This window comes from Parabacteroides caecihominis (assembly GCF_023656785.1).
GTDB lineage: Bacteria > Bacteroidota > Bacteroidia > Bacteroidales > Tannerellaceae > Parabacteroides > Parabacteroides segnis.
Genome location: NZ_JAMOKS010000047.1, coordinates 1 through 43460, shown reverse-complemented (window position 1 = coordinate 43460; position 43460 = coordinate 1). Strand labels below are relative to the sequence as shown.

Annotated in this window: 27 protein-coding genes and 2 pseudogenes; 13 read left to right on the top strand and 16 right to left on the bottom strand. The window is 49.9% G+C overall.

Annotated elements, in window-relative coordinates; all coding sequences use genetic code 11:
• The 5 genes and pseudogenes from NBH14_RS25670 to NBH14_RS25650 form a co-directional block, all read right to left on the bottom strand.
• Nucleotides 1-327, bottom strand: a pseudogene (locus NBH14_RS25670) (IS3 family transposase); the annotation flags it as partial.
• 92 nt (nt 328-419) lie between these two features.
• Nucleotides 420-779, bottom strand: coding sequence for a hypothetical protein (locus NBH14_RS25665; protein ID WP_250817855.1), 360 nt, complete (start codon nt 777-779; stop codon nt 420-422).
• A gap of 89 nt (nt 780-868) precedes the next feature.
• Nucleotides 869-2605, bottom strand: coding sequence for an ABC transporter ATP-binding protein (locus tag NBH14_RS25660; protein ID WP_186961635.1), 1737 nt, complete (start codon nt 2603-2605; stop codon nt 869-871).
• Nucleotides 2606-2618: 13 nt separating this feature from the next.
• Nucleotides 2619-4415 carry an ABC transporter ATP-binding protein gene (locus NBH14_RS25655; RefSeq protein WP_186961634.1) on the bottom strand — a complete coding sequence of 599 codons (1797 nt, stop codon included), beginning with the start codon at nt 4413-4415 and terminating at the stop codon, nt 2619-2621.
• Between the two features lie 12 nt (nt 4416-4427).
• Nucleotides 4428-5252, bottom strand: a complete 825-nt coding sequence (locus NBH14_RS25650; protein WP_186961633.1) for a class I SAM-dependent methyltransferase — start codon at nt 5250-5252, stop codon at nt 4428-4430.
• Between the two features lie 111 nt (nt 5253-5363).
• On the opposite strand from NBH14_RS25650, the gene NBH14_RS25645 reads away from it, so the two are divergent.
• Nucleotides 5364-6359, top strand: coding sequence for a helix-turn-helix transcriptional regulator (locus NBH14_RS25645; protein WP_250817853.1), 996 nt, complete (start codon nt 5364-5366; stop codon nt 6357-6359).
• A 299-nt stretch (nt 6360-6658) separates the two neighbouring features.
• Here NBH14_RS25645 and NBH14_RS25640 read toward each other — a convergent pair whose 3' ends face one another.
• The 4 genes from NBH14_RS25640 to NBH14_RS25625 are packed head-to-tail and all read right to left on the bottom strand — an operon-like array spanning nt 6659 to nt 12571.
• Nucleotides 6659-7915, bottom strand: coding sequence for a PepSY-associated TM helix domain-containing protein (locus NBH14_RS25640; RefSeq protein ID WP_186961631.1), 1257 nt, complete (start codon nt 7913-7915; stop codon nt 6659-6661).
• On the bottom strand, nt 7912-8742 hold the full coding sequence (locus tag NBH14_RS25635; RefSeq protein ID WP_186961630.1) for an alpha/beta hydrolase: 831 nt from the start codon (nt 8740-8742) through the stop codon (nt 7912-7914). Before NBH14_RS25635 ends, NBH14_RS25640 begins: the two co-directional genes overlap by 4 nt.
• A gap of 16 nt (nt 8743-8758) precedes the next feature.
• Nucleotides 8759-10171, bottom strand: coding sequence for a DUF4374 domain-containing protein (locus tag NBH14_RS25630; RefSeq protein ID WP_186961629.1), 1413 nt, complete (start codon nt 10169-10171; stop codon nt 8759-8761).
• A gap of 45 nt (nt 10172-10216) precedes the next feature.
• Nucleotides 10217-12571, bottom strand: coding sequence for a TonB-dependent receptor (locus tag NBH14_RS25625; RefSeq protein WP_186961628.1), 2355 nt, complete (start codon nt 12569-12571; stop codon nt 10217-10219).
• A 412-nt stretch (nt 12572-12983) separates the two neighbouring features.
• On the opposite strand from NBH14_RS25625, the gene NBH14_RS25620 reads away from it, so the two are divergent.
• Genes NBH14_RS25620 through NBH14_RS25590 form a run of 7 tightly spaced genes read left to right on the top strand, consistent with a single transcriptional unit; the run spans nt 12984 to nt 23009 of the window.
• Nucleotides 12984-13955, top strand: a complete 972-nt coding sequence (locus NBH14_RS25620; protein WP_186961627.1) for an HmuY family protein — start codon at nt 12984-12986, stop codon at nt 13953-13955.
• An 18-nt stretch (nt 13956-13973) separates the two neighbouring features.
• Nucleotides 13974-16106 (top strand): TonB-dependent receptor, encoded by a 2133-nt coding sequence (locus NBH14_RS25615; RefSeq protein WP_250817851.1) that lies wholly within the window; start codon nt 13974-13976, stop codon nt 16104-16106.
• Between the two features lie 26 nt (nt 16107-16132).
• Entirely contained in the window at nt 16133-20440 is a 4308-nt protein-coding gene (locus NBH14_RS25610; protein ID WP_186961636.1) for a cobaltochelatase subunit CobN, read from the top strand.
• A gap of 2 nt (nt 20441-20442) precedes the next feature.
• Entirely contained in the window at nt 20443-21147 is a 705-nt protein-coding gene (hmuT, locus tag NBH14_RS25605) for an HmuT family protein (RefSeq protein WP_186961625.1), read from the top strand.
• A gap of 7 nt (nt 21148-21154) precedes the next feature.
• Nucleotides 21155-21790 carry a MotA/TolQ/ExbB proton channel family protein gene (locus NBH14_RS25600; protein WP_186961624.1) on the top strand — a complete coding sequence of 212 codons (636 nt, stop codon included), beginning with the start codon at nt 21155-21157 and terminating at the stop codon, nt 21788-21790.
• Nucleotides 21787-22113, top strand: coding sequence for a DUF2149 domain-containing protein (locus NBH14_RS25595; protein ID WP_075559044.1), 327 nt, complete (start codon nt 21787-21789; stop codon nt 22111-22113). Before NBH14_RS25600 ends, NBH14_RS25595 begins: the two co-directional genes overlap by 4 nt.
• A gap of 50 nt (nt 22114-22163) precedes the next feature.
• Complete coding sequence (locus tag NBH14_RS25590) at nt 22164-23009, top strand: hypothetical protein (RefSeq protein ID WP_186961623.1); 846 nt, start codon at nt 22164-22166, stop codon at nt 23007-23009.
• A gap of 7 nt (nt 23010-23016) precedes the next feature.
• Here the strand turns inward: NBH14_RS25590 and tamL are convergent, their stop codons facing one another.
• The 3 genes from tamL to NBH14_RS25575 all read right to left on the bottom strand — a co-directional run bounded on the left by tamL (nt 23017) and on the right by NBH14_RS25575 (nt 31814).
• The gene (tamL, locus tag NBH14_RS25585; RefSeq protein ID WP_436277994.1) at nt 23017-25461 is read right to left on the bottom strand and encodes a translocation and assembly module lipoprotein TamL; all 2445 of its coding nucleotides are present in this window, start codon (nt 25459-25461) and stop codon (nt 23017-23019) included.
• Nucleotides 25461-30065 carry a translocation/assembly module TamB domain-containing protein gene (locus tag NBH14_RS25580; RefSeq protein ID WP_186961622.1) on the bottom strand — a complete coding sequence of 1535 codons (4605 nt, stop codon included), beginning with the start codon at nt 30063-30065 and terminating at the stop codon, nt 25461-25463. Before NBH14_RS25580 ends, tamL begins: the two co-directional genes overlap by 1 nt.
• A gap of 153 nt (nt 30066-30218) precedes the next feature.
• Nucleotides 30219-31814: a MutS-related protein gene (locus NBH14_RS25575; protein WP_186961621.1), complete on the bottom strand. Its 1596-nt coding sequence runs from the start codon at nt 31812-31814 to the stop codon at nt 30219-30221.
• A gap of 122 nt (nt 31815-31936) precedes the next feature.
• Here NBH14_RS25575 and NBH14_RS25570 point away from each other — a divergent pair, with 122 nt between their 5' ends.
• Together NBH14_RS25570 and NBH14_RS25565 are read left to right on the top strand one after the other, a co-directional pair.
• Nucleotides 31937-32722 carry an inositol monophosphatase family protein gene (locus NBH14_RS25570; RefSeq protein ID WP_186961620.1) on the top strand — a complete coding sequence of 262 codons (786 nt, stop codon included), beginning with the start codon at nt 31937-31939 and terminating at the stop codon, nt 32720-32722.
• 124 nt (nt 32723-32846) lie between these two features.
• Nucleotides 32847-33317, top strand: a complete 471-nt coding sequence (locus tag NBH14_RS25565; protein ID WP_186961619.1) for a DUF4890 domain-containing protein — start codon at nt 32847-32849, stop codon at nt 33315-33317.
• 134 nt (nt 33318-33451) lie between these two features.
• On the opposite strand, the gene NBH14_RS25560 is transcribed toward NBH14_RS25565, so the two are convergent.
• The 4 genes from NBH14_RS25560 to NBH14_RS25545 all read right to left on the bottom strand — a co-directional run bounded on the left by NBH14_RS25560 (nt 33452) and on the right by NBH14_RS25545 (nt 36239).
• On the bottom strand, nt 33452-34402 hold the full coding sequence (locus tag NBH14_RS25560; protein ID WP_186961618.1) for a calcium/sodium antiporter: 951 nt from the start codon (nt 34400-34402) through the stop codon (nt 33452-33454).
• On the bottom strand, nt 34402-34797 hold the full coding sequence (locus tag NBH14_RS25555) for a DUF3127 domain-containing protein (protein ID WP_009859820.1): 396 nt from the start codon (nt 34795-34797) through the stop codon (nt 34402-34404). Before NBH14_RS25555 ends, NBH14_RS25560 begins: the two co-directional genes overlap by 1 nt.
• Nucleotides 34798-34863: 66 nt before the next feature.
• Entirely contained in the window at nt 34864-35241 is a 378-nt protein-coding gene (locus tag NBH14_RS25550) for a MerR family transcriptional regulator (protein WP_128135096.1), read from the bottom strand.
• A 14-nt stretch (nt 35242-35255) separates the two neighbouring features.
• The gene (locus tag NBH14_RS25545) at nt 35256-36239 is read right to left on the bottom strand and encodes a M23 family metallopeptidase (protein ID WP_128135095.1); all 984 of its coding nucleotides are present in this window, start codon (nt 36237-36239) and stop codon (nt 35256-35258) included.
• 96 nt (nt 36240-36335) lie between these two features.
• Here NBH14_RS25545 and alaS point away from each other — a divergent pair, with 96 nt between their 5' ends.
• The 3 genes and pseudogenes from alaS to NBH14_RS25530 all read left to right on the top strand — a co-directional run.
• The gene (gene alaS / locus NBH14_RS25540) at nt 36336-38963 is read left to right on the top strand and encodes an alanine--tRNA ligase (protein WP_186961617.1); all 2628 of its coding nucleotides are present in this window, start codon (nt 36336-36338) and stop codon (nt 38961-38963) included.
• Between the two features lie 218 nt (nt 38964-39181).
• Nucleotides 39182-42808 carry a glycosyl hydrolase 2 galactose-binding domain-containing protein gene (locus tag NBH14_RS25535; protein ID WP_186961616.1) on the top strand — a complete coding sequence of 1209 codons (3627 nt, stop codon included), beginning with the start codon at nt 39182-39184 and terminating at the stop codon, nt 42806-42808.
• A 307-nt stretch (nt 42809-43115) separates the two neighbouring features.
• Nucleotides 43116-43340 (top strand): annotated as a pseudogene (locus NBH14_RS25530) (PD-(D/E)XK nuclease family transposase); the annotation flags it as partial.
• Nucleotides 43341-43460 lie beyond the last annotated feature (120 nt).

Below are 43460 nucleotides of genomic sequence, written 5' to 3'. Positions count from 1 at the left end.
TACCCAAAGAGGTATATAGGTTATGTCGCTAACTATCAACTGGCAAGGGCGATTGGGTATCAACTCTTTAACCAGATTCGGATAAAGCGGAAGGTCGTGGTTGGAGTCCGTGGTTGCAATACGCCGCCTGCGCTTACGTACTTTCAAGCCATATCGTTCTATGATGTCATAGAAACGATTGTAGCCAACGCTGTGTTCTTCTCCGAACCTGCGACGGTACATCAACCAAAGCTTATTGCCACCGATGCCGGGAGCTTTCTGACGTACTTCTTTAATAAATTCAATCACAAAGGATTCCCTGGCTAATTTGAACATTAATTTATCCACATGTTTATAGTAGGCTTGTTTACTTACACCAAGCAGACGACACATAGGGACAATGCCGTAAAGCCTCTTGTCCCTGGTGTGAAGCCTGGATGCTACTTGGTGCCAGCTTTTTTTAGGTCGATACCATAAACTTCTTTGCCAAAGGCCACCATTTCTTCGTAAAAGTCAGCCCGAAGGCGTTCCTGAGTTAAATCCTTCTTGAGAGAGGCGATCTCACCCAGTAACTTTTTGTAATCTTCCTCTGTTACCTCTTTACCTTGTTTCTTCATCATTGCTGCTTTTTGGGGGTTATCAACCTCAAAGATAGTTAATGCACGGTAAACTCGAGAACGACTTATACACAGTTTTTCTACTATCGCGGCGACTTCCAGGCCTTCTACTACACGAAGGCGATAAATCTCATGACACATCAGATGATGCTCTCTCTCTTGATAATAATTCTTCTTTTTCATTGTTGATTCTTTAAAGAGTCAACCTTATTTACAAAAAGACATTCCAAAGAGGGTAACTACGAGGAAACTGTAATTGACTGACCGTTAGCTTAGTATTGTAATTTCCATCCAATCGTCTTTTCTTGTATCGTCCATAGCTTGTGGTAAAGTCCTTGGTTACGGAGTAATTCATCATGCCTCCCTTGTTCGGCGATGCAGCCGTCTTCGAGGACGATGATTTTGTCGGCATTGCGGATGGTTTTCAGGCGATGGGCGATGACGATGACGGTGCGGCCCTCAATCAGGGTGTTGATGGCTTTCTGCACTTCCACTTCGTTTTCCGGGTCGAGGGAGGCGGTCGCTTCGTCCAGCAGGACGATGGGAGCCTCTTTCAGGATGGCGCGGGCGATGGAGAGACGCTGTTTCTCTCCGCCGGAGAGGGTACAACCCCCTTCACCGACCATCGTGTCGTAACCACCCGGCAGGCGCATGATGAAATCGTGGCAGCAGGCTTTGCGGGCAGCGGCTTCTATTTCTTCGTCGGTCGCATCCGATTTGCCGAAGCGGATATTGTTCTTTATCGTATCCTGGAACAGGTAAACGTCCTGGAAGACCATCGAGATATGCCTCATCAGGGATTCGGGTTCCAGCTCCTTCATGTCCTGCCCGTTCAGCATCACTTTCCCTTTCTGCGGGTCATAGAAACGGGCGCATAACTTCATCAACGTGCTTTTCCCGCTTCCCGACGGGCCGACGAGAGCCGTGAGCGAACCCCTTTTCAGCGTCAGCGACACATCATGCAATATCTCCTTCTCCCCATAGCCGAACGATACCTGCTCGAAAGTGATATCCCCGTGTTCGGGACTTTCCTTTTTTCCTGTCATTTCCGGTTCACGCATCAGGTTCAGGATGCGACCGCCGGCAATGGAGAAATAGCGGAACTCGGCGAAGTTGGTCAGTGCCGATGTCAGCGGGTCGAAGACGCGGGAGCCGACAATCAGGAACATCACGAACGTGAGCAGGCTCAGCTGTCCGCCTACCAGCAGATACGCCCCGCAAAGAATCATCAGCGTCAGACCGGCGCGGACCAGCGTGATAGACAGTAAGATAAACGGCCCCATCAGGGCTTCCAGGCGCATGCTTGCCCGGCGTAGGTCGGCAAAGGCTTTTTGCAGACGTTCGAACTTCCCGCCCAGCAGGTTGTAAGCCTTGATGACGCGGATGCCTTGCAGGTACTCTTCCAGGCGGCTGCCCGCATTCACTTTGGCCTCTATCTGCCGGCGGCTCAGGCTGTATTGTATCCGGGTGCTTCCCGTCAGTACCAGGATGGCGAGCGGAAGCGCGATAAACATGGCCACCGACATGCGCCAGTCAACCCATAGCAACCCGAAGAAAGCGAGCACAGGCATCACCAAAGCTCCCATCAGTTGGGGCAGATGGTGGGAGATACCCGTTTCGGCCAGCGTGAAATCGCTGATTATCATGCTGGCAAGTGAGCCGGGGTCGTGGCGGAACAAAGACCCCAACGGCAGGCGGCGCAGATGTTCGGCCAACTGTATCCGGCCGTCGGCACTCATCTTGTAAGCGCCGCGGAAGTTATGCCGGTACGACTGGCGTTCGGCGACGGCCATCACCAGCATATACCCTACCAGGATGCCGAAGATAACCCACAGGCGGGTCGTGTCGAGTCCGCTGCCGCTGCCGTCAAAGGCTTTGAAGATTATGTTCACCGCTTCTATCGAAAGCATGAAAGGAACGATGTTGACCAGGTTGGACAGGAGGGTGTAGCCGACCGGTTTCCTGAGCCGTTCCGTATGTCCGATTGTTATATTTTGAAGTGCATTCATTCTTGTTGTCTCCTTATTTCTTTAATGTCCATTGAAAAGCGTCCGTGTAGGCATCCCACATCTGTTTGTATAATCCTTCGGCGACGGATAATTCGGAGTGGATGCCCTGTTGCGCGATTTCCCCCTCTCTGAGCACGATAATCCGGTTGGCGGAAATGATGGAGGAGAGGCGGTGGGCAATGATGATAACCGTCTTTTCCCTAATCAGTTCCTGGATGGCGAGCTGCATCTTATATTCATTCTCCGGGTCGGCAAAGGCAGTCGCCTCGTCGAGCACCAGGATAGGGGAGTTCTTCAGGATGGCACGTGCCACGGCTACCCGCTGCGCTTCCCCGCCGGACAGATAGACGCCGCCTTCGCCAATCAATGTCTGGTATCCTTGCGGCAACCTGCGGATGAAATCGTCGCACTGGGCGGCACGGGCGGCGGCGATGACCTGTTCTTCGGTGGCACCGTCTTTCCCGACACGGATATTTTCATATAAGGTATCGAAGAAGAGGAAGGTGTCCTGGAAGACGAAAGAGACCTGGTCCATCAACGCTTCGGAAGGGATATTCCGGATATCCGCCCCGCCAATCCGGATACTGCCTTCGCTGACGTCCCAGAAGCGGGGAATCAGGTTGGCGATGGTCGATTTGCCACTGCCGGAAGGACCGACCAGCGCGGTTATCTCGCCCGCCCGGGCCGTAAAGCTGATATGCTTCAGCGCCTCCGTCCGTGTCTTCTCCTGCTTGTTTTCGTAAGAGAAACTGACATTATCGAAAGTGACGTCGTGCCCCTTTGGCCGCTGAGGAGTGGCAGGTTCGGGCACCGGCTTTTCGGCAAAGATGGCGTCGATGCGGTTCACCCCTTCGTCTATCTCCCGGGTATTCGATGCCAGGAAGGTCAGCCGGTAGAAGGGGGAGGAGACGCCCGGCCCCAATATAATAAAGAAGAGATAGACGGCTGCCAGCGCGATATTGCCCGGCTGCCCGTCGAGCAGCAGCAGGCCGACCGGAATGATGAAGGTGACGAGCGAGTTGAGCAGCACGACGAACGTCACCATCCCCGGCTGGTAAGCGTCGCAGACATTCAGCGCATATTCCTTGAACCGGTAGATGGATTTGCTGAACTGGCGGAACGACTCCACCGTCTGCCCGAATATCTTCACCACCGGCATCCCCCTGACATATTGCACGGCCGACGCGCTCATCTGCTCCGACGTATCGAAATACATCTTGAAGAACTCCTGCGCCTTCTTTCCGAACATCATGCTGAACTGCACGGATATCCCCGCCACGATAGCCAGCAGGCAGACCGCCGCCATCCACCCGTTCAGGCTGAAAAAGATGACGAACATGACGATGACCGTCGTTGCCGCATTCACCAGGTCGGGGATGGTATGCGCCACGAAGTTCTCAATCTTTTCCACATTCTGTTCGAGCGCTTTCTTGATAGCTCCGGTCGATGTCCCGTTGAGGTAGCCCAGCGGCAACCGTCCGATATGTTCCGAAAGCCTGACGCGCAGTCCGTAAAGGATACGGAACGCTGCCATGTGCGAAGCCATCAGCGAGCCGTAAAGCAGCAACAGGGCGGCCGCCAACCCGGCAAAGGCAATCCATGCCCAGCGAATCATGCTGGCATCGTCCGAAGCCGTCACGTTCCCGGCATTCCTCAATAATTCATTCAGCACCTGATACACCGACAGATAGGGGACCAGCATACAGCAGGCACTTATCGCCGACAGGAAGCCGGCCAGTATCAGCAGCCCTTTCTTTTCGCCCGCAATCTCAAACAGGCGCAGCAGGCCTTTCTTCTTTTGTTTCTTCATATATTCTTTCGTTTATTCAGCAACCTTATATCCCACTATCCCGAATGATTTATGCAAAGCCGGAACCAGCCACATAATCAGGCCGGGCAGTCCCCAGCGTTTTTTTTCTTCGGAGACGAAGTAGAAGCGTTCGATTAGTTTCAGTCCCGGCACCCATCCTTCGACCGTGTGCGGGTCGTTCAGTCCGAAATGGAAACGGGCTTTCGTGCGTTTCACCGACTCATGTTTGTCGGAATTGCGGGCGGCCCATTTGCTGACGAAGTCGAAATAAATCTCGCTCCCGGGGAAACGCGCGGCAATATTCCTGACGACCGATTTCACCTGCTCCTCTTCGAAATACATCATCACCCCTTCCGCCAGGAAGAGGAAACGGCTGTGCGGATGCTTCTCTTTCAACATCTCCATCCAGTCTGTATCGAGCATGGACCCTTTGATGTTGATGTCGTTCTTTGAGATAGGGAATAGCTTTTCGCGCAGCTCGATCACTTCGGGCAGGTCGAGTTCGTAGAAGGTTGCCCGCTCGCGGTTGGGAACACGCTGGTAGCGCGTATCCAGTCCGCAGCCTATCAGCACGATGACCGGCTCTTCGTCTGCCGTCCGGTCGATGAACCAGCGGACCAGCCGGTCGTAACGGCGCAGACGGATGGCAGTACCCGCCGTACTCATCGAGATTTTGCCGAACTTAGCGAAGTCGTAATCTATTTTCTCAACCAGTTCGCAAGCCATCAGATCTTTTACTATCGCATCTTTTCGGCGGCTTTCGTAGGCACGTGAAAGTAAGGGGATGAACAAGGTTTCTGCTATGTTGTCCTTAATCCCGGGTTTTATTTTATTCATAATATACCTATTTTTAGGGATTGATTATCTGCTGCAAAGGTCTGATATTTGCTATCGAATTATTTACGCGAAAGGGAATCCCTTTTTAATCTGACGGAATAAATGATGCAGATGGAACTTTCGTCTCGCAGGAGAGACACGATTGCTTTGGAAGTACCCGATATAAGCTACTTTTCCACTAACGGCACCGGTAGCCTTGAAGAACAAAGCTGGAATATGGGGAATGAATTGCTGACGTATAGCATCTCGGAGTTCAAATGCAGGGACTTCAACGTCGCCAACTACCTGGTACATTGCAAGGAAGACTGCTATATGTATTCCCGCAATGTGAATTGTCCCTTCCTCGGTCTCTCTTTCGTGCGGCAGGGAACGGTCGAATGCTTCCTCTCGGAGACGCGCGACAGGCGCATCTGGGCAAAAGGTCATACGAATATGATGGTCAGTTCCGGTCACCGCGAAGAGCGCAACCACTTTTACCGGGGAGATACTTTCGGCATGACCAACGTCCTGATATCGCCCGCTTTCTTTCGCCACCTGTCCGAACGCTACCCCGAATATTTCGAGAACGCTTACCTTCGCCTCGATAACGGCGAGACATTCTTTATGGCCCCTGAGAATATACCGGTCCCGGTCACGCTCGATACGGCATTGAACGATATCGAACTGTCGCGTATGATGGGGAATGCCTCACCGATGTATCTCGAAGCCAAAGTGATTGAATGCCTCTCGCTTTTCATTCGCGAGACAAAAGGCAAGGGATTGGAAAAAGAGAATAGCCTGACATCGTCCGAACGCGATAAGATTTATCAGGCACGCGATATCATCTGCTCCGAATATCTCAATCCGCCTTCCCTGCGCGACCTGGCTCTCCGTGTCGGGACAAACGAATGTACGCTGAAAGCCGGTTTCAAGCAGGCGTTTCATAGCACGGTGTTCAACTACCTCTTCGATTACCGGATGAATATGGCGGTGCATTACCTGCTGGATACCAACAAGACGATTGCCGAAGTGGCAAGCCTGGTCGGCTACGATTATCAGACGCATTTCTGTACGGCATTTAAACGGAAGTACAATATATCCCCTTCGGAATACAGGATGAAAGCGTAGGGTGGGTATAAATAGACGTGGATTTAGAAAAAATTGAGTCATTTAGCGACATTGTGGACCCGAAGGGTTCAATTGTGAATAGCCCCCGGTGAAGCCGGGGGAATATAATGGGACCCAATCGGTGAGCCCCTACCCGAAGGGGTTCAACCATAGCATGTTGTTCGCCCCCTTCGGGGACGTACCATCCGGCTGATATTGAATCCCCCGGCTTCACCGGGGGCTATTCACAGTTAGTCCTTTCAGGACAAGCAGCGACACTAAAACATTCAAATCTGCCAAATGATGAATCGAGTGACCCTTTATTTCTTCCTTTTCCGCATCTTCTTTTTAATCCAGAAATAATAACCGGTTATGGCGAAGACTGCACCGAGGAAAGACACCAGGCAGCTCAGGATTTTTGTTGTCATGCCACCCCAGGTGCCGGCATGCACGGAATATATCCAGCCTCTTATCTTTCCTGATTTGGGCAGGTCTTTGTATAACTGGATATCGGTGATTTGGCCCGTTGTCGCATCGAATGTGTAACGGTCGCTACCCCGGGTATTACCGTATCGGGCAGCGGAGACGGAAGCTGAACCGTCCTGGATGGTGATGGAGTTGTATGCCGGATAGCGGTGCTGCAAATCCGATAGAACGTTCGCCCAGACTGTATAATCCGTTCTTTTCTGTTGTCTTTCTTTTCTTTCAGAAGAACCGGAACGTTCCGGATGGCCGCCTCTCTCCCTGTTTCCTTCCCGTTTTTCGCCGGCAGGTCTGTCGTTTGCACCTCTATCGTCTGAACCTCTTTCTCCGCGGCCTCTTTCCCCCGGCTTTTTATCTTCGGGCTGTTCCTGTTGGGCGGAAGGGGCCGGAGCATGTGCCTGCGGCTGGGTTGTCTCTACGCCGAAAGCCGTATAGAACGCATCTCGGTACCAACCGAACGACCAGGTCAGCCCGGTGAGTGTCAGGACGAGCAGAAGCAGGGTGGAGTAAAAGCCTCCCGCCACATGCAGGTCGTAGAAGAAACGGTACCAGCCGGCGTTCGCCTTTATTTTCAGGCGATTCTTCAATGCCTTCCTGTTACGGGGATACCAGATGACAATACCGCTTATCAGAATGATGGCCAGTATGAGTGTGGAGTATCCCACAAGCGCTTTCCCCAGTGAAAAGCTGCCGTCGCGTTTATAGGAGTCGAGCAACCAGCGGTGGAGGCGCATCATCTGCATGAAGAAACCCTGTCCGTCGTTGATGCCGGTGACTTCTGCGGTGTAAGGGTCGATGAAGGCGGCGGCCTTTTTGCCCGGCAGCACCAGTTGGTAGGTACGTTTCGGGTCGGGAGTGACGCGGATGCCGTTTATCTTAATGGAGTCGGGGAGCTGCCGACGTGCTGATTCTATCAATGCGGCCGGCGGGAGCGGTTCGCCCTTCACCTCTTTTACGAAGTAGTGGGAAGGGTGGCAAAGTTCCTGTATCTCCGTTTCAAATACCAGTATTGCCCCTGTCAGGCAGATAATGGCGATGATGATACCGAAGGGTATGGATAACCATAGATGTATTTTAGCAAAGAGTTTTCTCATTTTCCGAATAATTGTTTTATCCCGTCGTATATTCCCGGAATTGCAACTGTTCCGTGGTTCTCTTCGGGGAATGATTTATGAAAGAAACGCAGGTTTTTCGCCTGCGGCAATACCTCCGTGAGGAGGTGGTTTACTTTGTTGAGGTGGATGTCCACCCGGTCGGTCCGTTTCTTCGAAGCGACGCCGATGTACAGGCTTTTACCCGTGAAGTCTTTCCCTTCAACCCATGCGGCAGCTTCCTGCGATAAGCTGCCCTGGTCCCACCACAGGCTCGGGTCGACAGCCAGATAGGTGTCGAACAGCTCCGTATGGCGGAGGAAGGTGTTCAGGGTGAACAGTCCCGCGTAGGAATGGCCTATCAGCATATTCTTTCCGTTCGTCCGGCAGGTGCTGTCGATAACGCTGCGGAGCTCTTCGGTCAGGAAGCGGCTGAATGTTTCGCTTCCGCCGCCCTGGGGAGTGGCATCCGGGGCAATCCGGCCGTCCCGTCCCGCTGCCGAGGCTGTCGGCGTCAGGTCGCGTGTCCGGTCGACGTTGAGCACGCCGATGATGATGCTTTCCGGGAGGTATTTGCCTCTGACCGTTGTAAATGTCCGGCTGATTCCTACCAGCGAATGAAAGAAAGCGTCTCCGTCGAGCAGATAGATGACCGGATATCTTTTCGTTGTATCCTGCTCATAGCCGGCGGGAAGGTGTATCCAGTAGTTCCGTTCCTCATTTAATACGGCAGAGTGGAGAGACTGTTTCTTGCCTATACAAATATCCTCCTGGCTCCGCATGGTTAGCGGGAGCAGGAGGAGTATAAGAAAGATATAAATACGAATCATCTTTCGTTGTTATTGTTTACTTCGCAGCCGCCAGTTTACCGACACCGCTCACCTGTGTAGCTTCGATTGTCAGACCTTTTGTTGCCTGGGCTGTTGCCGGGTCGATTTTGTAGATAGCCGGGTTGCCGCCGCCTTCGTTGAAGGTAACGGTTACGTAAGCGTTGCCTTTTTCAACATACGGTTGGTTGCCGAAGCCGGAAATCTGGTCGGTTGAAGGAAGACCTGTTACGTATGTCAGCTTCTTGTCTCCGGCCTTGAAGATAGCCAACTGGTTGGCTACATAGCCTGTTTCAGTGAGAGGTCTGTCGTACATCAGCAACATGAAATAATCGTCTGCGATATGCCAGCTTCGGAGGAAAGAGTTACCGTTGGTCAGGGCTTCCAGGTTGCAGTAGTAATCGTCGAACTCAGTGCTTCCGCTGGGGATACGAACGACACCGGCGGGCAGCGTTGTCTTCTGGCGGGCATCGGTCATCGTCTTTGCGAAGCTCGGCGAGAATACATATACGTCACCGTTGTCGGCTGCCCAGATCATTTGGTAATACTGGGATTTGTTACGGCCTGCGGCATAACTGATTTTGTCTGTTTTGATAAGTTTCTTGCTGGTCATGGTTGCATCGTCGAAGATGGCTACCCAGCATTCGTTCGGATACTGTGTCCACTGCAATTCGTCTTTCTTGTAGGCGCTGCTGTTGGAACCGCCCGATTCTTTCTTCACCAGGTCTTCGTTGCCCGGCAATACCCATTTGCCGTTCTGGTCTTTTGTACCGTACTGGCTCAGACCCATCGGAACGGCAGCTGTGTAAATCTTGTTGTTGTGTTCCAGCATACCGGACAGGGTTACGTATTCACCGTTACCCAGGAAGTTTTCAGACAAATAGGCTTTGTTCTGCGTATCGTTGGTGGTGAATGTTTCGGCTGCCGGGTCCAGGTAAGAAAGCAGGAATACTTTCGGAGTGTAACCGTTTTCGTCGTTCCATTCCGTAGGACCGTCACCGGTAGAAGAGGTCATGATATATTTGTCGTAGATGCCATAGGTGGTAAAACGCTTTACACCGAACTCGGCAGAACGTTTCTTCAGTTCGCCGCTGGCATCCATGATATACGAGCGGGTTCCGCCGGCTTCTCCCTGGTTGTAGGTCAGGGCGTAGAGATATTGTTCCTTGAAGAATACCCAGTAGGTTGCACCGTCGTTCACAACGCCGTTGTTGATGGTCGTAACGGTACCTTCGTCCAACGATTCGGCGTTGACCAGCACATTGGTTGTATTTCCGGAAGCCGTTACAGAGGCTGCGATTACGTATTCTGCGTTGTTGTCATCATCACCGCCATCACCGCCGCCGGTAGATGGGTCGTCGTCACACGCTGTCAGTGTCAGTCCGGCCATTGCAGTTGCGAAAAGGCCTGTTAAAAAGAAATTCTTCTTCATCTTGTTTGTTTTAATATTGTTTATTACTATTTATTTTTAGAGAGATTAATTACCTAGATAGACACGGACTTTTCCGTAGAATGCCCGTCCTGCTTTTTGCAGGCTGAAGTTGTCGTACAGCTTTTCGTCCGTGAAGTTGCGGCACTCGAACGAGATGTTGTAACGTCCGTTCTGAAGGCTGTAAGAGAGAGTCAGGTTGTGTGAGAACTGGTTCGGCACTACATATTCGCCTTTATTCGAACCGATGATGGAAGAATAATAGGTAAAGCTATGCAGGTACTGATTGTCGTAAGTCATTATCAGCGTGTTCCCTTTCTTCCAGAGGTTACGCCAGTAGAAGGTCACGTCGGAGTCGGCGAAACGGTACGGCAGGTTCGGCATACGCTGTTTATAGGCGATATTGTTTGCGCCGTTACTGATGGCCGTTTTCTGGTTGTCGCGGACATTCATCTGCGTATAGTTTCCACCCAGGCTCAGCCAGTTAGCAAAGCTGTAACGGGCGGAGATGTTATAGCCTTTGGTCAGCACCTTGCCGTAGTTGATGTAGCTTGCCGCCTGTTTGCCGCCGCTCAGGTCGGTGATGTTACGCTGGATATAGTCTTTGGTGTTGTGGTAAATCAAACCGCCTTCCACATATACGTTATGTTTGTTGAATGCTTTGTTGTAGCTGACATTCAGGTTCAAGTTGTCGCTGTTTTCCGGTTTGATGCCCATGTCGCCCATCTCAAGGTCTTCGTTTCCGAACATTTCCTCGATGGTAGGCAGGCGGTAGGCTTTTTCATAAGACAGTTTGGCCTGCAAACCCGGCAGTACGAAGTAGGTACCGGCGGCCCCGTATCCCATCGAGTTGACGCTGCGGGAGGTGCGGACATATTCTGAACTTGTGTTATCAGTTGCTATCGGACCGGCTACATACTGGTTGTAATGCTTTCCGAAGACAGACAGGTTCCAATGTTCTGACGGCATCAGGCGGTAAGAGAGGCCGGCAATGTTTTTGCGTGTCTCCTTGTCGATGGCATCCGTCAGTTCCTCGTTTGTCAGCAGGGAGGTGTTGGAGCGGCGGAAGGCGGTCAGTACGTTGTTGAACGTAAACATATGTGCCTTGCCGATGCGGTAGTTGAGGGTGACCGTACCGTTCCAGTTGTTGTTGTCCGAACGGGTGTGCTGGTAGGACTGTTCGCCGCGTGAGTTCATCAGGTGCTTGTCGCCTGCCCAGTTATATTCGTAGGCGGAGGTATCCACGTTGGTCGTCAGGTTCTTGTTGTAATTGGCGGTGAATACCAGGTCGAGACCATCGGTGAACAGGTTGCGTTTGTTGTATTCCAGCGACGGCATCAGGGAATGGCCTTTGTGGTGTTTCTCGCCGTAAACCGTGTTCTGGCGTACGCCCGTCTGTATATCCTGGTACATATTGGAATAAGTGAAACCGAACAACAGGCGGTCGGCCCATTTCCTGTTGACAAATCCCAGCTTTCCGATGATGGCTTCGTTATGGAAGGTGTCGTTGAAGCGTTTCACTCGTTCTTTCTTATCCGTGTCGAGACGTCCCGTTTCGAAATCCTTTACCGGGGCATCCACATAGTAATCGTTGTCCGAATAGTTCTGGAAAGCATTGATTTCGTATGTGAAACCGTTATCCAGTGTCTGTCCGAAGTTGACGTATGATTTGTGCGTATTGAACGACCCGAAAGAATAGGAGGCATCGAGGAACCAGTTACGGCGTTTCTTGTTCGTCACGATATTGACAACGCCGCCGATGGCATCCGTTCCGAAACCGACGGGGACTACTCCTTTATATACTTCGATGCGTTCGGCGAAATTGACCGGTATATTGTTCAGGGCGAACGAACTGCCTACACCTTCCTGCGGCACGCCGTCGATAAAGACCTTCACATGCTTTCCGCTGAAACCGTCGAGCATCAGCTGCATGTCCGAGCCTACACCGCCCGATTCGCGGAGTTTCATGCCCGGTGCTTTGGCGAGTGCGTCGCTCAGGCTTTTGGTGGAGTTTTGCAGCTCCTTGGTATCTACGGCTATAGCGTTGAAGGCCGAACGTTTCAGGCGGCTGATGCCGTTGGAAACGACTACGACTTCGTCCAGTTCTTCCACTTGCGGGGTGATGGTGATATTTTGTTTTACGCGTTCGCCGTTGATAAGCCTGACTTGCTTTTCAACTGTTTTATAGCCGATGGCGGATACGACTAGTGTATAATTTCCTGCGGGAGCTTTGAGATGGTAGATACCTTCTTCATTCGTTGTTCCCCCGTAGTTGGTACCTTTCAGATAGACTGTTGCAAAATCAACAATCTCTTTTTCCGTTGATAATATCTTCCCTGAAATCATTGCCTCACGTTGTGCTTTAGCCGCGACCGGCAGAAATACAAGGAGTAATGCAAACATAAGTGTGTTAAATATCGCTTTCAATGTCTAAATCTTTTTGCCATTAATTAAACTGCTGCAAAGGTCGGGTGAAAAGGAAAGCGCATCAATCACCGATTATAGGTAAAAAAGAAGTATGAGGGAAAGGGGAAAATAACTATATATAGGTACGAGTATTCAGGATTTGCTTTAACACACTCCTTATTCTCTCTCAAGATAGAAATCTGTTACAACTAGTTACTATAAGCAAATACTAAAGTCTGATAATAACTGACTTACCTTTATTGACACGTTTTTTCTTAAACTATATATTGAATACCTAGGAATAGGTAGCTGGATGGGTACTTTTTACCTCTCTTTAGGGATTTCACATCTTTTTATAAAACCGGAACTTTGCTGCCACAAAAGGTATTTATAAAATAATAGTAACGCAATGAAAAAGAATTTTTACTTATTAGCTGTATTATTCATCAGCTCTTTAACTGTTTTTTCCGCTTGTAGCGATGATGACGACAATGGGGGCGGAGATACAGAAGAGACTGTGAAAGATGTGATGCTCGATGCTACAGCTTATGATAAATGGATGTATTTTAGTTTTAAGGATGGCACATCGGTTGCTCATGAGATTGAGCCGGTGGCAGGAACTTATAAAGGAGATATTTCAGGAACGGTAATGGGGCAAGATCAGGGAACTGTAACAAATTTGAAACTGGAAGTAGGTCGCATTTCCAAAGATTCAGTTAGTATTACTGTGGATGAATTTTCCCTTGCAGGCAGAACTATAAGTAAATTTACTGCAGGTGCGAAGATTGCAGCGGATTCTATCGGTTGGGATTTGGCTGGTGGTGAAATGGCTGTTAGCGGCATGACTGTTACTCCAACCACTGGTAATATTTCACTTGACAGTATCAATATAACGATATTGATACAACCTACAGGTATGCCGATGCCTATCACTACCACTTATAAAGGTATCATCGAAACTCGTACCGGCATCGACGAAACTTCTTTCAACTGGGATATCGCCCTTCATCGTTATGATGTAAAGACAAATGGTGCCTCGGCTGTAGAAACAACTGAATCAGATATTAAAAAGGTGACAGCTATTCCTTCCAGTGGTTATGTGGCTGATATCAAAACAGACAGTCTTATCATCGATAATTCCGGTATGATGAATAATAAGGTAGGATATGCTACTTCCAATATCAATGAAGTATTGAACAAAGGTATCGAATTCAGTTCCGTACCTATGCCTCCTACGCCGGCAAACTGGACGATGAGCAATAAAGTTTACGTCATCAAACTGAAATCTGGCGAATACGCAAAGATCAAATTCACCGATTATTCAAACGACGCTGATGTGAAGGGCCATATCTCTTTTGATTACGTATATCCTTTCAAGTAACAAACTCTATTTTCTTATATGAAAACGATATTATTGATCCTCGTATCAATATTAATAACCGGAAACCTGTCGGCGAATGAACCTCCCCGACAGGTTTCCGGTTGTATAACCGATGAAAAGGGGGAAACATTGCCTTATGCCAATATCCTGGTGAAAGGCACCACCCACGGTACGGCCTCCGATCTCGACGGCAACTATCGTCTGGTGATTCCGAAGCCCGGCGAATACCGCCTTCTCATTAAATACGCCGGTTTCGCTCCTTTCGAGCAACGTGTCTTCCTGAGTGGCGACACGACCATTAACTTCCGTCTGAAAGAAGATGCTCTCAACCTGAATGAAGTAACCGTTACGGCTACCCGCACGCCGAAGTTGCTGAAAGACGCTCCCGTCATCACTCGTGTAATCACCGCTACCGACATAAAGAAACTCAATGCCGTCACCGTGCAGGATTTGCTGGCGACGGAATTGCCGGGTATGGAGTTCACCCGCCAGATGGACGGACAGATCGCTATCAACATGCAGGGGATGAGTGGCAAATATGTGCTTTTCCTGATCGATGGCGAACGTATGGCGGGCGAAACGCTCAACAACGTGGATTACAACCGCCTCAACGCCGACCATATCGAACGGATCGAGATCGTGAAAGGCGCCGCCTCGGCCCTGTACGGTTCGAGTGCAATCGGAGGAGTTGTCAACATCATTACGAAGGAACCTTCCAAACCCCTCGAAGTGAATGTGAACGGCTATTACGGCAGTAACAACGAACAGCGTTACGGCGGGACGATCGGCACGAAGCAGAAAAACGTCAGCAGCCTGACCTCCGTCATGTACAAGAACAGGGATCATTATATGTTAAGAAATTCATCCCGCACCGACTCCGCCATCATCTATGGTGGAAAAGATCTGAGCGTCGACGAAAAGCTGTCGTGGAAGCTATCCGACAAGATCACCCTGACCGGAAAAGGCGGTTTCTACACCCGTCTGGCAGATAATGCGAACGACAAGAAAACCGACCGTTACCACGATTACAACGGAAGTGTCCGCATGAATTATCTGATCTCGGATAAACAGGACCTGACGGTCTCCTACCTGTTGGACCGCTACAACAAATACGATCATTACACGAAGAACGATGTCGATTCATTGAATTACCGTAACACCCAGCATACGGCGCGTGCCCAGTATAACTACTCCTTTACGCCGGGCAATACCCTGATCGGGGGAGCCGAGTTCTTCCGTGACGAGTTGATGTCTTACCAGTTCAGTGGCGATACGCATGCTACCAATGACTATATTCTGTATGCCCAGCACGATTTCAACGTGACGGAGCAGTTCAATCTGGTGTATGGAGGACGTATGGACTATTACAACTCTTTCGGAGCACATGTCAGTCCGAATGTCTCATTGATGTATAAGCTCAAGCCGCTGACATTTCGTACTTCCTATTCGCGCGGTTTCCGTGCCCCGTCGCTGAAAGAGATGTGGACCGAATGGGATATGGGCGGTATGAATATGTTCATTATTGCCGGTGACCCGAACCTGAAGCCGGAGATCAGCGATAATTTCTCCTTGTCTGCCGAGTATTCCCGCGACCGGGTGAACTTCTCCGTAATCGGTTATTACAATCATATAAAGGATAAGATCACGACTATCTTCAGCGCCGACAGGGATACCTCCTATTACAGGAATGTGGACAAATCGAAGCTGGCCGGCCTGGATGCGAACCTGGCTGTGAAATGCCCGTATGGCTTTACCATCAAGGCGGCCTATGCGTATGTACATGAGGATATGAAGCAAAACGGATACAACGTCTCTTCCACCCGTCCGCATTCGGCTACGCTGGGACTGAATTATGAATATACACGGAAGAATTATGAACTGAATGTGGCATTGAATGGCCGCTTCCTGAGCAAACTGGATACGTATGAGGCGAACAGCACGGGCGATCAATTCACCGCAGTACATTATGCCGGCTATCAGAACTGGCGGGTAACGGTTTCACAACGTCTGTTCGGAGCTTATATGCTTCAGGCGACGGTGGATAATATCTTTAATTACAAGTCGGATAATATTGCAGCCAACTCGCCTATGTCGCCGGGTACCACCTTTACGGTCGGGCTTTCCGTCAATATCGACGAACTGTTCAGATAAGCAAGTAAACAAAAACAAACCAATAAATAATGAAACGGAATTTAATAATTGCAGGAACACTAGTAGCAGTCGTGTTGGTTGCCTGGTTTATATGGGCCCGGGTTGCCGGTACGACGAAGGTGGCCCTTGTGAACTTTCCCAACTATCAGGTAGCCAAAATGGCAAAATCCTTGGATACTGGTTTTATTGACCTGAAGCAACTGACGATTGATGATTTCGACCAGCTGAATCGGTATGATGCCGTCCTTGTCTTCGGTATGGGTATCCGGATGACAGACGAACACCGGGCCGTACTCGAAAAACTGAAGGCGAAGCAAGTGCCTGTCTTCTCGACAGCCGTAACCGACCCGGTAAATAATATCAGCAGCCTGGATTCTATCCAAAACAAACGGGTGGGCGATTACCTGTCGAACGGAGGTACTGCCAATTACCGCAGCCTCTTCAACTATATCCGTCAGGATCTGACGGGAAAGAGCCTTTTTACCGGTGAGATCAAAGAACCGGTGGAGATCAGTTCCGATGTCCTTTTCCACCTGGATGATGAACGGGTGTTCGATACCGTAGCCGATTATGAGAAGTATTATAAAGAAAACGGTTACTATAAAGAAAATGCGCCGAAAGTGGCACTGATCGTCGGGATGGCGGGTCCGTTCGATACAAACAAGGACCATCTGGATTCCCTGATCGTCAGTCTGGAGCAGCGCAATATGAATGTCTATCCCGTATCCGGTTTTGCCAGTCGCCTTCAGCTATTGGAGGATATCAATCCAGCCGCTGTGATCTATATGCCTCACGGACGTTTGTTGATGGGACAGGGCGAGAAAGCGGTGGAGTGGCTGAAGGCGCATAACGTCCCGATGTTTTGCCCGATCACCATCAACGATACCTATGATAACTGGATGGCAGATAAGCGCGGTATGGCCGGCGGCTTTATGAGCCAGAGCATCGTGATGCCCGAACTCGACGGCGGCATTGCCCCGTTTGCCCTCAATGCACAGTTTATCGATAAAGACGGCTTATATCTGTTTAAGAATATCCCTGGCCGCCTCGCGCAGTTCACCGATATGGTTGCCAATTATCTGAACTTGCAGACGCTCCCGAACAAGGATAAAAAGATAGCTATCTATTATTATAAAGGTCCGGGCAAGAATGCCATGACGGTTGCCGGACTCGAAGTCGTTCCTTCGCTGTATAATTTCCTGAAGAAACTGAAAGCGGAAGGCTACGACCTCTCCAGCCTGCCCGCTACGGAAACGGCTTTCGAAGCGATGATCAACGAGCAGGGACCGGTGTTCAACGCTTATGCCGAAGGGAATATTCAGAAATACCTGGATTCCGGTTATCCCGCTTGGGTGTCGTCTCCGCAATACAGCGCCTGGCTGGAAGATATCCTTTCTCCGGCTATGCAGGATACGCTGGTCAGCCATTACGGCAGGGGACTGGGAGATTTCTATACCCGCGAAGCGGACGGTATCGAGCAGATTGCCGTGACCCGCATCGACCTGGGGAATGTCGTTCTCTTACCCCAGCCGACACAAGGTACAGGCGATAACTCCTTTGCTGCCGTGCATGGTTCGAACGAGGTCCCTCCTCACCATTATATCGCTTCTTACCTCTGGGTCCAGAAGGATTTCAAGGCGGATGCCATGATTCATTTCGGTACGCACGGCAGCCTGGAATTTATACCGGGCAAACAGGTCGCCCTGTCTTCCGACGACTGGACAGACCGCCTGGTTGGCTCGCTTCCCCATTTCTATCTCTATACAATCAGTGATGTGGGAGAAGGATTGATAGCCAAACGCCGCAGCTATGCGACAACCATCTCCCACCTGACTCCCCCGTTTATTGAAACAGGGCTTCGCTGGGAAGTGGATGATTTATTGAACGATATCAAACGTTACCTGGCAACCGACCTGCGTGACGAATCGCTGAACAGAAAGATTAAGAACAAAGCGATACAAATGGGATTGCATCGCGACCTTCAGCTGGACAGTCTCCGTACGCAGGCCTATACCGATGCCGAAATCGAAAAGATAGAAAACTTTGCGGAAGAACTCTGTGCCGAAAAGATTGTCGGCGGACAGTATACCTTGGGTGTCCCGTATGAAGAGTCGAAGATTGCCTCTTCCGTCAAACTGATGTGCACGGAACCGATCGCTTTCAGCTTGGCAAACCTGGATGAGGTACAGAAGAAAGTCACCCGGAAGCAAATCGAAAACCAGGCTTTCTTCAACGATAACTACCGTACAAAAGCACAGCTTGCCGTCAAACAGGTGATGGATAACCCGGCTCTGGCCAACGACCCGGCCTTGCTTGCCCGGCTGGGAGTCTCTCCCGAAACCGTAGCGAAGGCACAGGCAATCAAGAAAGCAGCCGAACCGAAGATGAACCGGATGATGGCTATGATGATGTCAAAGATGACGGAAGAGTCCAAAGACGGTAAGAAACCGAAGATGGGACACGGCCATCCCGCCGGAATCCCCAAAACCGGAAAGATGCCGGACGCTGTCAAGAAGATGCTGGAAGAGAAGATGAAAGGCGAACAGATGCCTGCCGATACAACAGTCGGCAAACAGCATCCGGTAGACGGTAAAAGCGGTGCTACCCAGCAAATGGATACTGTTACCCGCGAACAACTCTTGTTTGCCAATGCCGTGTTGGATATCCAACAGGCCATTCAGCATGTAAACAACTATCGCGAATACCTCCGCCATACTCCGCAGATGGAACTGGATGCCTTCATCAATGCCCTGAACGGCCATTATGTAGCTCCGAGCCCGGGTGGCGATGTCATTTCCGACCCGAACGTGCTGCCCACCGGACGTAACCTTTACGGTATCAATGCTGAAGCGACTCCCACCCCAGCAGCCTGGGAAAAAGGAAAAGAGATGGCGAATCGTATGCTGGCAGAACATGCCAAAAACCACGGCGGTGCCACTCCGCAGAAAGTTAGTTTCACCCTTTGGTCCGGCAGTTTCATTGAAAGCGAAGGAGCGACAATCGGCGAGATACTTTATCTGCTCGGCGTCGAACCGATACGCGACCAGTTCAACCGCGTACTGGATATCCGCCTGATCGACACCAAAGATCTGGGACGTCCGCGTGTGGACGTGGTTGTGCAGACTTCCGGCCAGTTGCGTGACGTAGCCGCCTCCCGCCTTACCCTGATACAAAAGGCGGTAGATATGGCAGCCGCTGCCGGCGGCGGTGACGACAACTACGTGGCCAAAGGCCGCAACGATGCCGAACGCGTCCTGCTGGATAAAGGTTTTTCTCCGAAGGAAGCACGCGAATACGCCACACAACGTGTGTTCGGCGGTGCAAACGGCATGTATGGAACCGGCATCACAGCCATGGTTGAAAGCGGCGACCGTTGGGAGAACGAATCGGAGATAGCCAATGTCTACCTGAATAATATGGGTGCCACCTACGGCAACGAAAAAGACTTCGGTGGTTTCAAACCCGGAATCTTTGAAGCGGCCCTCCAAAACACGGAGGCTGTCGTGCAGCCCCGCCAGAGCAATACCTGGGGAGCGCTCAGCCTCGACCATGTGTATGAATTTATGGGCGGTATCAGCCTGACCGTCCGCAACGTGACCGGCAATGATCCCGACGCTTATTTCAATGACCTGCGTAACCGCCACCAGGCCCGTGTACAGGATTTGAAATCGGCTATCGGGGTAGAGACCCGTTCAACGCTGTTCAACCCGGTTTACATGAAGGAGCAGATGAAAGAGGGAGCTTCGGCAGCCAACGCGATGTCGGAAACGATCCGTAATACCTACGGCTGGAATGTGATGAAGCCGAAAGCCATCGACAATGAAATCTGGGACCAGTATTATGACGTGTTTGTGAACGACAAGCTGAATGTCGGTGTCAGGGAGTTCTTCGAACGTGAGAACCCCGCAGCTTTGCAGGAAGCTACTGCCGTGATGATGGAAACCGCCCGCAAAGGTTACTGGAAAGCAACTCCGGAACAGTTGAGGAATATCGCCGCCCTTCATTCGGAGCTGGTGGAGAAATATGATGCAGGTTGCAGTGGCTTCGTTTGCGACAATGCCAAGTTGCGCACGTTTATCGGCGAACAGTTATCCGCAGAATCGGCCAAACAATATCAGGGAAAGATTGAATCGGCCCGCAACGAAAGCATCTCCGGCGATGATAAGGGAGTGGTGCTGAAGAAAGACAAGAGCGTGCAGACCCAGGAATCGGTGTTGGGAGATAATATCTCTTCATTCAGCCTGGCTTTAATCAGCTTCTTCTGGCTGGCGGTCATCTTCCTGCTTATATTCTTCATCCGTAAAAGAACCCGGAAGGGAAAAAGGAGAAAATAACGATGGATAATATCTTGCTGTTATTATCACTTTTCGCAGTCGTGAAAAGCCTGTTTATGACAAGCCTGTTGCCGAACCGTTGGTACAGGCTTGCCTTCAGCCTTTCGCTGGGCGCATTTATCATGCTCTGCCATCCCTCTGCCATGGAGGTGAATAAACTGGAGTTGCAACGGGTGCTCTCTACACAGTCTGCCATGATGAATATTTCGCTGGTGGTGATGGTGGATATGCTGTTGTCCGGTTATTTCTGCATGGCCCGTATAAAGGATTGGGAAGAGGGCAACTCTTTCCGGTGGTACACGAAGTTGTTCCGGTATATGCCCTCCCTGCTGGTTTTCCCTGCCCTGTACTATATTCATATCACCCTGTTCTTTACGTTGACGGGAGTTGATTTTATGCGTACGAGCATCGGACTGGCAGTTGGCGTAACGGTTGCGTTCTCACTGGCATCGTTCTTTATGCGCAAGCTGATTGCAGAAAAGGAACTGCTGATAGAACTGGTCGTTATCCTGACCTTCTTCGTCTGCGTACTGGTTATCTGCTGTACGATTTTCCATCCGTCGGCTACTGTCTACAACCATGCTTCGCCGGTCGACTGGGTAGGCTGTGCCGGTACGTTGGCCCTGTTGCTGGTTATTTTCATCCTCGGATATCTTTGGACACAGGTGGTCCGCATTTATAAACAACATAAAAATTCTAAGCACTAAATATAGTATGGAACAAGTATCAAATATTTTATTCTGGATATCGAGCGGGTTACTGGTACCCGTTATCGTCGGATTGCTTTTTTTCTTCGCCAAGAGTATCGTTATGCTGGGAGGCTTTGCCGGCCAATATATCCAGCGCATAAAACAAGATAAACAATTACGTACCCGCATGGACCAACTGGATCAGGCGACCATCCATACTTTTTCGGAAGAACTGGAAGAGCAGCCGGATTCGCTGTTTACCCGTACTGCCCGGCAGTTGTTATCGACCGGCAGCACGGCCGTGTCCAACCGTATCCTCTCCGAGTATGAGGTAACGGCAGATGCCGAACTCGGCAAATATAAAGTACTGGTTAAATTCGGTCCTATCCTCGGGCTGATGGGAACTCTGATTCCGATGGGACCTGCCCTAGCGGGACTTTCCACCGGCGATATTTCATCTATGGCCTACAATATGCAGGTCGCTTTTGCGACGACGGTATTGGGCTTGTTTTCCGGTGCGGTCGGATTTATCCTGTTACAGGTAAAACAGCGCTGGTTCACTTCCGACCTGGTTTATCTCGATTTCCTGTCTGACCTCCAAAAAGAGAAACCTCAGGCAGCAAAAGCCACATTAGTCACTTCAAAAGCCGTAAACGAATGAGCCGCCGCCGGATATTGAACGCAGCCGAGGACCATGACCCGGTTGCGATGTTGTCGAACCTGTTCGACGTGGCGATGGTTTTTGCCGTCGCCCTGATGGTTGCCCTGGTGACTAAGTTCAACATGACGGAGATATTCTCGCAGGAAGATTATACGATGGTAAAGAATCCCGGAAAAGAGAATATGGAAATCATAACGAAAGAAGGACAGACGATTACGAAATACAAACCTTCGGAAAGCCAGGAGAAATCCGGTAAGAAGGGAAAGAAAGTCGGAATCGCTTATGAAATGGAGAACGGCGAGATTATTTACGTTCCCGAATAAAAAAAGGATTACTTTTGAAACCAATATAAACAAATACATACATTACATTTATGAAACTTACTTCACCCTGGACGGGAATCCTGTCCTTTCTGATTGTTCTTTTCACTATGCCGTTGGGACATGCCGCTATGATTCTGATGGAAAAATTGCTGGGCCATGACTATCTTTACCCTGCCGCATTCGGGCTGGGAGTATTGGGTGTCGTGATGCTATTGGTCGGAATTATTTCGAAGAAAGAGACTTCGGCTACATTTTGGGGATTGTTCGGAGGACTGTTTGTCTGGACGGGTTGGATTGAGTTCGGGTATGTTTACTTTGCCAACCGTTTCGGTGTGCAACCCCTGATTGAGAACGGTGAGGTGGTGACTAAGCCGGAGTATCTGATTATGCCTTCCTCCTACGGCTTTTGGGCGATTGTCATGCTGTTCTATATTTTCAGTACCCGTTCCGGTTGTAACTTCTTTAACTGGATACAACGCAAGATACATTACGGCCAGCCGGTAGAAACGCTTCAGCCGATTGTGCGCAATGTGGCTATGACAACCTTTATGGAACTGAACGTGCTGCTGTGGACTTGCTATATGGTCTTGCTCTTCGCCTATGACACTGAGTTCCTGGGCGACCGTCATCCGGTGACGATGCTGATTGCTTTCGGTTCGCTCGCGTGGTCGATCTACCTTTTTATCCGTTTGCTGAAAATCAAGAAGCTGGCCTATGCCATCCGTTATGCCATCCCGACCGTGATTATCTTCTGGACCTTTGTCGAGATATTGGGCCGCTGGGACATGCTGACCGAAATATGGGTAGAACCTTCCCACTATTGGTTGGAGATGACAATGATGGCTGTCGCCTTCCTGGTTTTACTGGGCGTTCTGCTGTTCAGGCATAAGAAATGAGGAACTCCTAGAACGGATACCCGATTGCCAGATGCCATCCCGGTTTATATTTGGGGACGTTGAAGTAACCATTCTTGTCCGTTTCGTAAGGAACATGTAATGGGATACCCATATCCAGGCGGATTACGATAAAGGTCAGGTCGTAACGCAGGCCGACACCGGCATCCAGCGCCAGGTCTTTCAGGAAACGTCCCCATTTCAGTTGGCCGCCGGGACGCTGTTTGTCTTCACGGATCAGCCAGATGTTACCGGCGTCTACGAATGCAGCCCCGTGCAGGTCGCCCAGGATCGGGAAACGATATTCGAGGTTGGCTTCAAATTTCAGGTCGCCGGTCTGGTCAAGGTAACTGTAAGTAGACTTTTCGGGAAGGTAACGGCCCGGACCGATCGAACGGATCGTAAAGGCACGCAAACTGTTGGCTCCCCCGATATAAAACTGCTCGCTATAGGGAGCAACCCGGGCGTTCCCGTAACTGTAGACGGCACCCGCCATCATGCGTCCGACCAGATGCTGGTTATGGCCGATCTTATAATCATAACGTATCTCGGCTGTCCCTTTCACGAACTGGGCAAACTTGTTTCCCAGCAGATGTTTCCCTTCTTCGTTGAATTTCTTTCCGGCAATAGCATAGCCGGCACCCAGCAGGTTACCTGCCTGCGAAACGGCAAGCTGGAACCACGTATGGTTCCGGCGTGTAGTGATCGGGGCATCATCATAGGTATAGGTATAACCCATTGCCGGCACGAACTGGTTTTCCAGACTCAGTTTTAACGCCTTGTTATCCTTTGTTATGCTATCGAACTCATGCGTCGTAGACTGGAGCAGGTTGTACGTCAGCTTGAACGGCGTGATCGAATGGTGGCTGGTGGCGGACGACTGGTAATCGTAGGAAGCACTTCCGCCGAAAGCCAGCATCTTGAAGAAACGTGCCCGGTTCAGCTGGTCGACATACAACCGGAAAGAGGTACTTGACGGATACAAGCCGTCTTTCTTCATCATTCCCGGGAAAAGCAATTGCGGGAATGTCAGCGTTCCGCTCAATCCCATCTCCCAGCTGTTGATGGCCGATTTGGCACCATCCACCCGGTTGCCGGTCTGCCATTCGTAAGAACCGCGCAGGCGTACCCCGAAAGTCTCGCCGCCACCGAACACGTTCCGTTTCGTAACGCTGAAGATGGCTCCCGGTCCCACCTGGTCGTTACTTTTGGAGGTGACGTTCACTTCCAGTTCACCGTCGAGCGGAAGGTCGTAGACCGTGTTGATCTTCAGGTCGAGCGTATCCTGGCGCCGGGTGGTGTCGCGCGGGGTATATTGCATTTCGGAATACCGGAAAATACCCAGGCGCGAATAGCTGGTCTGGGTCCGTTGCTGTTTTTCCTGCGAATAAAGGTCGCCCGACCGGAACCGCAGGCGGTTATAAAGCACCGACGGACGGACGCGCAGTTTGCCTTCGTAATAGACGGTCATGTCTTTGTAACGAACCGAATCGGTGGGTGTCTCATTGTTATAGCCGTTCAGCCAGACTGATATATCGCCGATCTTCCACGGGCGAAGAGCGGCACGCGACAGTCCGGGTTTAGTCATGATGCGGAGCGCCACCTTGCCGGGATTCATGATGGTATCAGCCTGGTAAGTGATGAACTCGGGACGGAAATAATAAAAGCCGTTGTTGCGCAACAAAGAGGAGATACGTTGCCGTTCGGCTTCCAGATTCGTCACGTTAAAGTTTTCGCCGTCATGAAGCAGGCGTTCGCCTATCGTATTTTGTATCAGTGTATCCATCCGGTGACGCATCCTTACATAACGGATACTGTCGTAGGTGTAGGGATGGTTCATGGCCACCTGGTAAATGAGTTTTGCTTTCTTCGCATTTTTCGGATTGGTATCCACCTGGAAAGAAGTCGTTCCGTTGAAATAGCCATATTCCTTCAACAGGTTTTGCGCTACCTTGATGCGGACTTCGGGATTTACGGTGGAGACGAACACCGGTTTAGCAGCCAGCTTGTCGAAAATCCATTTCCCAATCTTCCCCTTTTTATTGACAAATGCATTATAGACCCAGAGGCCGAAAGGCAACGGCACACGGATGGACGAACTTCCCAGCAGGGCATTGTTGGGCGGATAGGCAAGGGCGCCTTCCACTTCGGCGAGGGCATCTTCGCCGGCGGTGGTTTTATCGTCATCGGTGACATCGATCTTTTTAATGCCGGTGTAGAGTACTTCGCCTTCTGGCAGATTCTTCGTTGTCGAACAGGAAGAGGATAGCAGGATCAGGGTAGTGAATAGGAAAATTATGACACACCCCCTGCCCCCTCTCGAGAGGGGAGACGGATACTCTCTGTTGTGGAAACTGTTGGTAACTTTTCCCCTCTCGAGAGGGGGCAGGGGGTGTGTTATCGCCATCCTGTTTAACAGTCTGTATAATTTGTATAATATGTCCTTATTTTCCATCATTCTTCTTCATTTACCGGTTTGGGTCGATTCTTTTTAAAATTGAACAGTTCGCGCAGATGGAGCATCTTGCGGCGCAGGACGATACCGGCACCTGTTTCGGTGATCTCACCTTCCAGCAGACTTTCGTAGTTCTTATCGTGGAACAGCTTCACGTAGCGGGTTCCGCTGGCATCCAGCCGGTATTCGATCGAGACGTTGTCGATAAAGGCCTGTGTCTGGCTGCTGTTGCTGGCATTTTCGCCGGTCGAGATGCGTCCGCCCAGCACGACACGGATGCGGTCGTTCCAAAAACGTTTGGCGAAACTGAAATTATAATCGGTACGCTGGCCGCCTGAGCCGTCGCCGTTCTCGTCGTAGGTATCCATACCGAAGGAGATGTCGACCGTTTTCAGGGCACTTCCGGCAATGTTGCTGATCTCGCTGTTGAGGAAGCTGTTCAGGGCGGCACCCATGTTCAGATTCTGTTTGCCGCTTCCTGAGTTGCCCAAGTACATGCCGGTCATGATCATGCCGACTGCCAGTTTCGTGCGTTCATCTTCACCCAGGCTGCTCAATTCGGTCTGCATCGCCTGGTCTTCGGGAGCCGTCAGGACGAATTGCAGGCCCAGGTTCTCCAACTGCTGTTTGAGGGCGATGCCCACGTCGAAATTCACCATGCGCGGGTTCTGTCCGCTGAGCGTCACGTTCGTGCGGATGCGTTCGGTGGCAGTCAGGTTCAGGTACGGGTCCATCGGATCGCCGCTCCACTGCACATAACTACCGTTTTCGATATTAAATTCTTTCAGCGGGATGACCGGCAGGGCATATTTCACGATGCCGCCCGAAAGGGTATATCGTCCGTTCAGGATCATCTCGCCCTGCGGGGTGTATTGGAAAGAAAGGTCGCCACCCCCTTCGAGCTCGACTTTGCTGGAGCGGTCGGGTGTAATGTCGGCGTTCAGCCGTACGGACTGGTCGATGCGGATGGTCAGCAGCATATCCAGGCCGCCCAAAGGCAGCGGGGCTTCTTGCCGGCGTCGGTTCACCAGCGTGTCTTCGAACGAAGTGAAAGTCACCAGGTCGGACAGACGGTCCTGTACCGTCAGCGGCGAGTCTTTCATGACATAGGTCACATTGGTTCCTCCCAGCAGTTGCAGGCTGCCGCGCATCATTAAGGCATCCAGCGGACCTTTGACCGTCGACGCCAGGTTGACGAGCAGTTTGCCGTACACCATGCTTTCCTTGTTACGCTTCACGTCAAGCAATTGCATGTTGTCGGCATTCAGCTTCAGGTCGGCCATCATCCGCGAAGGATTATTGAAGTCGATCGTGCCGTCTATCACGAACGGGTTCTTTCCGGCTGCGTGGATATGGTATTTGTCGAATAGGATCTTATTCTCTTTCACCACGATCTTCTTGTCGTCCACCCGGAAACTGGTTCCCACGGCAGTGACGAACATTGAAGTCGAATCCATTTCGATATATCCGTTCATTTCGGGAGCTTTGCTGCTGCCCTTTATCGTCATGTTTCCTTCGAGCACGCCGCTGAGCGCCGCCATATTATCCGGGATAAACGGGTTCACCATATCCAGCGGCAGATGCGTTACGTCGAGTGTCCCGTCCAGGTGGTCGTTTTTCCCCATCTTGTAAAGGGCGGTTGCCGACATAACTTCGTTTTGGTCGCGGAAGAAGTGCATGTCGACCTGGTGCGTATTGTCGGCCAGCGGGAGATAAACGGTGCTGAACATCAGTTCGCCTACCCGTCCGCCTTCATAGATCAGATTGTCGATATTTGCATCGACAACGACCAGAAACGAACTGTCCGATGGAGCATATTGCATGTCGGCGCTCAGGATACCCTTCATCGAAGGTATCTCCGCAAAAGCCTTTGAGATCACATCGAGGTTGATCTGGCTCAATTCCAGATGTAGTTCCTCCATCTTATCCTTTTCGGGCAGCGAATGTATCCACAGGGAAGCGTTCTCTTCGCCCGACAGGCGGAGGTCGGCGGCAATATCTTTTTCGTTCTTATAAAGGATATAATTGTCCGGATTCAGCTTGAAAGGGCGGAATGCCAGGATTGGATTGTCCGGGAACAGATGGAGGTTGAAGCCTTCTTCCACCTTGTCGGCACGCAGTCCGAGCAGGATACCGGTTTTCCCCAGGCCGTCCGTGTACAGGAGTTCGGCATCGGCAAACGTATTCCTGACCTTCCCCTTGACTCCGGCTGTGAATGGAGCCTGCTGGCGGAATTTCGTCTTGATGACATCGGCCTGATACAACAGTCCGAGCGAGTCCTGCCGGATCGCAAAGCTGACTGTGTCTATCCGCGTCGTGTCCTGCATCAGGTTGTAAATGCCGGCATCCAGCCGGAAACCTTCTTCGGGAGAGGTGAACGCCTCCAGGTTCAGGTTGTTGAACGAGACGTTCGCCTGCTGCAATATATTATAAATCGGATTATCTTTCCCTGCCGATATGGCCAGATGCATATCCGGCAGCAACGGTTTAAAGGCGGGGATATTGATCATCGAATCTTTCTCGAGCTGTTTGTTCAACCCTTCGGAAATCTTGTTGAACTTATCGGTCATGGTCTCCAGGTCGGAGTTGCCGGTCAGCACGATCCCGAGGTCGCCGGCATGGAAGGAGACGCGGGTGGTGTCCTTGGAGCTTTGGGCGTGCAGGGTCAGTGTCTTCGGTTTATAAATACCCGTGGTGGTGGTCAGTTCCCAGTTTCCGAGGGTGACGTCGACCAGGTTGTTCTTTCCCATATCGGTTTCCGCTTCCGCGAAAAGCTGAAAGGAGGTTGCCAGCGAGTCGTTCATCAGATGCATGCCATAGAGGTCGAAGTTTTCGACATCGGCTATCAGCATGGCTTTGATCTCTTTCTTTTGCAAGGTCGCATTCAGCGTCATATCCATCTTTGCCAGCGGATATTTGCTCAGCAGGTCGAACTTTACGAAGTTCTTTTCCAGCGAACCGGCCAGGGTGACGTCCGATACGTTGTAATTGCCGTATCGTATATCCGTCAGTTTTCCGTCCAGCTTTGCCCAGGAAGAGGTTTTGAAGGGATCGAACCCTTGGCCTTCCGCCTGTATGGAAGCGCTCATATAATAGAGCGAATCGAGCGGCATGAAATGCACCGGCTCCAGGCTATCCACTTTCAGGTCGGCTTTATAAGCCTCTTTGGCCGGGTTGAAACGGCCTGTCAGCAGGACTTTCCCTTTGTCTTCTTTCAACAGGAGATCGGCTTGATACTCATTATTCTTCAGAGCCGCCTCGCCGGTCAGGGTGATGCCTGCCGGGATATTATACCGATGGCGTTCGGCGAGGGGAAGCATCGTCAGCAGGAAATCGAGATTGCCGGTTTTAGCTTTCAGGTCCAGTTTTCCAGAACGACGCACACTGTCGGTCAGTGCTTTCATCGTTCCGGAAACGTCCATCCGGAAAGTCCCCGGCAACTCAGCTTTCAACTGGCGGAGCAGCATGGACGATAAGTTTCCCTCTACTCCGGCAGTCAGTGAAACCGGTTTCTGAGGATAGGCTTTCTGAAAATCTTCGGGCAGTGCACCGGCGAATGTCATCACATCTTCTTTTCCCAAAGAGGCAGTTAATAACACCCGCATATCACCTTCGGGGTTTTCATCGAACGAACTCCAGGGAACCATCGCCAGCAGGCGTGCTTCCGAAGCAGCTGTTTTCAGTAATAATTGCGGTACACTAATAGTCGTGCTGTCGCTGTGAAGGCTTCCGGTCAGCGAAGTGATCGCCAGTCCGGAACGGTCGTTGGCAGAGAGTTCGCGTATCCGTGCCTTTATGTCCCTCCCTCCGTAGAACAGCGAATCCAGGGTGATATTGACATTACTCAGGGCGATATGCGAAGGGTCGAAACCTATCACCGGCTCCTGGTCGTTGCCGTCGTATCCCAGTGTCGAACCGGTCAGCGTGAACAGGTCTGCTCCATATTGTGAGGTGCCCAGGTCTACGACGCCGTCTTTCAGGTTCGCCTTATCTATATAGGCAGTCAGGCGCAACGAGTCGGCAGGCATCTGCATGGCAAACGCCACCCGATCGAGATTGATCTTTTCCAGTTTCAATATCCAGTTGACTGGGGTGGAGGTGGTGTCGGCTTTCGTTGTCGTATCGTTCAGTAGCAGGGTGATAGCGGTATCGGACAGGTCGATTGTATTGAGCGTCACCTGTTCTTTCGAGAGATTGATGCGGTCGGCCTTGGCATATAAGCGTCCTAGCACGCCTTTTATCTCCATGCCTTCGATAAAAGTCCCGGTATTCACTTTCACCCCTTCCAGATTGATGGCGTCTACCAGCACTTCTTTTTTCAGCAGAGGCAAGGCACGTACATTGACGGAAAGGCTTTTCAGCGTCAGGAGCGTATCGGTGGGAGCCGTCAGGACTTCTACGCCCCGCACAGTCAGGTTCAGCGGGAAGGAGAGGCGTATCCGTTCGATCCCGATCTGCATCCCGGTCGCTTTTCCGGCATAGTAGGCGGCCTGTTTCACTGCAAAATTCTGTACAGGCGGTATATATAAAAGCACAGAGACGAGTAATATCAATACCACCGGTATCAACAACACAATCCCTATTCGTTTTATCCAAATCCTCATCTTTTTATCAGCGTTTTCTTTTTTATTATCATAACGGCTAAATACCCTGTTTTGTTTGAAAATTCTTTAACAAATATAGAAAAGAAATTCCATAACAAAAATTTCTGTAAAAGAATAACCGGATTACTTTGTTCCCATATCCGGGAAAAGCCGCTATCTGCCTTCTATCTGCCGGATAACGGAATAAGCATCTTCTATCAATGTCGCCGGATAATCATTTATTTCCAGAATACGGATGGCGTTCCGCTGGTAGAGGTTGCCTGGCTTTAATTTATAATCGAACGAGAGAATTCCGTTGGCTATCGTTTCACAGAAATGATACAGGTCGTATTCGTTTTTCAGGAATGTTCCTAATTCCGCATCGTGGGTGGAGACTATTACGATGTTGTTCGAGGTGTTCAGGTATGACAGGACCGCTTTGGCAGCCGCTATCCGCTCGGTGGTGTTGGTTCCCTTGAATATTTCGTCCAGCAGGAAAAGGTTGATATGTTCGCTCCGGCTGCATGATAGCATATCGCGTATCGACTCTACCTCTTTCAGATAGAAACTTTTGCCGTCGGAAAGGCTGTCGGAAAGCATCAGGGCGGCATGGATCATGACAGGCGCTTTCATCTGCATCCGCCGGGCAAAAGCCGTATGAAGCGTCTGTGCCGCCAGCATATTGACGCCCAGGGTACGGATGAAAGTAGTCTTTCCCGACATATTCGAACCGGTAAACAAGATGGAACGGCCTTCGATCCGGATCGTATTGGCAACACAGTTTTCAAGCAGGGGATGATACATCTCCTCCGTCTCCATCCGCACCTCGCCTTCCGGCTTTTCCGGCAGACAGTAATAAGGCAGACTCTTTCGCAGAAAAGCGACCGACGACAGGCTGTCTGCCAACCCGACAAAACGAAACACCGTCTCTATCTGCCGGTTCTTATCTTTCAGCAGGGTGATCACTTTATGATAGGCGATCGGTTCCGCCAGAAAGAAGATCTTGACGCATTCCATGATCGCCCAAAGGATGACGGCCGGGTCGCTGTCCATCTTCGATTCCATCCGCAGGTGGCCGCTCGCCTTTCTCAGTGTTTCCAATGAAGACAGCGCCTCCGGAACCTCTTTGCCGAGTTCTGTGAAAAGCGGGTTCTTCGATAGTTTGCCCGAAATATTCAGCAAACGTATCAGTTGGGGGATGGATATCAGAAAATTCAGGTTGTTCGGCTTGTTCCCGTAATGAATAACGCCGTTCACAAGTATTGCTGCAATCAACAAAAGCAGCCATGCTCCCGCCTGATAGAAATACAACAATAGAAGAAACAAGCTCGGCAGGAAACCACAAACACGAAACAAGATTTTCCTCCATACAGGAACAGCCGGAAATCCTATACCCATCAGTGACGCAATACTATATGCTTCATAGGCATTCAGGATTTGCAGGTCTTTGACAAGTTCTTCCTGTAAATCCGGATGCGACGACAGCTTGTTTATAAGTGCTTCATGCCGTTCTATTTCGCCCGCTTTGTCCGGGATGATCCGCATCAGGTTGTACAGATACTGCTGCCCGATGCGTGAGGCGGTGCGGTCGGAAAACATGAAAAGATCCTCGAAACCCAGATCGGAGCAGGTCTGGTCGGACAATACGCCCAAAGCATTCCGGTGCGTATCGAAACGGAAGAAGGAAGAGATATCGAAAAAATTATAACTCTCGGCTTTCTCTTCTCCCTTATAGTTTGGAGTCTGTTTCCATGGTTTCCGGATATTCATAGATCGTAACTGTTTTATGTCTTGTGTCAAAAGTATATCTTTTTCGTTAATATTCAGTACTACCCGTATTATTTAGTTCCAAAATGCGTATGTTTGTCACAACAAAAAGATAAAAAGAGGATATGCTTAATTTAGAAGAACTTTGTACCCAGGTACAACAGATAGCCCGGCAAGCCGGGACTTTCCTGAAAGAAGAACGGCGTAAGTTCGACCGTACACGTGTAGAAGAAAAAAGTGCTCACAATTACGTATCGTATGTCGACAAGGAATCGGAAAAATGGCTGATCGCCCAACTCTCCGCCTTGCTTCCCGAAGCAGGCTTCATCGCCGAAGAAGGCAGCGGCAGCCTGACTGACGAAAACTATTGCTGGCTGGTAGACCCGTTGGACGGGACCTCCAACTATATCCACGATGTCGCCCCTTACTGTGTCAGCATCGCCCTGCGTAATAAAGAAGAATTGCTGATCGGTGTCGTTTACGAAGTCTGTCGCGACGAATGCTTCTACGCCTGGAAAGGCAGTAAAGCCTATCTGGATGGCAGGGAGATACACGTATCAGACGTCTCCGACTTGGATAAAGCCTTTATCGACCTGGGATTTCCTTATAACTCCGATGCTTACCGCCCGGTGGCCCTCCGCCTGGTCGACCGGTTATACGGTTTTGCCGGAGGAACGCGCCTGATGGGAGCGGCTGCTGCTGAAGTCTGCTATATCGCTGCCGGACGTTTCGAAGCGCGTATCGAAGCCTGGATCGGTCCCTGGGATATAGCGGCAGGTGCCCTGATCCTGATGCAGGCCGGCGGCAAAGTGACTGACTTTAGCGGTGGCGACAACTGGCAGTCGGGAGATGAAGTGCTTGCCACCAATGGAGCGATGCACGAGACGCTTATGCGGCTGGTTCAGGAGTGAAGTAAATTTTAAGAGGGAAATATCCCCTGTTTACAGAGAATCTCTTCCCTTCCGTCTATTTTATTTGTATCCGCCTGTGTTGCCGTTTATCTTCACGGAGAAATTAACAAAACATGGTAGAGATATGAAAAAGAAAATGATTATTACAGGCTTATTTACTTTTGGTCTTTTGAGTTTCGCTGGGGCACAACCCCTTCACGGACCTTTTCCTGGTAAACCGCATGGCTGTTGCTGCTGTTGTAGCCAGGACAGGCCGGATCAACGTCCTCCGCAAAGAGGGGAAATGCCTTCTTTTATCACCGATAAGCTGATCAAAAAACTGGCTTTGACGGATGAACAGGTAACAAAACTCAAAGAGGAAGAAAAAGCCTTCATGGAAAAGATGCAGCAGATGCGCCCGAACAGGGAGGACGAAGAACAGTTCTCTCCCGAAGTGATGAGAGAAAAGATGGATGCAATGATGAGCGAGCACGATACAGCCGTTAAAAAGATCCTGACTGACGAGCAATACGAAAAGTATCAGAAATATATGAAGGAGAACCGCCCGAAAGGTCCCCGGAATGGAGGGCCGGGAGGTCCGGGAAGAGCTGATTGACGCGAATATATTTTGACGTAGATGACGCGAATTAAAACAGAGAATGTCTTTGTCCCGAAGGGACTTTCATAATTGAACCCTTCGGGTCCCATTGACGCTATAAACAGATAGTTCACATCTCTTTATACCTGTCTTTATCCTTTGATCAGATAGATCATATAGGCAATATAACAGAGTACCATAACAATCCCTTCGAAGCGGGTTATCGTTCGCTTCCTGATAAATAATCCGAACAGGTAAAGCAATACGCATGAACCGATCAGAACCCCGAGGTCTACATTGGTAATACCTTTCATGTTCAGCGGACTGATGGTCGCACTGCAACCTAATACAAAAAATATATTGAACAGGTTCGAACCGATCACATTCCCGATCGCCATCTCCGGATTTTTCTTCAAGGCGGCAACGACCGAGGTGGCGAGTTCGGGCAGGGAAGTTCCTCCGGCAACCAGCGTCAGGCCGATAATAGACTCACTGACACCCAAGCCACGCGCAATCCCTGATGCTCCGTCTACGAAGAACTGCCCTCCATAAATCAGACCTACCAGGCCACCGGCAATGAATAACCCGGATTTCCATACGGGCATCAATTTGATTTTCGTCTCTTCCTCTCCGTTCCCGTTATGTGCAATGGCAAATGTATAACCCAGAAAGATCGCAAAGAAGCAGAGCAGCAGCATCCCGTCGCTGCTGCTGATTGTATTTTCAGCCGCTCCGTTTATCAACACGTCGTTTCCGCAGATAAATAAAACGACAGATGCCAGGATACATAACGGAATCTCTTTGCTGAGCGTCCCTTTATTCATCCCGATGGGAACAATGGCTGCCGTGCAACCTACAATCATAAGGGTATTGAAAATATTACTTCCGACAACATTCCCGATGGCCATATCCGCACTTCCTTTCAGTGCCGATACAATGCTGACGGTCAGTTCGGGGGCGGATGTACCGAAGGCTACGATCGTTAATCCGATAACAAGAGAGGAGATGTTAAAACGTTTGGCTACCGAAGCAGCCCCATCGGTCAGTGCATTTGCGCCGACCAAGATGAGGAGTAGTCCGCCGATCAGGGCAACGATATCCATTAGAATGGCAGATCGTCGATCGGGTTAGCCGGGCCGAAGTCGGGAGCGGCAGATGCTGTCGGGGCAGATGCCGGTGCAAAGTTTTCCGGTGTCATGGCTCCTGGTGCTGACTGGGGAGCGCCTGCCATCGGACGGTCTACCTTCCAGGCACTGATGTTGGTGAACCAACGTCCCTGATACTCGCGGCTGTCTATATCGAATGATACTGTCAATTCTTCTCCGGGTTGAATAGCTGCTTGTTCGATGCGGTCGGCACCGAAGATCTGGAAGCAGACTTTCTTAGGGTATTGGTCGTGTGTTTCTAATACGTATTCTTGTTTTTTCCACTCGTTTCCAGCTTTGCTGGTTCCGCTCTGCGCTGGCAGTACGGCGATAATTTTTCCCGTAATTTCCATGTTTATTGTTCTATTAAATTGTCGGCGAAGGTACGCTTTTCCGGCGTAACCTGCTAATTGTTTGACTTAGATTTTCTCTTCCTGAGGCAATTCGGAAGGGTCGAGCGCATCGAAGGCTGCTTTCATAGAGAGCAGTTCTTCCTTAATCAGCTTCAGCTTATTAACGATCTCTTCCTGCCGGATGGTTGTCTCCCTGTTATCCTTTAGTTTTTGCCGGGCACCAGCCAAGGTCATTCCCCGCTCTTTTACCAGATGGAAGATCAGGCGGACGGCGTCGATGTCTTCCTGCTTATAAAAACGGGTTCCTTTAGGCGTCTTGCGCGGACGGATAATATCGAATTCTTTCTCCCAGAAACGCAGTGTCGATTCGTTCACGTCGAACATCTGCGCCACCTCGCTGATGGAGAAATATAACTTCAGATTTTTATCTTTATTTAATGCCATTGTATTAAAGATGTTTAATCCATTACCTGGCCATGGTTTTCTGCAATCTGAATCATACGGTCGTATTCTTCCGGTGTCAGGTCCATATAGTAGTATCTGGACGGGTTATCGTGTTTACCACGAACTATCACTTCATAATGCAGGTGCGGGCCGGTCGATTTACCGGTGTTACCTACTTCTCCAATCACTTCGCCGCGTGTCACTTTCTGTCCGACGCGTTTTCTGTATTTGCTCATATGACCGTATAATGTCTGGAATCCATAGCCGTGATCGATCATCAGACAGTTTCCGTAGCCCTGTTTCCAGGCAGCAAAGGTGACGACTCCATCGCCGGTTGCATAGATTTCCGTTCCTACTTTGGCGGAGAAGTCCATGCCGGAGTGGAAACGCGGAGTTCGGTAGATCGGGTCGATACGTACACCGTAGCCGGATGCCGTGCGACGCAGGTCCTTGTTGGAGATTGGCTGGATGGCAGGGATGCAGCGGCTGCGTTCCTCCTGGTTCTTACCCAGTTTAATCAACTCTTCCAATGAGTTGGATTGTATATAAAGTTGTTTGCTGAGCATGTCCATCTTCTGGGTGGTAGAGACAACCAGCTCCGGATTGGACAGGTTCAGCAGATGTTCGTAGCGGTTGGTTCCCCCGAAACCTGATTTACGCACCGATTCGGGAATGGATTCGGCCTGGAAAATGGCGCGGTACAGGTTCTCATCCCTTTGCTGTATATCATCCAACACTTCCAGCGCATTGGTGAGACGTAATGAAAGTACTTCATACTGAGTCTGCAACAGCTTGTTTTCCTTCTTCATCAAAGACTCGACCGGCGAATCGATCGTGTACATCATAATAAAGAATACACCGATACCGATTGCCGCACCGATGCTCAAATGACGGAGCACAATGAAGAAACGGTCTTTGGCGGAGGGGTAAACACGGTCGTAACTGAGCGTGTTCGGGTTATATAAGTAATATGTTTTTCTTGTTTTAAACAGTTTCATTGAATATTTTATTGCTTGGATACGTGCAAAAATAATAATTTGCAGTACTTTTGCAAATTGTTTTTCAGAATATTAACGAGAACTATATAATAGATTATGTTGACAGCAAAAGAAATTCGTGAATCGTTTAAAGAGTTCTTCGCTTCCAAGCAGCACCAGATTGTACCGTCTGCTCCTATGGTCGTGAAGGGGGACCCGACATTGATGTTCACCAATGCGGGCATGAACCAGTTTAAGGATATAATCCTGGGAAATGTACCCATTAAATATTCACGTGTCGCGGACTCGCAGAAATGTCTTCGTGTAAGCGGTAAACATAACGACCTGGAAGAGGTAGGACACGATACCTATCACCACACGATGTTCGAAATGTTGGGAAACTGGTCGTTCGGTGATTATTTCAAGAAAGAGGCTATCGGATGGGCATGGGAATATCTGGTGGATGTCCTGAAGCTGGACCCGAAACGTTTGTATGCAACCGTATTCGAAGGAAGCCCTGCCGAAGGTTTGTCGCGCGACGACGAAGCTGCCGGCTACTGGGAACAGTTCCTGCCGAAAGATCATATTATCAATGGTAACAAACATGATAACTTCTGGGAAATGGGTGATACCGGTCCTTGCGGTCCCTGTTCGGAAATTCATATAGACCTTCGCTCTGACGAAGAACGTGCCGTTTCTAGCGGTGCAGAGATGGTAAACAAAGATCATCCGCAGGTAATCGAGATCTGGAACCTGGTGTTTATGCAGTTCAACCGCAAAGCCGACGGTTCGTTGGAACCGCTGCCTGCGAAGGTGATCGATACGGGTATGGGATTCGAACGCCTGTGTATGTCATTGCAGGGTAAGACTTCCAACTACGATACCGATGTATTCCAGCCGATCATCCAGGTGATTGCCGAAAAGACCGGAACAAAATACGGTGACAACAGACAGCAGGATGTGGCTATGCGCGTTATTGCCGACCATATCCGTACAATCGCGTTCTCTATCACAGACGGACAGTTGCCGTCGAACGCAAAGGCCGGTTACGTAATCCGCCGTATCCTTCGCCGTGCCGTTCGTTACGGTTATACGTTCCTCGGACGCCGCGAAGCTTTTATGTATAGCTTGTTGCCTGTCCTGATCGAGACGATGGGCGATGCTTATCCCGAACTGGTTGCCCAGAAGACGCTGATCGAAAAGGTAATCAAGGAAGAAGAAGAATCGTTCCTGCGTACATTGGAAACAGGTATTCGTCTGCTGGATAAGAAGATTGAAGAAACAAAGGCTGTCGGAAAAACCGTTATCAGCGGTGTGGATGCCTTTACATTATATGATACATACGGATTCCCGTTGGACCTGACCGAACTTATCCTGCGTGAAAACGGCATGGAAGTGAATATCGAAGAGTTCAATGCGGAAATGCAGAAACAGAAAGAACGTGCCCGTAATGCGGCTGCTATCGAAACCGGCGACTGGGTGGTCCTGAAAGAAGGCGAAGCTAAGTTTGTTGGTTACGACCTGTTCGAATGTGAAGCCGAAATCCTGCGTTACCGTAAAATCAAGCAGAAGAATAAAGAGTTGTTCCAGATCGTTCTCGACCAGACTCCGTTTTATGCAGAGATGGGTGGACAGGTAGGTGATACAGGATGGCTGATTGCCGACGATGAAAAGCTGGATGTAGTAGATACGAAGCGTGAAAACAACCTGCCGGTGCATTTCGTCACCCGTTTGCCGAAAGATGTAACAGCTACTTTCACGGCTAAGATCAACGAAAAGAAACGTATCCAGTGCGAATGTAACCACTCGGCAACTCACTTGCTGCATGAGGCTTTGCGTGAAGTATTGGGCACACATGTTGAACAGAAAGGTTCGTATGTTTCTCCCGAAGCGCTTCGTTTCGACTTCTCTCACTTCCAGAAAGTGACCGACGAAGAAATACGCCGGGTAGAAAAGCTGGTAAGCGAAAAGATTCGTGCCAACTATCCGTTGGAAGAACATCGCAATATGCCGATTGCCCAGGCGCAGGCTTTGGGTGCTATGGCATTGTTCGGTGAAAAGTATGGCGAGGAAGTACGTGTCGTTAAATACGGTTCTTCTATCGAGTTGTGCGGTGGTACGCATATCCCGGCAACCGGTATGATCGGTTCGCTGCGTGTGATTGCCGAAAGTTCTATCGCTGCCGGTGTACGCCGTATCGAAGCGGTGACGGCCGAAGGGGCGGAAAACTATACCTTCATGTTGCAGGATTCCATGCGTGAGTTGCGTGCTTTATTTAATAATGTACCGAACCTGGCACAGACAATCCGTAAGTCGATCGAAGAAAATGCCGAGCTGAAGAAACAGGTTAGCGACTATGTAAAGGAAAAGGTCGCTATGTTGAAGAAAGAACTGATCGCCAAGGCTGTTGAACGCCACGGAGTGAAGGTGGTTGTTTTTCGCGGTGAGGCGAATGTAGATGCGATCAAGGACCTGGCCTTCCAGATCAAAGGTGAAAGCAATAGCGAAGAGAAAGTATTCTTTGTGGCCGGTATCAAGGACGGTGCAAAATGTGCATTGATGGTGATGCTGAGCGAACCGCTTGTAGCCGAAGGACTGAATGCCGGTAAACTGGTAAAAGATGCAGCCAAACTGATTCAGGGTGGCGGTGGCGGACAGGCCCACTTTGCAACTGCCGGCGGTAAAAACTCCGACGGTTTAGCCCAGGCCGTAGAACAGATTCTTGAAGCGGCTGATTTGAAGTAAAAGAACTTATAAAGCATATATGAAAATGGCGGGACTGATTAGTTCCGCCATTTTTTTTGAATAATTAATTCATAAATCTTGCAACTTACTGCAAATGTGTGTTTTTACCGGCTTATCTGATTTGCATAAGAATCAGAGTTGACGTACATTTGTCGAAACTTCCTGAGAGAAGAGTGTTGAATCATGCAAAAAATACAAATCAAATAGACTTTCATCGTATGAAAATGTGTAAACAGCAAAAAGTCTCCCGTATCCTCACGCTCTGTGGAGCAGCAGCGACTTCGTTGTTGCTTTGGGGTTGTAGTGGTGCAGGGGCGACAACCGAATCGTTTGAACGTTCGGACTACTATACGCGTGGTATAGGGCAATACCCCGGTAACCCGAAGGAGGATTTCTCTCCTGATTTGGCTCCGGATAAGTCAAATTATCGCAATATAGCCCTTCTGCGTTCGGCTTTCAACTCCTCCAGTCATGACTATAACTTGACGGCGCAGTTAGTGACAGATGGTATTATAACCGACCAGCAACCGCAGTATTTAATACTATCGACTCCGGCCGGCGAAGCTCCCCGGCGTGAACGCGAATGGATGATCGACGAAGGTCCGTATTCCCGGAATACATTTGAAGGGGCGGATACTTATTTCCAGTTCGCGCTAAAGAATTACAGCAAACAGGCCGACAAATTGGTGCTGACAGGAACTCTTATTTATGACGACCAGTTGGCAAAAGACGGTTATGAAATTATCTGCCAGGGTTCCAATGACGGACAGAACTGGACCGAGGTCGGCAAACTGAGCGGCAAAGGGCTGCCGGGCGACGCTGTACGGTATCGTATACCGGTAACCGACCCGAACAAACAGACCGAACAGATTTCCATGCCGGTTCGTAAACTGAATGAAACCATAGCATTTGATAAAGAGGCGAATTACTCCAATTACCGTGTCCTATTGAAGATGGCCGGTGCCCATAGCTGGGTGTTTACGGCAGCCGATTTCTATAATAAGGACGGAATGGTGGAAATGAAACCTTCTCAATTCTTCAATAGTGCCTGGATGAGTGCCACTACGGGAGAAGAATGGTTGTATGTAGACCTGGGTAGCCGGTCTGAATTTGACAAAGTCGTTTTACGCTGGATAAACAAAGCCGTAAAAGGTAAAGTACAGGTTTCCGATAATGCAGAACAGTGGACGGATGTCGCTGAACTTCCCGGTGGGGAGGAACTGGTCGATGAAATTTCGCTGAACGGCAAAAAGAATGCGCGTTATGTGCGTATCCTGATGCAACAGCCGGCCAACGACAGCCGTTATATCCTGAGCGAACTGGAAGTGATGGGTAAAGGTGGCCTGGTTCCGCAGGCTGTGGCTGCACCTGCCGCATCGAAAGGCGAAATCTATTTGTCCGGCGGCAACTGGAAACTTCAGCGTGCATCAGAAATAACGGCTACGGGAGAAGAAATTTCGGCTCCCGGCTTCAAACCTGAAAACTGGGTTGTAGCCACTGTGCCGGGAACTGTCTTGAGCAGTTACAAGAATATCGGCGCCATTGCCAATCCTGATTATGCCGACAACCAGTTACAGGTATCCGAATCATTCTTCAATTCCGATTTCTGGTATCGTGACGAATTTGAGGTGCCGGAAGGATTTAAACAGGATCGCGTATTCCTGAACTTCGACGGTATCAACTGGAAGGCGAATGTATATGTAAACGGTAAGCAGGCTGGTCGTATCGAAGGTGCCTTTATGCGTGGCAAGTTCGATGTAACGGACCTGATCGTCCCGGGTAAGAATGTGGTAGCCGTAGAAATTATCAAGAACTCGCATATCGGTGCTATTAAAGAGAAGAATGCACAGAGTACGGACTTCAACGGTGGTATCCTGGGTGCTGACAATCCGACATTCCATGCAACGATCGGTTGGGACTGGATTCCGACTGTACGCGGCCGTAATATCGGAATCTGGAATGATGTCTTCCTGACAACGACCGGAAAAGTGACGGTGGCTGACCCGCTTGTTAAATCGGTTCTGCCGTTGCCCGATACGACCTCTGCTAAACTGACGGCGGAAGTAATCGTAAAGAACCATGATGCAAATGCGGTAAAAGGTATGCTGGAAGGCAAGATCGGTGATATCACATTCCAACAGCCGGTGGAACTGGCAGCGGGCGAAGAGAAAACGGTTGTCTTCGATGCAAAGGATTTCGCTCAGTTGAATGTTCAGAATCCGCGTCTCTGGTGGCCTAAAGGCTATGGAGAGCCAAACTTGTATGATGCCAACTTTACATTTAAAATAGATGATAAGGTATCGGATGCCAAAGACTTTAAAGTCGGTATCCGCCAGATGACCTTCAATGAGGATAATCAGATTTTGAGTCTCTTTATCAACGGTCGTCGTTTTGTTGGCCGGGGCGGTAACTGGGGATTCAGTGAGTCTAACCTGAATTACCGTGCACGTGAATATGATATCGCGGTAGCTTACCATGCCGATATGAACTTTACAATCATGCGTAACTGGGTGGGTATGATTGGTGATGAAGAACTGTATGAAGCCTGCGACCGCCACGGTATCGTGGTTTGGCAAGACTTCTGGCTGGCGAATCCGGCTGACGGTCCTGATCCTTACTATCCCGAAATGTTTATTGCCAACGCGGAAGATTATGTGAAGCGCATCCGTAACCATGCTTCCATCGGTATCTATTGCGGTCGTAACGAAGGTTTCCCTCCCGAACAGATCGACAAGGCGTTGCGCCGGATCATCAAAGAAGATCATTCGGATATACATTATATATCCAGTTCGGCTGATGATGTAGTAAGCGGCCACGGCCCGTACCGTATGCTTCCTGCAAAGGAATACTTCACATTGAAGACCGGTAACGACAAGTTCCATAGCGAACGCGGTATGCCGAATGTGCTGACCTACGAAAGTATGCTCCGTACCTTCTCTCCGGAAGGTATCTGGCCGCAGGATAATCAGTGGGGTATGCACGACTATACCCGCGAAGGTGCACAGGGTGCTACATCTTTCAACGAGATTATTGCGAAAGGATACGGCGAACCCCGTAGCGCCAAAGAGTTTTCCGAACTGGCGCAATGGGTGAACTATGACGGTCACCGCAGCTTATTTGAATCCCGCAGCCAGAACCGTAAAGGTTTGCTGATGTGGATGAGTCATTCCTGCTGGCCTTCTATGGTATGGCAGACCTATGATTATTACTTCGAACCGACAGCCGCCTATTTTGCTATCAAGAAGGCTTCCGAACCGTTGCATATCCAATGGAACCCGGTAACCGATGAGGTAGAAGTCGTAAACTACAGTGGTGGCAACCGTAAGGGCTTGACAGCTAAGGCGCAGGTGCTGAATATGGATGCTTCCGTAGCCTGGGAGAAAGAAGTCGCTACCGATAGCAATGAAGATACGACCAACAAATGTATCCAGCTGGAATTCCCGGATAACCTGTCGAAGGTTCACTTTATCAAGATGGTCTTGACTGAAAACGGAAAGGTTATTTCCGAGAACTTCTATCACAGAAGCCTGGAAGAAAACAACTACCAGGATCTGCGTAATCTCCCGAAAGTAGCATTGAAGTCCGATGTCACGACAAACAAGGGAACTGATGGAAACTGGAACGGTACAGTCGTTATCGAGAATACTACTTCGACACCGGCATTAATGATTCGTGTAAATGTTGTGGGCGACAAGGATGGCGAGCAGTTCCTTCCGATGTTCTATTCCGACAACTACTTCGCTCTGCTTCCGGGTGAAAAGAAAGAAATCAGCTTCCATTGGAAAGACGAAGACACCAGAGGCAATGCACCGAAAGTGGTTGTGTCAGGATATAATGTAGAATGATACTGATAGATTTTAGATAAAAACCGTTCACCATCTGCTGCGTGTAGGACAACTGTCTGTTTTCTGGTTGTTTGACGGTGAATAGCGGGGGTGAAAGGTTTGTGGAAAAGGTGAATGGCTGCTAACAACCATTCACCTTTTCTGCTAAGAATTGAATCGCCTTTTCTTTGAAGGGAAAGAGGAGGGTTTACTTATTTCTGACTGTGAATCAAAAAAAGGTATTCTCCACTGTTGGAATAAATAAAATATTGCCTACATTTGTCCCGTTACCTGCTATCGGGTAATAAACAACTAAAACTATTGACTTATGGAAAAGTATGTGAACATCATGCTCGACAAGGCTTTTAAGACCGTATTTGGTGAAAAGCAGGTAGCAATCGACTTTATCAACGCCACGCTCGAGGGCGAACGCCGGGTAAAAGACCTGACCTATCTCGATAAAGAAATCCAACCGGAAGTAATAGAACAGCGCACGGTGATCTTCGATCTCCTTTGTAAAGATGTGGACGGAAGTAAATTTATACTCGAAATGCTCTAACTTTGCATAGTTCACCAAAGCAAGATTAATTCAATATATTTGTTGTATGAATAATTGAATTAACCGATCGGTAGAAGTAAACTATCTCGAGATGTAGAGTTGCAATCAGCTTCT

Excerpts from the sequence above, each read along its gene's own strand:
- NBH14_RS25630 (WP_186961629.1), bottom strand. The coding sequence starts at position 10,171 with ATGAAGAAGAATTTCTTTTTAACAGGCCTTTTCGCAACTGCAATGGCC.
- NBH14_RS25580 (WP_186961622.1), bottom strand. The coding sequence starts at position 30,065 with ATGAGGATTTGGATAAAACGAATAGGGATTGTGTTGTTGATACCGGTG.
- NBH14_RS25640 (WP_186961631.1), bottom strand. The coding sequence starts at position 7,915 with ATGAGAAAACTCTTTGCTAAAATACATCTATGGTTATCCATACCCTTC.
- NBH14_RS25570 (WP_186961620.1), top strand. The coding sequence starts at position 31,937 with ATGCTTAATTTAGAAGAACTTTGTACCCAGGTACAACAGATAGCCCGG.
- NBH14_RS25615 (WP_250817851.1), top strand. The coding sequence starts at position 13,974 with ATGAAAACGATATTATTGATCCTCGTATCAATATTAATAACCGGAAAC.
- NBH14_RS25650 (WP_186961633.1), bottom strand. The coding sequence starts at position 5,252 with ATGAATAAAATAAAACCCGGGATTAAGGACAACATAGCAGAAACCTTG.
- tamL (WP_436277994.1), bottom strand. The coding sequence starts at position 25,461 with ATGGAAAATAAGGACATATTATACAAATTATACAGACTGTTAAACAGG.
- NBH14_RS25550 (WP_128135096.1), bottom strand. The coding sequence starts at position 35,241 with ATGGCATTAAATAAAGATAAAAATCTGAAGTTATATTTCTCCATCAGC.
- NBH14_RS25565 (WP_186961619.1), top strand. The coding sequence starts at position 32,847 with ATGAAAAAGAAAATGATTATTACAGGCTTATTTACTTTTGGTCTTTTG.
- NBH14_RS25595 (WP_075559044.1), top strand. The coding sequence starts at position 21,787 with ATGAGCCGCCGCCGGATATTGAACGCAGCCGAGGACCATGACCCGGTT.
- NBH14_RS25660 (WP_186961635.1), bottom strand. The coding sequence starts at position 2,605 with ATGAATGCACTTCAAAATATAACAATCGGACATACGGAACGGCTCAGG.
- NBH14_RS25590 (WP_186961623.1), top strand. The coding sequence starts at position 22,164 with ATGAAACTTACTTCACCCTGGACGGGAATCCTGTCCTTTCTGATTGTT.
- NBH14_RS25535 (WP_186961616.1), top strand. The coding sequence starts at position 39,182 with ATGAAAATGTGTAAACAGCAAAAAGTCTCCCGTATCCTCACGCTCTGT.
- NBH14_RS25620 (WP_186961627.1), top strand. The coding sequence starts at position 12,984 with ATGAAAAAGAATTTTTACTTATTAGCTGTATTATTCATCAGCTCTTTA.
- NBH14_RS25575 (WP_186961621.1), bottom strand. The coding sequence starts at position 31,814 with ATGAATATCCGGAAACCATGGAAACAGACTCCAAACTATAAGGGAGAA.
- alaS (WP_186961617.1), top strand. The coding sequence starts at position 36,336 with ATGTTGACAGCAAAAGAAATTCGTGAATCGTTTAAAGAGTTCTTCGCT.
- NBH14_RS25545 (WP_128135095.1), bottom strand. The coding sequence starts at position 36,239 with ATGAAACTGTTTAAAACAAGAAAAACATATTACTTATATAACCCGAAC.
- NBH14_RS25645 (WP_250817853.1), top strand. The coding sequence starts at position 5,364 with ATGGAACTTTCGTCTCGCAGGAGAGACACGATTGCTTTGGAAGTACCC.
- NBH14_RS25600 (WP_186961624.1), top strand. The coding sequence starts at position 21,155 with ATGGAACAAGTATCAAATATTTTATTCTGGATATCGAGCGGGTTACTG.
- NBH14_RS25665 (WP_250817855.1), bottom strand. The coding sequence starts at position 779 with ATGAAAAAGAAGAATTATTATCAAGAGAGAGAGCATCATCTGATGTGT.
- NBH14_RS25655 (WP_186961634.1), bottom strand. The coding sequence starts at position 4,415 with ATGAAGAAACAAAAGAAGAAAGGCCTGCTGCGCCTGTTTGAGATTGCG.
- NBH14_RS25625 (WP_186961628.1), bottom strand. The coding sequence starts at position 12,571 with ATGTTTGCATTACTCCTTGTATTTCTGCCGGTCGCGGCTAAAGCACAA.
- NBH14_RS25560 (WP_186961618.1), bottom strand. The coding sequence starts at position 34,402 with ATGGATATCGTTGCCCTGATCGGCGGACTACTCCTCATCTTGGTCGGC.
- hmuT (WP_186961625.1), top strand. The coding sequence starts at position 20,443 with ATGGATAATATCTTGCTGTTATTATCACTTTTCGCAGTCGTGAAAAGC.
- NBH14_RS25635 (WP_186961630.1), bottom strand. The coding sequence starts at position 8,742 with ATGATTCGTATTTATATCTTTCTTATACTCCTCCTGCTCCCGCTAACC.
- NBH14_RS25555 (WP_009859820.1), bottom strand. The coding sequence starts at position 34,797 with ATGGAAATTACGGGAAAAATTATCGCCGTACTGCCAGCGCAGAGCGGA.